60 protein-coding genes, 1 pseudogene and 1 other annotated feature (2 of these 62 running past the window's edge) are annotated in these 54,455 nt (G+C 58.3%); of the genes and pseudogenes, 29 read left to right on the top strand and 32 right to left on the bottom strand.

The features are described from left to right. Both ACOWVD_RS03370 and cobO read left to right on the top strand, forming a co-directional pair. Positions 1-52, top strand: partial view of a YciK family oxidoreductase gene (locus ACOWVD_RS03370; RefSeq protein WP_004930705.1) — the 3' portion only. Its footprint begins 710 nt before the window's first position; the window shows 52 of its 762 coding nt (coding positions 711-762); its start codon lies beyond the left edge, outside the window; the stop codon is at positions 50-52. A gap of 13 nt (positions 53-65) precedes the next feature. Continuing rightward, positions 66-656 (top strand): cob(I)yrinic acid a,c-diamide adenosyltransferase, encoded by a 591-nt coding sequence (cobO, locus tag ACOWVD_RS03365; RefSeq protein ID WP_049242952.1) that lies wholly within the window; start codon positions 66-68, stop codon positions 654-656. Between the two features lie 39 nt (positions 657-695). On the opposite strand, the gene rluB is transcribed toward cobO, so the two are convergent. The 5 genes from rluB to rnm all read right to left on the bottom strand — a co-directional run bounded on the left by rluB (position 696) and on the right by rnm (position 4,726). Beyond that, complete coding sequence (gene rluB / locus ACOWVD_RS03360; RefSeq protein ID WP_015378049.1) at positions 696-1,592, bottom strand: 23S rRNA pseudouridine(2605) synthase RluB; 897 nt, start codon at positions 1,590-1,592, stop codon at positions 696-698. Positions 1,593-1,754: 162 nt separating this feature from the next. Continuing rightward, entirely contained in the window at positions 1,755-2,552 is a 798-nt protein-coding gene (locus ACOWVD_RS03355; RefSeq protein ID WP_015378063.1) for an alpha/beta fold hydrolase, read from the bottom strand. 149 nt (positions 2,553-2,701) lie between these two features. Further along, positions 2,702-3,061 carry a Rap1a/Tai family immunity protein gene (locus ACOWVD_RS03350; RefSeq protein WP_004932057.1) on the bottom strand — a complete coding sequence of 120 codons (360 nt, stop codon included), beginning with the start codon at positions 3,059-3,061 and terminating at the stop codon, positions 2,702-2,704. A gap of 115 nt (positions 3,062-3,176) precedes the next feature. Next, positions 3,177-3,797 (bottom strand): L-threonylcarbamoyladenylate synthase, encoded by a 621-nt coding sequence (locus ACOWVD_RS03345; RefSeq protein ID WP_004932058.1) that lies wholly within the window; start codon positions 3,795-3,797, stop codon positions 3,177-3,179. A 47-nt stretch (positions 3,798-3,844) separates the two neighbouring features. Next, positions 3,845-4,726, bottom strand: coding sequence for an RNase RNM (gene rnm, locus ACOWVD_RS03340; protein WP_015378064.1), 882 nt, complete (start codon positions 4,724-4,726; stop codon positions 3,845-3,847). A 239-nt stretch (positions 4,727-4,965) separates the two neighbouring features. Continuing rightward, positions 4,966-5,069, top strand: a sequence feature (Trp leader region). Between the two features lie 24 nt (positions 5,070-5,093). Between rnm and ACOWVD_RS03335 the strand changes: the two genes are divergently transcribed. From ACOWVD_RS03335 to ACOWVD_RS03310, 6 genes and pseudogenes are all read left to right on the top strand, one after another. Then, complete coding sequence (locus ACOWVD_RS03335) at positions 5,094-6,656, top strand: anthranilate synthase component 1 (protein WP_049242955.1); 1,563 nt, start codon at positions 5,094-5,096, stop codon at positions 6,654-6,656. Next, positions 6,656-8,252 (top strand): annotated as a pseudogene (trpD, locus tag ACOWVD_RS03330) (bifunctional anthranilate synthase glutamate amidotransferase component TrpG/anthranilate phosphoribosyltransferase TrpD). The gene ACOWVD_RS03335 and the pseudogene trpD overlap by 1 nt, the downstream one beginning before the upstream one ends. Before the next feature lie 3 nt (positions 8,253-8,255). Next, a complete protein-coding gene (gene trpCF, locus ACOWVD_RS03325; RefSeq protein ID WP_164094986.1) occupies positions 8,256-9,617 on the top strand; it encodes a bifunctional indole-3-glycerol-phosphate synthase TrpC/phosphoribosylanthranilate isomerase TrpF in 1,362 nt (453 codons plus the stop codon). Between the two features lie 41 nt (positions 9,618-9,658). Continuing rightward, positions 9,659-10,849, top strand: coding sequence for a tryptophan synthase subunit beta (gene trpB, locus ACOWVD_RS03320; protein ID WP_049242960.1), 1,191 nt, complete (start codon positions 9,659-9,661; stop codon positions 10,847-10,849). Then, positions 10,849-11,655, top strand: coding sequence for a tryptophan synthase subunit alpha (trpA, locus tag ACOWVD_RS03315; RefSeq protein WP_421105448.1), 807 nt, complete (start codon positions 10,849-10,851; stop codon positions 11,653-11,655). Before trpB ends, trpA begins: the two co-directional genes overlap by 1 nt. 217 nt (positions 11,656-11,872) lie before the next feature. Further along, complete coding sequence (locus ACOWVD_RS03310) at positions 11,873-12,187, top strand: BON domain-containing protein (protein ID WP_016927515.1); 315 nt, start codon at positions 11,873-11,875, stop codon at positions 12,185-12,187. A gap of 42 nt (positions 12,188-12,229) precedes the next feature. On the opposite strand, the gene ompW is transcribed toward ACOWVD_RS03310, so the two are convergent. Next, positions 12,230-12,862: an outer membrane protein OmpW gene (gene ompW, locus ACOWVD_RS03305; protein WP_019452715.1), complete on the bottom strand. Its 633-nt coding sequence runs from the start codon at positions 12,860-12,862 to the stop codon at positions 12,230-12,232. 286 nt (positions 12,863-13,148) lie between these two features. On the opposite strand from ompW, the gene ACOWVD_RS03300 reads away from it, so the two are divergent. Continuing rightward, positions 13,149-13,589 carry a YkgJ family cysteine cluster protein gene (locus tag ACOWVD_RS03300; protein WP_273874471.1) on the top strand — a complete coding sequence of 147 codons (441 nt, stop codon included), beginning with the start codon at positions 13,149-13,151 and terminating at the stop codon, positions 13,587-13,589. 34 nt (positions 13,590-13,623) lie between these two features. Next, the gene (locus tag ACOWVD_RS03295; RefSeq protein WP_004932079.1) at positions 13,624-14,376 is read left to right on the top strand and encodes a YciC family protein; all 753 of its coding nucleotides are present in this window, start codon (positions 13,624-13,626) and stop codon (positions 14,374-14,376) included. Between the two features lie 52 nt (positions 14,377-14,428). On the opposite strand, the gene ACOWVD_RS03290 is transcribed toward ACOWVD_RS03295, so the two are convergent. Beyond that, entirely contained in the window at positions 14,429-16,132 is a 1,704-nt protein-coding gene (locus ACOWVD_RS03290; protein ID WP_421105447.1) for a SulP family inorganic anion transporter, read from the bottom strand. 221 nt (positions 16,133-16,353) lie between these two features. Between ACOWVD_RS03290 and ACOWVD_RS03285 the strand changes: the two genes are divergently transcribed. Both ACOWVD_RS03285 and yciA read left to right on the top strand, forming a co-directional pair. Further along, positions 16,354-16,893: a septation protein A gene (locus ACOWVD_RS03285; protein ID WP_004932082.1), complete on the top strand. Its 540-nt coding sequence runs from the start codon at positions 16,354-16,356 to the stop codon at positions 16,891-16,893. 76 nt (positions 16,894-16,969) lie between these two features. After that, positions 16,970-17,398 (top strand): acyl-CoA thioester hydrolase YciA, encoded by a 429-nt coding sequence (gene yciA / locus ACOWVD_RS03280; RefSeq protein ID WP_004932085.1) that lies wholly within the window; start codon positions 16,970-16,972, stop codon positions 17,396-17,398. Positions 17,399-17,465: 67 nt separating this feature from the next. On the opposite strand, the gene tonB is transcribed toward yciA, so the two are convergent. Together tonB and ACOWVD_RS03270 are read right to left on the bottom strand one after the other, a co-directional pair. Further along, on the bottom strand, positions 17,466-18,209 hold the full coding sequence (gene tonB / locus ACOWVD_RS03275) for a TonB system transport protein TonB (RefSeq protein WP_021503828.1): 744 nt from the start codon (positions 18,207-18,209) through the stop codon (positions 17,466-17,468). A gap of 236 nt (positions 18,210-18,445) precedes the next feature. Then, positions 18,446-19,099 (bottom strand): epoxyqueuosine reductase QueH, encoded by a 654-nt coding sequence (locus ACOWVD_RS03270; RefSeq protein ID WP_015378073.1) that lies wholly within the window; start codon positions 19,097-19,099, stop codon positions 18,446-18,448. Positions 19,100-19,274: 175 nt separating this feature from the next. Here ACOWVD_RS03270 and ACOWVD_RS03265 point away from each other — a divergent pair, with 175 nt between their 5' ends. Further along, positions 19,275-19,571, top strand: coding sequence for a YciI family protein (locus ACOWVD_RS03265; RefSeq protein WP_004932096.1), 297 nt, complete (start codon positions 19,275-19,277; stop codon positions 19,569-19,571). A 137-nt stretch (positions 19,572-19,708) separates the two neighbouring features. On the opposite strand, the gene ACOWVD_RS03260 is transcribed toward ACOWVD_RS03265, so the two are convergent. Beyond that, the gene (locus ACOWVD_RS03260) at positions 19,709-22,069 is read right to left on the bottom strand and encodes a phage tailspike protein (RefSeq protein ID WP_421105446.1); all 2,361 of its coding nucleotides are present in this window, start codon (positions 22,067-22,069) and stop codon (positions 19,709-19,711) included. 141 nt (positions 22,070-22,210) lie between these two features. Between ACOWVD_RS03260 and ACOWVD_RS03255 the strand changes: the two genes are divergently transcribed. Both ACOWVD_RS03255 and ACOWVD_RS03250 read left to right on the top strand, forming a co-directional pair. Beyond that, on the top strand, positions 22,211-22,462 hold the full coding sequence (locus tag ACOWVD_RS03255) for an Arc family DNA-binding protein (RefSeq protein WP_421105445.1): 252 nt from the start codon (positions 22,211-22,213) through the stop codon (positions 22,460-22,462). Between the two features lie 36 nt (positions 22,463-22,498). Then, a complete protein-coding gene (locus ACOWVD_RS03250) occupies positions 22,499-22,822 on the top strand; it encodes a hypothetical protein (protein WP_421105444.1) in 324 nt (107 codons plus the stop codon). 18 nt (positions 22,823-22,840) lie between these two features. Here the strand turns inward: ACOWVD_RS03250 and ACOWVD_RS03245 are convergent, their stop codons facing one another. The 22 genes from ACOWVD_RS03245 to ACOWVD_RS03140 all read right to left on the bottom strand — a co-directional run bounded on the left by ACOWVD_RS03245 (position 22,841) and on the right by ACOWVD_RS03140 (position 43,745). Further along, positions 22,841-25,525, bottom strand: coding sequence for a lytic transglycosylase domain-containing protein (locus ACOWVD_RS03245; RefSeq protein ID WP_421105443.1), 2,685 nt, complete (start codon positions 25,523-25,525; stop codon positions 22,841-22,843). Then, the gene (locus ACOWVD_RS03240) at positions 25,525-26,874 is read right to left on the bottom strand and encodes a phage DNA ejection protein (protein ID WP_421105442.1); all 1,350 of its coding nucleotides are present in this window, start codon (positions 26,872-26,874) and stop codon (positions 25,525-25,527) included. The genes ACOWVD_RS03245 and ACOWVD_RS03240 overlap by 1 nt, the downstream gene beginning before the upstream one ends. Positions 26,875-26,883: 9 nt before the next feature. After that, positions 26,884-27,513 (bottom strand): DNA transfer protein, encoded by a 630-nt coding sequence (locus ACOWVD_RS03235; RefSeq protein ID WP_421105481.1) that lies wholly within the window; start codon positions 27,511-27,513, stop codon positions 26,884-26,886. 62 nt (positions 27,514-27,575) lie between these two features. Beyond that, on the bottom strand, positions 27,576-28,034 hold the full coding sequence (locus tag ACOWVD_RS03230; protein ID WP_421105441.1) for a DUF2824 family protein: 459 nt from the start codon (positions 28,032-28,034) through the stop codon (positions 27,576-27,578). Next, entirely contained in the window at positions 28,034-28,924 is an 891-nt protein-coding gene (locus tag ACOWVD_RS03225) for a phage tail protein (RefSeq protein WP_421105440.1), read from the bottom strand. The genes ACOWVD_RS03230 and ACOWVD_RS03225 overlap by 1 nt, the downstream gene beginning before the upstream one ends. Next, positions 28,924-30,345, bottom strand: a complete 1,422-nt coding sequence (locus tag ACOWVD_RS03220) for a packaged DNA stabilization protein (protein WP_421105439.1) — start codon at positions 30,343-30,345, stop codon at positions 28,924-28,926. The genes ACOWVD_RS03225 and ACOWVD_RS03220 overlap by 1 nt, the downstream gene beginning before the upstream one ends. Continuing rightward, positions 30,323-30,829, bottom strand: a complete 507-nt coding sequence (locus ACOWVD_RS03215; protein ID WP_421105438.1) for a packaged DNA stabilization gp4 family protein — start codon at positions 30,827-30,829, stop codon at positions 30,323-30,325. The genes ACOWVD_RS03220 and ACOWVD_RS03215 overlap by 23 nt, the downstream gene beginning before the upstream one ends. Positions 30,830-30,848: 19 nt before the next feature. After that, positions 30,849-31,079: a hypothetical protein gene (locus tag ACOWVD_RS03210; RefSeq protein ID WP_421105437.1), complete on the bottom strand. Its 231-nt coding sequence runs from the start codon at positions 31,077-31,079 to the stop codon at positions 30,849-30,851. A 49-nt stretch (positions 31,080-31,128) separates the two neighbouring features. Then, positions 31,129-32,418, bottom strand: coding sequence for a P22 phage major capsid protein family protein (locus ACOWVD_RS03205; protein ID WP_421105436.1), 1,290 nt, complete (start codon positions 32,416-32,418; stop codon positions 31,129-31,131). Then, positions 32,418-33,329 (bottom strand): scaffolding protein, encoded by a 912-nt coding sequence (locus ACOWVD_RS03200; RefSeq protein WP_421105435.1) that lies wholly within the window; start codon positions 33,327-33,329, stop codon positions 32,418-32,420. Before ACOWVD_RS03200 ends, ACOWVD_RS03205 begins: the two co-directional genes overlap by 1 nt. Positions 33,330-33,343: 14 nt before the next feature. Next, the gene (locus tag ACOWVD_RS03195) at positions 33,344-35,521 is read right to left on the bottom strand and encodes a portal protein (protein WP_421105434.1); all 2,178 of its coding nucleotides are present in this window, start codon (positions 35,519-35,521) and stop codon (positions 33,344-33,346) included. Between the two features lie 3 nt (positions 35,522-35,524). After that, the gene (locus tag ACOWVD_RS03190; RefSeq protein WP_421105433.1) at positions 35,525-37,030 is read right to left on the bottom strand and encodes a terminase large subunit domain-containing protein; all 1,506 of its coding nucleotides are present in this window, start codon (positions 37,028-37,030) and stop codon (positions 35,525-35,527) included. Further along, positions 37,011-37,568 (bottom strand): terminase small subunit, encoded by a 558-nt coding sequence (locus tag ACOWVD_RS03185; RefSeq protein ID WP_374930231.1) that lies wholly within the window; start codon positions 37,566-37,568, stop codon positions 37,011-37,013. Before ACOWVD_RS03185 ends, ACOWVD_RS03190 begins: the two co-directional genes overlap by 20 nt. A gap of 10 nt (positions 37,569-37,578) precedes the next feature. Next, on the bottom strand, positions 37,579-37,803 hold the full coding sequence (locus ACOWVD_RS03180; RefSeq protein ID WP_020826280.1) for a DUF2560 family protein: 225 nt from the start codon (positions 37,801-37,803) through the stop codon (positions 37,579-37,581). Positions 37,804-37,872: 69 nt separating this feature from the next. Then, positions 37,873-38,238, bottom strand: a complete 366-nt coding sequence (locus tag ACOWVD_RS03175) for a Gp49 family protein (protein WP_421105432.1) — start codon at positions 38,236-38,238, stop codon at positions 37,873-37,875. Further along, a complete protein-coding gene (locus tag ACOWVD_RS03170; protein ID WP_421105431.1) occupies positions 38,235-38,696 on the bottom strand; it encodes a lysis protein in 462 nt (153 codons plus the stop codon). Before ACOWVD_RS03170 ends, ACOWVD_RS03175 begins: the two co-directional genes overlap by 4 nt. Next, on the bottom strand, positions 38,693-39,304 hold the full coding sequence (locus tag ACOWVD_RS03165; protein WP_421105430.1) for a glycoside hydrolase family 19 protein: 612 nt from the start codon (positions 39,302-39,304) through the stop codon (positions 38,693-38,695). The genes ACOWVD_RS03170 and ACOWVD_RS03165 overlap by 4 nt, the downstream gene beginning before the upstream one ends. A gap of 5 nt (positions 39,305-39,309) precedes the next feature. Further along, positions 39,310-39,654: a phage holin, lambda family gene (locus ACOWVD_RS03160; RefSeq protein WP_013813177.1), complete on the bottom strand. Its 345-nt coding sequence runs from the start codon at positions 39,652-39,654 to the stop codon at positions 39,310-39,312. A 553-nt stretch (positions 39,655-40,207) separates the two neighbouring features. Continuing rightward, positions 40,208-40,618 carry an antiterminator Q family protein gene (locus ACOWVD_RS03155; protein WP_421105429.1) on the bottom strand — a complete coding sequence of 137 codons (411 nt, stop codon included), beginning with the start codon at positions 40,616-40,618 and terminating at the stop codon, positions 40,208-40,210. A 65-nt stretch (positions 40,619-40,683) separates the two neighbouring features. After that, positions 40,684-40,977, bottom strand: coding sequence for a hypothetical protein (locus tag ACOWVD_RS03150; RefSeq protein WP_421105428.1), 294 nt, complete (start codon positions 40,975-40,977; stop codon positions 40,684-40,686). Positions 40,978-41,267: 290 nt separating this feature from the next. Beyond that, on the bottom strand, positions 41,268-43,517 hold the full coding sequence (locus ACOWVD_RS03145; RefSeq protein ID WP_421105427.1) for a VapE domain-containing protein: 2,250 nt from the start codon (positions 43,515-43,517) through the stop codon (positions 41,268-41,270). A 3-nt stretch (positions 43,518-43,520) separates the two neighbouring features. Beyond that, positions 43,521-43,745, bottom strand: coding sequence for a helix-turn-helix transcriptional regulator (locus ACOWVD_RS03140; protein WP_421105426.1), 225 nt, complete (start codon positions 43,743-43,745; stop codon positions 43,521-43,523). Positions 43,746-43,873: 128 nt separating this feature from the next. Here ACOWVD_RS03140 and ACOWVD_RS03135 point away from each other — a divergent pair, with 128 nt between their 5' ends. From ACOWVD_RS03135 to ACOWVD_RS03070, 14 genes are all read left to right on the top strand, one after another. Then, positions 43,874-44,503 carry a LexA family protein gene (locus ACOWVD_RS03135; RefSeq protein WP_049207389.1) on the top strand — a complete coding sequence of 210 codons (630 nt, stop codon included), beginning with the start codon at positions 43,874-43,876 and terminating at the stop codon, positions 44,501-44,503. 278 nt (positions 44,504-44,781) lie between these two features. Then, on the top strand, positions 44,782-44,991 hold the full coding sequence (locus tag ACOWVD_RS03130) for a hypothetical protein (protein WP_421105425.1): 210 nt from the start codon (positions 44,782-44,784) through the stop codon (positions 44,989-44,991). A 13-nt stretch (positions 44,992-45,004) separates the two neighbouring features. Continuing rightward, positions 45,005-45,187, top strand: coding sequence for a hypothetical protein (locus ACOWVD_RS03125; RefSeq protein ID WP_049233412.1), 183 nt, complete (start codon positions 45,005-45,007; stop codon positions 45,185-45,187). 11 nt (positions 45,188-45,198) lie between these two features. Continuing rightward, positions 45,199-45,633, top strand: coding sequence for a hypothetical protein (locus tag ACOWVD_RS03120; RefSeq protein WP_421105424.1), 435 nt, complete (start codon positions 45,199-45,201; stop codon positions 45,631-45,633). Between the two features lie 281 nt (positions 45,634-45,914). Then, a complete protein-coding gene (locus ACOWVD_RS03115; RefSeq protein WP_421105423.1) occupies positions 45,915-46,919 on the top strand; it encodes a DUF7666 domain-containing protein in 1,005 nt (334 codons plus the stop codon). A gap of 3 nt (positions 46,920-46,922) precedes the next feature. Beyond that, positions 46,923-47,864, top strand: coding sequence for a hypothetical protein (locus ACOWVD_RS03110; protein ID WP_421105422.1), 942 nt, complete (start codon positions 46,923-46,925; stop codon positions 47,862-47,864). A 3-nt stretch (positions 47,865-47,867) separates the two neighbouring features. Continuing rightward, positions 47,868-49,181 (top strand): DUF2800 domain-containing protein, encoded by a 1,314-nt coding sequence (locus ACOWVD_RS03105; protein ID WP_421105421.1) that lies wholly within the window; start codon positions 47,868-47,870, stop codon positions 49,179-49,181. Between the two features lie 12 nt (positions 49,182-49,193). Beyond that, positions 49,194-49,742 carry a DUF2815 family protein gene (locus ACOWVD_RS03100; protein WP_049273057.1) on the top strand — a complete coding sequence of 183 codons (549 nt, stop codon included), beginning with the start codon at positions 49,194-49,196 and terminating at the stop codon, positions 49,740-49,742. Between the two features lie 44 nt (positions 49,743-49,786). Next, entirely contained in the window at positions 49,787-49,987 is a 201-nt protein-coding gene (locus tag ACOWVD_RS03095; RefSeq protein WP_319861142.1) for a hypothetical protein, read from the top strand. Continuing rightward, positions 49,984-50,853 (top strand): SPFH domain-containing protein, encoded by an 870-nt coding sequence (locus tag ACOWVD_RS03090; RefSeq protein WP_046687203.1) that lies wholly within the window; start codon positions 49,984-49,986, stop codon positions 50,851-50,853. Before ACOWVD_RS03095 ends, ACOWVD_RS03090 begins: the two co-directional genes overlap by 4 nt. 80 nt (positions 50,854-50,933) lie before the next feature. Continuing rightward, the gene (locus tag ACOWVD_RS03085) at positions 50,934-51,419 is read left to right on the top strand and encodes an NUMOD4 domain-containing protein (RefSeq protein WP_421105420.1); all 486 of its coding nucleotides are present in this window, start codon (positions 50,934-50,936) and stop codon (positions 51,417-51,419) included. Further along, positions 51,404-53,509 carry a DNA polymerase I gene (locus tag ACOWVD_RS03080; RefSeq protein ID WP_421105419.1) on the top strand — a complete coding sequence of 702 codons (2,106 nt, stop codon included), beginning with the start codon at positions 51,404-51,406 and terminating at the stop codon, positions 53,507-53,509. The genes ACOWVD_RS03085 and ACOWVD_RS03080 overlap by 16 nt, the downstream gene beginning before the upstream one ends. A 4-nt stretch (positions 53,510-53,513) precedes the next feature. Then, positions 53,514-53,858, top strand: a complete 345-nt coding sequence (locus tag ACOWVD_RS03075; protein ID WP_421105418.1) for a hypothetical protein — start codon at positions 53,514-53,516, stop codon at positions 53,856-53,858. Further along, positions 53,855-54,455 carry the beginning of a DNA cytosine methyltransferase gene (locus ACOWVD_RS03070; RefSeq protein ID WP_421105417.1) on the top strand. The gene runs 1,394 nt beyond the window's last position, so only the first 601 of its 1,995 coding nucleotides appear in the window; the start codon lies at positions 53,855-53,857; the stop codon falls past the right edge of the window. The genes ACOWVD_RS03075 and ACOWVD_RS03070 overlap by 4 nt, the downstream gene beginning before the upstream one ends.

The raw sequence follows: 54,455 nt of genomic DNA, 5'->3' as shown, positions 1-54,455 counted from the left end.
CGGCATGAGCTTCGACGCGCAGCCGAACCGCAAACCCGGCGCAGCCGAATAATCAGGAGCGTTTCATGGCGGAAGATCGTCATCAACAGCGCCAGCAGCGCCTGAAAGAACAGGTCGATGCGCGCATCGCCGCGGCGCAGGACACCCGCGGCCTGCTGCTGGTGTTTACCGGCAACGGCAAAGGCAAAACCACCGCCGCCTTCGGCACCGTCACCCGCGCGGTCGGCCACGGCATGCGCGCCGGGGTGATCCAGTTCATCAAGGGCGAATGGCCCAATGGCGAAAAGAATCTGCTGCAGCAACACGGCGTTGAATTTCAGGTGATGGCCACCGGTTTTACCTGGGAAACGCAGAACAAGGCCGGCGACACCGCCGCCTGCCAGGCGGTGTGGCAGCACGGCAAACGCATGCTGGCCGACAACAGCCTGGATCTGGTGCTGCTGGACGAAGTGACCTACATGCTGACCTACGGCTATCTGGAACTGGAAGAGCTGAAGGAAGCGCTCCTGCAACGCCCTGCGCATCAAACGGTGATCCTGACCGGGCGCGGCTGCCATCGCGATCTGTTGGAACTGGCGGATACGGTCACGGAGATGCGGCCGGTGAAACACGCGTTCGACGCGGGCGTGAAGGCGCAACAAGGGATCGATTGGTAACAAAACGTTCTGGCCCCGAACGGGGCCAGAACGGCGGGATTAGCTGCGTTTGCTTGGCTTGCCTGGTTTGCTGCCTGGCGCACTGCGGCGGCCGCTGCCGGCCACCTGCGAGTGGCGCTTGACCGCCCGGCGGATCTGGTTGGCCTTCACGCGGCGGCGCTCACGCTCCACCGGCATTTTGCTGACCGTTTCCGGTTTCAACTCCACCAGCTCGCGCAGGTAGTTGATCGCCGGCAGATCCAGTTCGGCCCAGCCGCCGCGCGGCAGGCCTTTCGGCAGATCGATGTCGCCGTAACGCACGCGGATCAGGCGGCTCACCTGCACGCCCACCGCTTCCCACAGGCGACGCACTTCACGGTTGCGGCCTTCAGTCAGGGTCACGTTGTACCACTGATTGAGGCCTTCACCGCCCTGGAAGCTGATGGTGCGGAAGGCGGCCGGGCCGTCTTCCAATTGCACGCCTTTGCTCAGCTGCTTCACTTTCGCATCGTCGACCTGGCCGAACACGCGCACCGCGTATTCGCGCTCCACTTCACGGCTCGGGTGCATCAGACGGTTGGCCAGTTCACCATCGGTAGTGAACAGCAGCAGACCGGAGGTGTTGACGTCCAGGCGCCCTACCGCCACCCAGCGCGAACCGCGCAGCTTCGGCAGGCGATCGAACACCGTCGGGCGGCCTTCAGGATCGCTGCGGGTACACAGCTCGCCTTCCGGTTTGTAGTAAGCCAGCACCCGGCAAACCACCTCTTCGGACTCTTTGATCGACAGGACATGACCGTCCAGACGAATTTTCATCGCCGGGGTCACTTCAACGCGATCGCCCAGCTTGGCGACCTTGCCGTCGACGCTGACGCGCCCGGCTTCAATCATGGTTTCGATTTCACGACGCGAGCCATGCCCGGCGCGCGCTAAAACTTTCTGTAACTTTTCGCTCATTGAGCAACCTCTAATGTCGCCTTCACAGGCGTCGGGGGGGATACCGCCGCGGCCAACCGCCACCACGGTAATAATACGTTTATCAGGATCGAACCGCGTATTATACAGGCTTTCTAAGGTGTTGAAACCCACTTTATCGGCGGTGGCCCCCACAGGCGGCGTTCACGGCGCCAAAAAATCCTCCACTGCCCATAGCACCGCGTCAGGCCGTTCCAGAATACCGAGGTGAGTGCGGGCCTCCCCTAGACGCACCACGGAGAAGAACGGCTGCTCGGCGGCAAATGCCTGCTGTTGCCGCAGGTAGTCGTCGCGGCGATCCAACGAGTAGATATGCCGGCACGGCGGCGGCGCGCTCATGCCCGCCAGGCGTTGCAGCGGCGAGCCGAATTGCCGGTAGGCCTGTTCGATGGCCACCCCGGCGGCACGCCAAAGCCGGTAATCCTCCTGCGCCATCTCGACCTCCAGATGGCGTTTGACCCGATCGTGGCGGATGCCGCCCTGCCAAAAGTCGAACAAGGCGTCGCGTGCCGCCAGCCACTGCTGCGGCTGCTGCATGCGGCTCACCGCCGTAAAGAACGCCGGCTCCGGCTGCGTCATGATCCAGTCGAGAAACACCATGCCCCGTACCCGTTGCGGCAACGCTTCGGCCAACGCTACCGCCAGCCAGCTGGCGTGCGCCACCGACAGAGTGACCGCGTTATCCAAACGCAGCGCCGTCAGCAGTTGGCGCACATCCTCCAGCAAGTCGTCCGCCGTCAGCGACATCTCCGTGGCTTTTGAAGACAGGCCATGGCCTCGCCAGTCGATGCTGATCACCCGATAGCGTTCGGCCGCCAGAGCGATGAACGGCTCAAACACGGTTTTCGGTTCGCACCAGCCGGGCAGCAACACCAACGTGAGCGGCCCTGAGCCGACATCCTGATAGTCGAGTATCATGTTGGCACTGTGAAATGCGGTCATATTACCTCCTGCGCGTCTCTCCCCGACCCGTTCGGGGAATACCGACGGGGATAAGGTGACAGCGCAGCAGGTATTGATCTATTGAAGTTCGTGCGGAAAGCCCCCTGGGCGCACCTTATGAAAAAATGCGCACTAATTGGAATGGGAACTTAATGGCGCACGCAGGGATAGGCGGCACTTAACGCCAGCATGATCACCGACGGTGCGGAATAATGCAGTTGCTCAGGATGCTCGTTCAAATACTGCATCACCGCGTCGGCGGCTACGCCGATGCTCATCCCGGCTTCCGGGCAGATATTGCGGTTGCCCTGCATGGAATAAGTATCGAATACGCCGGCGACGTATCCCATGAACATGCCGCCATTCAGCGCTTCGGCCACGGTGGCTTCACCGCTTTTATTTTTTACGTAACCGCTGGATTCCGCCAGCAGACCACTGCCCGAATAAAACCCCGCATTTGCCATTGAGGAAAATAATAAGGCCGCTAAAAAAGAAACCTGTTTAATCATTGCTGCGCATCCTGCCCATTATCAATTCTGAAGTCTTCAAGAATAGCGGCTTTCACGCGAAATAGCGTCGCTTCAGCCGATTTTCAGACAATGGGCAAGGTGGCAACAATTGACATCAACGGAAAGGCGCCGCGTCGCCCGCCCCCTCACGCACCACTTCCGGCGAGGATTCAGTCAGATCGATCACCGTGGTCGGCTGTTGGCCGAGGAAGCCGCCGTGGATCACCAGATCGACCACCTTGCCCAAATGATCGTTGATCTCTTCCGGATCGGACTCGGCAAAATCATTGCCCGGCAGCATCAGGGTGGTTGACATCATCGGTTCGTTCAGCGCCTCCAGCAGCGCCAATGCGATCGGGTTCGACGGCACGCGCAGGCCGATGGTTTTGCGCTTTTCATTCATCAGGCGGCGCGGCACTTCTTTGGTCGCTTTCAGAATGAAGGTGTAGTTGCCCGGCGTATTGTTTTTAATCAGGCGGAACGCCGTATTATCGACGTGCGCATAAGTCGACAACTCGGACAGATCGCGGCACATCAGGGTGAAATTGTGGTTGCCGTCCAACTGACGGATGCGGCAAATGCGTTCCATCGCCGCCTTCTCCTCCAACATGCAACCCAGCGCGTAGCCGGAATCGGTGGGATAAACGATCACCCCGCCCTTGCGCAGCACCTCAACCGCCTGGTTAATCAAACGCGGTTGTGGGTTGTCCGGGTGAATATAAAAAAGCTGACTCATGACTTGCTCCTAAAATGATGCCCGCGCGCGTTGCCACGCGCGAAAAATCAGACCGCCTCGCCAGGCTGCGGCCAATCGCGCCACACCGGCTCGACCCCGCCCGGCAGCCACAGTTTGCGGCCCAGTTCGATCCACGAACAAGGCTGATGAAAATCAGATCCTTGCGAGGCCAACAGGCGGTAGTCCTGGGCGTATTTCGCCAACTGCGAGCGCTCATGCGGCGCCTGCTGACACTGCGCCACTTCCATGGCGTCGCCGCCGTGTTCGGCGAAATGCGCCAGCAAACGTTTCAACCACTTCGCGGTCAGATCGTAACGGCCGGGATGCGCTATCACCGCCTGGCCGCCCGATTGATGAATCGCATCAATGGCTTGTTCTATTGTACACCACTGCGGCGGCACGTAGCCGGTTTTGCCTTTGGCCAGATATTTCTTGAACACCTGCGCCATGTTGTCCGCCACGCCAATCTCCACCAGGTAACGGGCGAAATGGCCGCGGGTCACCGCACCGGCCCCCGCCAACCGCTGGGCGCCGGCATAGGCGTCGGGAATGCGCGCTTTACCCAGACGCGCGCCGATCTCCTGCGCCCGCCGGTTGCGACGTTCGGTTTGTTCCGCCAATAGCGCCACCAGCGCCGGGTGCGCGACGTCCATGCCCAACCCAACGATATGAATTTCATGGTTTTCCCACAGCGTCGAGATTTCCACCCCGTTGACCAGCCGCAGCGGCAACGCCTGCTCCGCAATGGCGGCGGCGGCCTCAGCCAAGCCTGCGGTGGTGTCGTGATCGGTGATCGCCAGCACGCCCACACGCATCTCTACCGCCCGCAGCACCAGCTGCGTCGGCGTCAGATAGCCGTCGGAGGCGGTCGTGTGGCTGTGGAGATCGTACAGAGTAAAAGCGGTGGATGGGGGGTTACTGTCTGTCAAAACGGCTATCCGGCAATGGCTTGGTTTTCTATCATACCCGCGATCGGCGGCCGGACGGAAATCTATTCTGCGCCAGGCAGACGATGAATAGAATTCACGCTGACCGCTAAAACATTGTGCAAAAAGAGGGTTGACTTTGCCTTCTCGAACCAGTTAACTAGTACACAAGTTCACGGCAACGGCCGTGTCGGATGAGAGTTAACAAAGAGAGTCTGCAAATGAACACATACATTTCTCTTCACGGTTGGTGGCGTACCTCCCTCTTGCGGGCGGTGTAATCGCGCATAGCTGTCATCTGACAATGCAGATTTCCTGAGCCCGCACCTGATGCGGGCTTTTTTATGGACAGAATTCACTGGAACCACCGATGATGAACACCAAACCACAACTGACACTGCTGAAGGCGCAAGCCAGCTACCGGGGCGACCCCACCACCCTTTTCCACCAGCTGTGCGGCGCGCGGCCGGCCACCCTGCTGCTGGAGTCGGCGGAAATCAACAGCAAACAGAATCTGCAGAGCCTGTTGGTCATCGACAGCGCGCTGCGCATTACCGCACTGGGCCACACCGTCAGCGTGCAGGCGCTGACCGCCAACGGCGCGGCGCTGCTGCCGCTGCTGGACGAAGCGCTGCCGCCCGAGGTGCGCAATCAGGCACGCCCTAACGGCCGCGAGCTGACCTTCCCGGCGATCGACGAGGTGCAGGACGAAGACGCGCGCCTGCGCTCCCTGTCGGTGTTCGACGCACTGCGCACACTGCTGACGCTGGTGGACTCCCCGGCGGACGAGCGCGAAGCCGTGATGCTGGGCGGCCTGTTCGCCTATGATTTGGTCGCCGGTTTTGAAAACCTGCCGGCGCTGCGCCAGGATCAACGCTGCCCGGACTTCTGCTTCTATCTGGCGGAAACCCTGCTGGTGCTGGATCATCAACGCGGCTCGGCCCGTCTGCAGGCCAGCGTCTTCAGTGAGCAGGCGAGTGAAGCGCAGCGTTTACAGCACCGCCTGGAACAGCTGCAGGCTGAGTTGCAACAACCCCCGCAGCCAATCCCGCACCAAACGCTGGAAAACATGCAGCTGAGCTGTAACCAGAGCGACGAAGAGTACGGCGCGGTGGTCAGCGAGCTGCAGGAAGCGATCCGCCAGGGCGAGATTTTCCAGGTGGTGCCGTCGCGCCGCTTTTCCCTGCCGTGCCCGGCGCCGCTGGCGGCCTACCAAACGTTGAAAGACAACAACCCCAGCCCGTACATGTTCTTCATGCAGGATGATGACTTCACCCTGTTCGGCGCTTCGCCGGAGAGCGCGCTGAAATACGACGCGGGCAATCGCCAAATCGAAATCTACCCGATCGCCGGCACCCGCCCGCGCGGCCGCCGCGCCGATGGGTCGCTGGATTTGGATCTCGACAGCCGCATCGAGCTGGAAATGCGCACCGACCACAAAGAGCTGGCCGAGCACTTGATGCTGGTCGATCTGGCGCGCAACGATCTGGCGCGCATCTGCCAGGCCGGCAGCCGCTACGTGGCCGACCTGACCAAAGTGGATCGCTATTCGTTCGTCATGCACCTGGTTTCCCGCGTGGTGGGCACCCTGCGCGCCGATCTCGACGTGCTGCACGCCTACCAGGCCTGCATGAACATGGGCACCCTCAGCGGCGCGCCGAAAGTGCGGGCGATGCAGCTGATCGCCTCCTCCGAAGGCACGCGCCGCGGCAGCTACGGCGGCGCGGTAGGCTACTTCACCGCCACCGGCGATCTGGATACCTGCATCGTCATTCGCTCCGCCTACGTTGAAGACGGCATCGCCACCGTGCAGGCCGGCGCCGGCGTCGTGCTGGATTCCATCCCGCAGGCGGAAGCCGACGAAACCCGTAATAAAGCCCGTGCCGTGCTGCGCGCCATCGCCACTGCGCACCATGCCAAGGAGGTGTTCTGATGGCCGATATCCTGCTGCTCGACAACGTCGACTCCTTTACCTACAACCTGGTCGATCAGCTGCGCGCCAGCGGCCACCAGGTGGTGATTTACCGTAACCAGATCGCCGCCGAGGTGATCATCGAGCGTCTGCAACAGATGGAACAGCCGGTGCTGATGCTGTCGCCCGGCCCTGGCGCCCCTTCCGAAGCGGGCTGCATGCCGGAACTGCTGCAGCGTCTGCGCGGCCAACTGCCGATCATCGGCATCTGCCTAGGCCACCAGGCGATCGTCGAAGCCTATGGCGGCCAGGTCGGCCAGGCGGGCGAGATCCTGCACGGCAAAGCCTCGGCGATCGCTCACGATGGCGAAGGCATGTTCGCCGGCATGGCCAATCCGCTGCCGGTGGCGCGCTACCACTCGCTGGTCGGCAGCAATATCCCGGCCGATCTCACCGTCAACGCCCGCTTCGGCGAAATGGTGATGGCGGTGCGCGACGACCGCCGCCGCGTGTGCGGCTTCCAGTTCCACCCGGAATCGATTCTGACCACCCACGGCGCGCGCCTGCTTGAGCAGACCCTGGCCTGGGCGCTGGCGAAGTAATATAAGGAACACGACGATGCAACCTATTCTTGAGAAACTGTACCGCGCCGAGTCGATGAGCCAGCAGGAAAGCCAACAGCTGTTCAGCGCCATCGTGCGCGGCGAGCTGGAACCGAGCCAACTGGCGGCGGCGTTGATCAGCATGAAAGTCCGCGGCGAGCGCCCGGAAGAGATCGCCGGCGCCGCCAAAGCGCTGCTGGACGACGCTCAGCCGTTCCCGCGCCCTGACTATCTGTTCGCCGATATCGTCGGCACCGGCGGCGACGGCACCAACAGCATCAATATTTCCACCGCCAGCGCCTTCGTGGCGGCGGCGTGCGGCGCGAAGATCGCCAAACACGGCAACCGCAGCGTTTCCAGCCGTTCCGGCTCTTCGGATCTGCTGGCGGCGTTCGGTATCCGTCTGGATCTGCCGGCGGAAGAAGCGCGCAAGGCGTTGGACGATCTTGGCGTGTGCTTCCTGTTCGCGCCGCAGTACCACACCGGTTTTCGTCACGCCATGCCGGTGCGCCAGCAGCTGAAAACCCGCACACTGTTCAACGTGCTGGGCCCGCTGATCAACCCGGCGCGCCCGCCGCTGGCGCTGATCGGCGTTTACAGCCCGGAACTGGTGCTGCCGATCGCCGAAACCCTGCGCGTGCTGGGTTATCAGCGTGCGGCGGTGGTTCACGGCGGCGGCATGGACGAGGTGGCGATCCACGCCCCGACGCACGTGGCGGAATTGAACAACGGCGAAATCAGCAGCTACCAGCTCACGCCGCAGTCCTTCGGATTGGAAACCTATCCGCTGGAAGCCTTGCTGGGCGGCACGCCGGAAGAAAACCGTGACATTTTGGCGCGGCTGTTACAAGGTAAAGGCGAGCCGGCGCACGCCGCGGCGGTCGCGGCCAACGTCGCGTTGCTTCTGAAGTTATTCGGACATGAAGACCTGCGCCAAAATGCGCGGCAGGCACTGGATATGATCAACAGCGGGCAGGCCTATGAGCGTGTCATCGCACTGGCGGCAAGAGGATAAATGATGCAGGAAACCGTGCTACACAAGATTGTCCGCGACAAAGCGCAATGGATCGCGGCGCGACAACAGCAACAGCCCCTGGCCGGCTTTCAGAACGACATCGTGCCGAGCGAACGCAGCTTTTATCACGCGCTGCAGGGCACCCGGACGGCTTTCATTCTCGAATGCAAGAAGGCCTCGCCTTCCAAAGGGCTGATTCGCGAAAACTTTGATCCGGTAGAGATCGCCACGGTGTATAAAGATTTCGCCTCAGCGATCTCGGTGCTGACCGACGAGAAATACTTCCAGGGCAGCTTCGATTTCCTGCCGCTGGTCAGTAAAACCGTCAGCCAACCGGTGTTGTGCAAAGACTTTATCATCGATCCGTATCAGATTTACCTGGCGCGCTACTATCAGGCCGATGCCATCCTGCTGATGCTGTCGGTGTTGACCGACGACCAGTATCGCCAGCTGGCGGCGGTGGCCCACAGCCTCAATATGGGCGTGCTGACCGAAGTGATCAGTGAAGAAGAGCTGCAGCGTGCGATCGCGCTGGAAGCGCGGGTGGTTGGCATCAATAACCGCGATCTGCGCGATCTGAGCATCGACCTGAACCGCACCCGTCAACTGGCGCCCCGCGTGCCGCATGGCGTGACGGTGATCAGCGAATCGGGCATCAACAACTACGGGCAGATCCGCGAGCTGAGCCACTACGCCAACGGCTTCCTGATCGGCAGCGCATTGATGTCGGAGCCCGATCTGCGCGCCGCCGTGCGCCGCGTGATCCTCGGCGACAACAAAGTGTGCGGACTGACTCGCCCGCAGGACGCCGCCGCCGCTTATCAGGCCGGCGCCATCTACGGCGGGCTAATCTTCGTCGGCCGTTCGCCGCGCTATGTGGACATCACCCGCGCCCGTGAAGTGATCTCCGGCGCGCCGCTGAAGTACGTCGGCGTATTCTGCGACGCCCAGGTCGATACCGTGGCGTTGACCGTTGAGCGTCTCGGCTTGCAGGCGGTTCAGCTGCACGGTGCGGAAGACCAGGCCTATATCAGCGCACTGCGCGCCCGTTTGCCGGCCGATTGCCGCATCTGGAAAGCGCTGAGCGTGAAAGATCGGGTGCCGGCGCGCGATCTGCAGCATGTCGATCGCTATCTGCTGGACAACGGCGCAGGCGGCACCGGCCAACGCTTCGACTGGTCGGTATTGCAAGGCGAAGACCTGACTAACGTCATGCTGGCGGGCGGCCTGCGCGCAGACAACTGCGTTGAAGCGGCCAAGCTCGGCTGCGCCGGTCTGGACTTCAACTCCGGCGTGGAAAGCGAACCGGGCATCAAAGATCCCGCGCGCCTGGCCTCGGTTTTCCAAACCCTGCGCGCCTACTGAATATGGCTCTACATTAATAACGGATAATAACGGGAACTCTCATGACGCTGCTTAACCCCTACTTCGGCGAATTTGGTGGCCAATACGTGCCGCAAATTCTGATGCCGGCCTTGAAACAACTGGAAGAAGCCTTTGTCAGCGCTCAGCGCGATCCGGCGTTTCAGGCAGAATTTATCGATCTGTTGAAGAACTATGCGGGCCGCCCAACGGCGTTGACGCTGTGCAAAAACCTCACCGCCGGCAGCAACACCAAGCTCTATCTGAAGCGTGAAGATCTGCTGCACGGCGGCGCGCACAAAACCAACCAGGTGCTGGGCCAGGCCCTGCTGGCCAAACGCATGGGCAAAACCGAGATCATCGCGGAAACCGGCGCCGGTCAACACGGGGTCGCCTCCGCGCTGGCCTGCGCGCTGCTCGGCCTGAAATGCCGCATCTATATGGGTGCCAAGGACGTCGAACGCCAGTCGCCGAACGTCTTCCGCATGCGGCTGATGGGTGCGGAAGTGATCCCGGTGCACAGCGGTTCCGCCACGCTGAAAGACGCCTGCAACGAAGCGTTGCGCGACTGGTCCGGTAGCTATGAAACCGCGCACTATATGCTCGGCACCGCCGCCGGCCCGCACCCGTATCCCACCATCGTGCGTGAATTCCAGCGCATGATCGGCGAAGAGACCAAAGCGCAGGTGCTGGAGCGCGAAGGCCGTCTGCCGGATGCGGTCATCGCCTGTGTCGGCGGCGGCTCCAACGCCATCGGCATGTTCGCCGATTTTATCGATGACGCCGAAGTGGGCCTGATCGGCGTGGAACCCGCCGGTCTGGGCATCGAAACCGGTCAGCACGGCGCGCCGCTCAAGCATGGCCACGTCGGCATCTACTTCGGCATGAAAGCGCCGATGATGCAAACCGACGAAGGCCAGATTGAAGAGTCCTATTCGATCTCCGCCGGGCTGGACTTCCCGTCCGTCGGGCCACAGCACGCCTACCTGAACAGCATCGGCCGCGCAGAATACGTGTCAATCACCGACGACGAAGCGCTGGAAGCGTTCAAGGCGCTGTCGCGCCATGAAGGCATCATCCCGGCGCTGGAATCTTCGCACGCCCTGGCGCACGCGCTGAAAATGATCCGTGAAACGCCGCAGAAAGAGCAGATCCTGGTGGTCAACCTGTCCGGCCGCGGCGACAAAGACATATTTACCGTTCACGACATTTTGAAAGCACGGGGAGAAATCTGATGGAACGTTATCAGCAACTGTTCACGCGTCTGGAAAGCAGCAAGGAAGGCGCCTTCGTCCCGTTCGTCACGCTGGGCGATCCTAATCCGACGCTGTCACTGCAGATTATCGACACCCTGATTGAAGCCGGCGCAGACGCGCTGGAGCTGGGCATCCCCTTCTCCGATCCCCTGGCGGACGGGCCGACGATCCAGAACGCGACGCTGCGCGCCTTCGCCGCCGGCGTCACCCCGACCCAGTGCTTCGAGATGCTGGCGGCCATCCGCCAAAAGCACCCGACCATTCCTATCGGCCTGCTGATGTATGCCAATCTGGTGTTCCATAAAGGCATCGATGGGTTTTACCAACGCTGCGCCGAAGTGGGCGTGGATTCGGTGCTGGTCGCCGACGTGCCGTTTGAAGAGTCTGCGCCGTTCCGCGCCGCCGCCGCGCGCCACGGTATCGCGCCGATCTTCATCTGCCCACCGAACGCCGATGACGAGCTGCTGCGTGAAATCGCTTCGCACGGCCGCGGCTATACCTACCTGCTGTCGCGCGCCGGCGTAACCGGCACCGAAAGCCGGGCGCAGCTGCCGCTGCATCATCTGGTGAACAAGCTGCGCGAGTACCACGCCGCGCCGCCGCTGCAGGGCTTTGGCATCTCCGAACCGGAGCAGGTGAAGGCCGCGCTGCAGGCCGGCGCCGCCGGCGCGATCTCCGGCTCGGCCATCGTCAAAATCATCGAACAGCACCATGCCAACCCGGCGGAGATGCTGGCTAAACTGGCGACCTTCGTCAGCGCGATGAAGCACGCCACCCGGGCATGAGCCTCTTTGGCGAGCGCCTTGCCGGCGCTCGCTTTAACAGCTTGTTTCCCTTCAAAGTTTGTTCCATTTATTTACCGCAAAAATTTGAACAAACCGCCGTCTTGTCTCACAATGAACTTTGTTCGCTATGCATTTCTTCGTTTGATTTGGGGAATGCGCTCGCTGCGGCGAAAAACCGTAGCGAATTTCAACCATAACATTGCATGGAGAGTAATTTATGAAGCTGTTTAAAACCCTTTCAGCCTTGTGCATGGCAGCCGTTGTGGCGGTCGCGGTGAGCGCTTGCGCGCCGACGGCAAAATCAGAGGGAACGGGCGGTTATATCGATGACACCGTAGTCACCACCAAAGTGAAATCGGCGTTGCTGGCGGATAAAAACATCAAGTCGCGCGAGATCAGCGTGGAAACCTTTAAAGGGCGTGTACAGCTTAGCGGCTTCGTGACATCCAGCGATGACGCCAACCGTGCGGTGCAGGTCACACGCGGCGTGGCCGGCGTGAAATCGGTTGAAAACGTGATGCAGGTTAAATAATACCGACAGGGAGGCCTTGCGCCTCCCTGCTTGCGGCTTTGATCAGAAGCGGTAACCCGCCCCGAACATGAACACCCACGGATCCAGACGCGTATCGAAGCTGTGGTGACCGCCATTCGCATCGTTGAAGCGAGTTTTGGTTTCGATATTCATCCACCACACCGACATGTTCAGCATCCAGTGTTCGTCCAGGTTGTAATCCAGACCGGCCTGCGCCGCAACACCCCAGGAGTCTTTCAGATCGAGGTTGCTCAACCCGGCGCTTTTGCCGTAGTCGTTGAACTTCTCGTCAAAGAAAGTGGTGTAGTTAACGCCGACGCCCAGGTAAGGACGCAGTTTGTCCTGCTTGTCGCCGAAGTAGTATTGCGCCATCAGCGTTGGCGGCAGTTGGTGAACGGTCGCCAGATCGGTGCCGCCTAGCGTCACCTTGTGGCGGAATGGGGTTGCGGCCAACAGCTCAACGCCAATGTTGTCCGTCACCATATACCCGAAGGTCAGGCCGAGCTGGGTGTTGTTTTTCGCATCCAGCGAACCTAAGCCCAGCACGTTGTCCGACCCCGCATTCGGGCGTACCGTCGCGGTACCCGCGCGGAACAGGAAATCACCAGCCTGATGCGCACTTGCCAACATAGGCGCCATCATCGTCGCCAATACCACCAGAGTTGTCTTTTTCATTATCCATTCCATTTGTGTGGTTAATCTCTCGGGGAGGAATATACCTACTTTCGGGTATTTGTGATCCCATCGAGATCACATCTTATGTGTAAAAATTTAAAATCCCACTAAAAACAAGGTTACCTAACCGCTTAATAAATCAAGGATTGATCTGCATCAAAAAATCGATTTTGTTGCAAATTATCTACATGTTCAAATTTCAGTTGCGGAGAAAAATGCGGCTGAGGTAATTTCGTTTTCCGTGTTGGTTTTGGTTGGTGCCGTAAGGAGTCGGCGGGCAATCAAGATGAGCGAAATCCTTAATCCCTGTGTCAGCTGCGGCGCATGCTGCGGTTATTTTCGAGTGTCATTCTATTGGGCCGAAGCCGAAGACGGCGGCGGCACCGTCCCTCTTTCCCTAACGGAGCCTTTGACCCCGTTCCTGCGCTGCATGCAGGGGACCAACAGCAAGTCCCCGCGCTGCACCGCGCTGGACGGCGAGATCGGCACCGCCGTGTCCTGCTCGATCTACCTCAATCGGCCCAGCCCGTGCAGAGAGTTCGATCAGTCCGGTGAAAACGGCCTGCGCAACGAAGCCTGCGATCGCGCCCGGGAACGCTACGGCCTGCCGCCGTTGCCGGTGCCCTTGTCGCTTTCGCTGCCTGAGACGACGATCGTTGAAGAAATAGGCGTAGTGCAATTCGCGGGGTGCCACAGCGGCGTGGAACAGGGTACAATCACCCACTGATTTATCTCTGTTTTCCCGACGCCAAGGAGTCTGCATGCCTATCACGGCCAACGCTTTGTACCGTGACAGTTTTAACTTTTTACGCAACCAACTGGCCAGCATCCTGATGCTGGCGCTGTTGACGGCGTTTATCTCCGTGCTGCTGAATCAGGCCTTCAGCCCTGATGCCGAACAGTTGGCGACGCTCGCTGCCACCACCAGCGATTTCGCCTCGTCTACCGGCATGGGCATTCAGGAAGTGATCCAGCAGATGACGCCGGAACAGCAGATGGTGTTGCTGAAAGTGTCGGCGGCCGCCACCTTCTCTGCGCTGGTCGGCAACGTGCTGCTGGTCGGCGGGATGCTGACGCTGATCCGTCTGGTGTCGCAAGGGCAACGCACCAGCGCCCTGCGCGCGCTCGGCGCCTCGGCGCCCGACTTGCCGCGCCTGCTGCTGCTGCTGTTTATCTGCACCCTGCTGATCCAGCTCGGCCTGACGCTGTTTGTGGTGCCGGGCGTGCTAATGGCTATCGCCTTCGCGCTGGCGCCGGTGATCGCCTCCGTCGATAAAAAAGGCGTGTTCGCTTCGCTCAAGCTGAGCAGCAAATTGGCTTTCGCCAATGCGCGCGTGATTGTGCCGGCGATGATGCTGTGGCTGGCGGCCAAGCTGCTGGTGCTGTTCCTGGTGAGCCATCTGTCGGTGCTGACGCCGAACGTCGCCAGCGTGGTGCTGACCGCGTTGAGCAACCTGGTCTCCGCCCTGCTGCTGATCTACCTGTTCCGGCTGTATATGCTGCTGCGCGGCTAACGCCGGCGTAAGCAAAGACCAAGGGGCACGCTTCGGCGCGCCCCTTTTTTGTTTACCCCACCACGGCGGCTTCCGCCTGCTCCTTACTCTGAATCAGCTTCAGCGCCAGGTACAGATCCGGCACCAAAATCAACTCTTTATCGCGTCCTAAGCGGTTGATGCGGAACCAACGCGTCAGTTCGGTGCGACGCCCCGCCAGCACCAGCCTTACGTTACGCTGTAACAGATCGCGTTTCAATTCATCGATAGCCGCCAGCACGCTGATATCGGCATGGGTAAAACTGGCCACCGCATCCACCACCACCCAACGCGGCTGGAACGGCGTGCCGTCGACCAAATTGAGGATACGGCGTTTGAAATACGCCACGTTGAAATAGGTCAGCGGCGAATTGAAGCGATACATCATGACGCCAGGTACCGCCTTCACCCCATTGTTATTGCCCATGGAATGGATCATGCCTTCATCGTTGACGCCCAGCAGTTGTTCCGTCGGCCGGAAGACGGTGCGCAGAAACTGCATCAGCCCCAGCAACACCGCCAGCCCGATGCCGCTGATCACGCCCACCAGCAGCACGCTGAGGAAGGTAAACAGCGCCAGGCGGAACGCCTGCGCGTTGCGACGGCGCAAGATCCAGATGCCGCGAATGTCCAGCAGCGACCAGGCCGCATACATCAGCACCACACCCAATCCCGCCACAGGAATAAACTGCAGCGGCGCCATCAGGAACAGCAAGACAAAGGCGATGACAGCGGCGGCGATGATCGACACCAACTGGCTCTTGCCGCCGTTGGAGTCATTCACCGCGGTGCGAGAATCTGCGCCGCTGATGGCGAAACCTTGCGACAGTGCAGAGACGATATTCACCAGTCCCAGCGCGCGAAACTCAGCGTCGGCGTTCACCTCATAACCGTTTTTGGCGGCGAAGCTGCGGGCGGTGAGCATCATGCTGACAAAGCTCACGACCGCCAGGTTAAGCGCCGGGATCACCATATCGCGCAGCAAACCAGGCTGGAAGTCCGGCCACTGGACGATCGGCAGCACGCCGCTAAAACCGCCCACCGTCACCACGCCATGCTGCTGCAGGCCGCCCGCCCAGGTCACGAACGCCGCCAGCACGATAGCGAACAGCGGCGCCGGCCAATTAGGCCGCCATTTTTTAAATCCAAGCAGCGTCACCAGCGTCAGCAACGACACCGCCATCGTCAGCCAGTCGCTGTGCAGCAGGTTACCGGGCAGCGCGTAGATGCGCTCGATCAACTGTGCCGGGCGCATCGTAAACCCCAACACCTTGCCAATCTGATCGACGATAATGGTGATCGCCACCCCGTTCAGCAGCCCCCTGAGGATCGGCCGCGACAGCAGATCCGCCAGCGCCCCCAGCTTGAACCGGCTGGCCAGCAGGCACCAACCGCCCATCATGGCGGTCATCATGATGGTCAATTGCCAATGGCGTTCCATATTGCCCGCCGCCAGCGGCGTCACCACCGCGGCGATCACCGCACAGGTGGCGGCATCAGGCCCGACGATCAGCTGGCGTGACGAGCCGAACAGCGCATAGGCCACCATCGGCAAGACGCAGGAATAGAGCCCCACTACCGGGCTGACCCCGGCCAACTCTGCGTAGGCGATAGCCACCGGCAACGCCACGGCGGCGACGGAAAGACCGGCGCGAATATCCGGCTTGAGCCAGCTGCGTTGATAGCCCAATAAATGCGTCAAACCAGGCGTCAGGGCCTGGAGAGATTTCCACTGCATGCTGTTTTCCGCGGTAAATTATCTGGTTATTATGACGCTTACTATGCGGCCTGCGGCCCGCGCTGGCAATGCGCCCGCGCTTTCTTGCGTAAGTTTATGCAAATTCCTGCTTTCGCGGCAGAAATCCGCCGGCCAAACGCCGATAATCGGCAACGCCCGGCGGTACACAGAGCTCGCCGAATCCGGTATAGTCGGCCGATGAACAGATGATGGATTGATTTATGAAGCAGTTTCTTGATTTCCTCCCGCTAATTGTCTTTTTCGCTTTTTACAAGCTGTACGACATTTACGTCGCTTCCGGCGCGTTGATTGTCGCCACCGCGCTGGCGCTGGTGTTCACCTGGGTGAAATACCGCAAGGTCGAGAAGATGACGCTGATCACCTTCCTGATGGTGCTGGTGTTCGGCACCCTGACGCTGGTGTTCCACAACGATTTGTTCATCAAATGGAAGGTCACGGTGATTTACGCGCTGTTCGCGCTGGCGCTGCTGATCAGCCAATGGGTGCTCAAAAAACCGCTGGTTCAGCGCATGCTGGGTAAAGAGCTGACGCTGCCGGACAAAGTGTGGAGCAACCTTAACCTGGCCTGGGCGGTCTTCTTCCTGGCCTGCGGCCTGGCGAATATCTATGTCGCCTTCTGGCTGCCGCAAAGCGTCTGGGTCAATTTCAAAGTCTTTGGCCTGACGGTGCTGACGCTGGTCTTCACCCTCCTCAGCGGTATCTATATTTACCGGCACATGCCGGAAGAACAGAAAAAATAGTTACAAAATTGTTAATGCCTGCGGCGCTTGCCGCGGGCAGTATGATGTTATTCCCTCCTTTTAAAAGCAGACTGCTATGACACAACAACGACCTTTACCCAGCGGCGAGCTGGTGCTGCGCACGCTGGCGATGCCGGCCGATACCAATGCCAACGGTGATATCTTCGGCGGCTGGCTGATGTCGCAAATGGACATCGGCGGCGCTATCCAGGCAAAAGAGATCGCCGAGGGGCGCGTAGTGACGGTACGCGTAGACGGCATGACCTTCCTGAAACCGGTGGCGGTAGGCGACGTGGTTTGCTGCTATGCGCACTGCATTCGCACCGGACGCAGCTCGATCACCATCAATATCGAAGTGTGGGTCAAAAAAGTCTCTTCCGCCCCGATCGGCCAGCGCTACCGGGCGACCGAAGCGGTGTTCACCTATGTGGCGGTCGATGCGGAAGGCAACTCGCGCGCGCTGCCTGAGGGCAAAATGAATTTCCGCGTCGGCTTCGAAGAATAAACTGACGCTACACTGCAAATGCAAAAAGGGTCGCCGAGGCGACCCTTTCTTTTTGGTATGACCAAACTCAGTTCAATTCGGTGGTGCCGTTCAACTTGAAGCGGATAGTGACGGTGCGATCTTTCGCTTCTTTGGCTTCATAGCGCCATTTACGCATCGCCTGCTTCACTTCACGTTCAAACATGTTGCGCGGTTCGGCCGACAAGATACGCACGTTGCTGACGCGCCCGTCGCTGTCGATATCAAACTGCACCCGCACGCTGCCTTCGATCTGTAAAGCCTGGGCCCGCGGCGGATAGAGCGGATTGGCGCGGCTGATCGGCCTTGGGCCGAGCTCGCGCGAGTTGCCCTGCACCGGCGCGGCAGGCGCCTGTTTCACCGGCGCTTTGTCGATCGGCTTGGCCGGCGAGTCGTTGTTGAACGGCGACGGTTCGCGCGGCTCGACTTTTTTCGGCTCCGGTTTCACCGGTTTTTCGACCTTCGGTTTCGGCTTGGGTTTCGGTTTCGGCTTGACCGGCTCCGGCTTCACAATCGCCTTCGGCGGCGGCTCCACAATAGGTTCCGGTTCTGGCTCCGGCTCAGGTTCGACCTGCGGCGGCTCCGGCTCGGCCGGTGCCGGCGGCGGCGGTTCGGCCATCGCGGCGGTATTGACCATCATGACGCTGATCGGCGCGTCCTCTGGCTTCGGCAGCTCCACCACTTCTTTTACCGAAGCGTAAAGCAATCCCGCCACCAGGGCGCTGTGCAGGCCTACGGACAAGACGAAAGGCACGGATATACGGCGATTAAGGAACATCTTTTTTAGCGGCATAATGATTCTGTTTCCTCTGGTTCGCCAAGTTTAAATGCAAATAGCAATCATATTCAATAACGAAAGGCAAACTATCGCTTTAATCGTCAGTATGCGCGGCGAAAACCAGCAAACTCATAAGGATATTAACCTGGCCGTTGCTTTTTTACCGCCGGGGCGACACGCTTTATTAACGTCTGGCCAGGCGTCAAAAAGTAAAAAACCCGCCGGAGCGGGTTAATTTCGGTGAGTCAGCGTTATTCTTCATCGCCATAGTAAAGCACGCCCAGCTTGATCAGCGGCCGCCCTTGCGCCTTACGGTGCAGGTTGGTGTCGCGCAGCGAATAGACGCAGCCGCAGTATTCCTGCTGATAGAAGCGTTCGCGCTTGCTGATCTCTATCATGCGCGACGAACCGCCCTTCTTGCGCCAGTTGTAATCCCAGTACACCAGATCGGGGTACTTTTCCGCCGCACGGATGCCGCAGTCGGTGATCTGCTGCATGTTCTTCCAGCGCGAGATGCCCAGCGAGCTGGAGATAGTGTCGTAACCATGCTCATGCGCATACAGCGCCGTGCGCTCGAAACGCATATCAAAACACATGGTGCAACGAATGCCGCGCTCCGGCTCATTCTCCATCCCCTTGGCGCGGGCGAACCAGTTGTCGGTGTCGTAATCGGCATCGATAATCGGCACCCCGTGCTGCTCAGCGAAACGGATGTTCTCTTCTTTACGCAGCAGATACTCTTTTTGCGGGTGAATGTTGGGGTTATAGAAGAAAATGGCATACTCGATCCCGGAGGCCTGAATCGCTTCCATCACCTCGCCGGAACAGGGCGCGCAGCACGAATGCAGCAGCAGTTTGTTTTTGCCCGCCGGCAAATCGAGTTTTTCCCTTACCAGTTCCGTCATGTCCTCACCTCAATGGCATATCAGTTTAAGCGCGCCGCACTATACGAATAAAAAGTAGCGGCTTCAAGGCATAAGCGCCAATCCGCCGGGAAATTCGCCCTATGCCGTTCCCCTGCCGCGCCTTTTGCGCTACCTTGGTAGCACCGTTTTATAGCCATGATTTTAAAGGTGAAACATGCTTTATCTGATCTACGCGCAAGACGTCCCCAATTCGCTGGAAAACCGTCTGGCGGTGCGCCCGGCACACCTGGCGCGCCTGCAGGCGCTGCGCGACGCCGGCCGTCTGGTGGTCGCCGGCCCTAACCCGGCCATCGACAGCAACGATCCCGGCGCCGCCGGCTTTACCGGTTCGACGGTGATCGCCGAATTCGCCTCGCTGGCGGAAGCCCAGGCCTGGGCGCAGCAGGATCCCTATATCGCCGCCGGCGTCTACGCCGACGTGACGGTGAAGCCGTTCAAACAGGTGTTCTAAAATTTAATTAATACCAATAAAAACAATCAAATAGATAGTTAATATCACCCAAAATTAAAAATAAACACGCTTTTATGTACACTTTATAAAAGCGTGTTTTTCGTTATATAACAGATAGATCGCCCACGAACGGAGGATTACTCTTGTTTGCCATTCAGCCCTTCATCGGTGTTGTATAACCCCCACGGCGTGTTATACACAACAACAGCACTAAATATATAACCAGCCACCAAATCCCCATAGCGCAGGGGGTTATCCCTTCCCTGGTCAAGGTACATGCACAACTGCCCCAACTCAGTACGACAAGAGCCGATCGGGATAGCAACATCAACTGTTCCGCCACCGCCACCATTGACAGGTATCGGTCTCTTCTTAATGCGAGCATTAATGATGTTGATGTAAGGCATGTCGCTACCAAAATCGTGAGTTCCAGCCGAGTTATTAGGAAAGCCGGATATCCACAACTCGGTCTGCCCCATAGCCACCATCTCAGCCGTCACTTGGAAACTGAAATAGCATTCCACGATACCCCCGCGATACACAAGATTCCGTGTTACCGCGTCAGGGAACACTACCGCTCCGTTATAACCACTGCGAAGGCGGAACAGGCCGGTTTCATTGCTAGAGGTTCTGGTCCGCCAATGATGCAATTCATTCTTATCGTCGAATTTGAAACAAAGTGGCTGAATTTCATAACGACCAATCCACAGTCGTTCGTAAATAGTGCCAGTGTTAGCCTCTGGGGAATATACAAATCCATACCGCATCATATTGTCTGCGGTCTTTGGTGCATTGCGGAATGTATCGCTGTTCCGCGTGTAGTACACGTTAGTGCTGCGGTAATTCTTCCGAAGCGCCGAAGTAGAAACCGGTGCTGACGGGGTCGCAGCCAGTGCATGGGTTTTACACTGGATGGAGCCTTCCACAATGCTCGCTGGAAGGGTAGTCTGGTCCCTGTTTATAGGGTCAGAACCCGACTCATAGAACCAGTTGCTGGCATTATTAGGGCCATTCATATCACGCAGTCCAACTCGCTCAGCAAAGCCGTACTCTATGTAACCGTACCAGTCAATACCGGAGTATCCGCTATTGGGTGATGGCGTAAGAAATGGCGTGCGAGGGCTGTAGAATATCTTTGCACGACTAGTAAGCATGCCGATTGAGTTACCGCGCTTATAGCGAGCAAATAAGCAGAAGGCCCGCCCTGCGATCCCGCGGTACGGATCTTTTGAGTAGTCAGACGGTCGCAAGTCCCCGGCGTGCTGGTTGGTCAGACGACCACCATTTGCCTCCGTCACATCATGACGAGATTTGTAAAACTCACGGTCGAAGAAGTTATCGACTAGGCTATGCCGTGTACTCCATTGCTTGCCAGAGGCCGTGATGTTGCTCATTGTCAGATAGTCACACCAACCCAGCGAATAGATGTCCGTACCATCGACGTAGGGCGGAACCCATTTACCGCCGCTCTGGGTATTGTTGCGATGCAGCCACATGCCACCGATGACCAGACCAGCATAGTTGCCAATCAGCTCCTGGTAACCCCAGATGGATGAATCGACACCCTGCGCGATCAGCGGGATGCCGCACCATGCATAGGTTACGTCTCCCATTCTGGATTGATCGAACATGATGCCGTCGGCCACAAAACCGATGAAAACATTGCGAATTGTCAGCTTATCTAACTCTATTTGACGTATATAGGTCGTCATGCGGGTGTTTTGCGGGTAGCCCTGCACGCGCGCGACAATTCCGATCGTTCCGTTCAGACTTATCGGGCCGTTATCGTGATCCCAGCCGAAGTTAAGCACTGAGGTTTTTGCCGCCTCGCCGTGCAGGCGAACCCCAGACGGTAGCTCCAGGTGCGCTTTCATAGTGCTTGGAGTTTCGGGCGGCAAGGTACGCTCCCCGGAGGTAAATAGGGGGCTGTAGCTACCGTCGTCGTACGGCAACACATAAGTAAACGGGGCATTGGAAATCCGATAGGTCCCTTTGAAGTTGACAACGCCACCGCCATTGGCGTTTACATAATCGATAGCGGCCTGAAAAGCCGGCTGCGAATCGAAGTTAGGATCTTCCTCCACGGTCTTGGCGCCGAACTGGCGCACGTTGACCTCAAAAACGGCGCCCCCGGGGCCTTCCAGTTGCTGCCGGTACTGGTCAGGGTCGTATTTTAATACGTTAGGGAAATAAAACTGCTGCACGTTGAAGGCGTCGTAAATAGCCATCGAGTGGCCCTGAACAGTCACAAACTTTGCGATCTGCCCGTTATACACCGGATACCCACCAGCATTAACGATGATGGGCTGTGCGATTTGCACATGGCTTCCGTCTTCGTTTTCCAGATAAACAGGGATCTGGTTTTCAGGAATGGTCGGGTCGGTGTCGATTTTGCCGATGTAGATTTTACCGTTCGACGCGGCTTTAAAGGAGCGAGCCATCGTAAACTGCTGGCTGGGCATTGATACAACGACATTAGGGACGATATTGTCAGCCATTTATTTTTCTCCGGGCGTGCAGAATCCCCGCGAGGCGCAGCTCACGGTAGTGTTGAGTTTTTTAAGTACCATGTTGGTACTATTGTTGATTTATACAGTTCGCCATATCATGCCGATCCACCCCACCGGTGAGGCACGACTATGGAAGAGTTAGAGACGCAGTTTCATTTACGGTTGCCGAAGGATACCCACGGCAAAATTAAGCAGCGCGCCAAAATGAACGGCCGCTCGCTCAACGCAGAGATCACGCTGATAATCGAAGAAGCGTTGGCACAGCCGCCAAAAATAACCGGCTTTCGCGACGACGCCGAACGCCTGGCGCACGAACACGCCGAGCAGTTCAAAAAGGTTGTGGTCGAAACGTTAACCACGATATATCGAAAAGACGAATAACCCCATGCTATGCTTAGCGAAAACATAGGAGGTTTTATGGAAATTGTAGCTATCGCGCTGCTTATAGCTTTCTTGGTGCTCGTTGCCCAGTTGGGGCAGATAATTTCCCTGCAGAAGAAAAGCATCAGTGAGACAAAAACAGTGGCCGCATGTCTAGACGAAGTAAACCGCAATTTAGGGCGGCATACTGAATATGTATTCGACGCCGCAGATCAGTTGAAAAACAGCGTAGAGTCCATAGAGTTAAAAATTAGCGACATAAAATACGTTATGGACGTAATTGAGAAATACAGCCTGCCAGATAGAGAGCAGAGAAAAATATTAGACCAAGTAAAGATCGACAACGAAATTTATCGGTAGGCCATCCCTGGCCGGTGGTTAGTATTCCTTGCCGTCGGCCTCTCCTGAAAGCCAGCCGATAATACCCACTCTCCCGACCGCCTGTTTCTCCTCGCGTGTCAGCGTCCGGTAGAACGATTTCCACGCTGGAGATTTTGCGATACGCGCTTCCATTTTCCGGTCGATTACCTGCTGCCCTTTTTCCGGTAGCTTGCCCCCTTTCGCCTGCTTAACGACCGATCTGAATTCAGGTGATGCCAACAGACGATCTGCAGCAATGCTACGCGCCGGCCGGGCGGCCTCCTTAGCTGCCAGGCCCGCTACGGCGCCGTAGCTCAACGTCGGACCGACAACAGGAATGTGGCCCAGAACAGTAGTAGCTAACGCACCTTTGCCATGGCGGTAAATTTTGTCCAGCGTGCCGCCTTCGGCATCGAATTGCTTGATGAAAGCGTTAAGCCTACCGGTTTGGATACTGCTCTCTCGCGCCTGGCGTACTGCCTGTGATACGGTGAAAAGATTCCGTAGTTGATTGGCGGTTCGCGCTCCAAGTTCGCGCTCCACCATCGGCAGAGTGCCGGAAGACTTCATCCCCTGATACCAGTCCACAAACCCTGGTAGATGGAATTCGTTCTCCTTGCGACTGCCCTGGCTGAAAGCATCACGCAACGATGTGGCCACAACTTCCCGCCGGATGCGTGGTGAAGGGATATCCTGCTGCAGCGCCCGAAAGCCTTTCGCGTCACCCTTTGACAGATTGCGGATGGCCAACGCTGCTTTTGTGCCGATATCGCCGCGCAGGTCTTTGCCGAGCAGCCCCGTTAGCGCGTCCTCCATCGAGGTGCGAACCCCGATCAGCTTCTTGGCAGCCTGCCATTTGTCACCCATGCCCGCAGCGACGACAGCCTGTTCCTGATCCGCCGTCAGGTTCGCATAAAGCTGTTTCAGCGCCCCTGTCTCTTCGTCGCGGAACGGTCCCGAGTTCTTACCGATCGCTTGTCCGATCTGCTTGCGGATGTTGTCCAACCGCGCATAAGTCGGCGCAGTAGCTTCAGTGCCAACAGGGGCAACGGAGTTATAGACCCGCTTTTCCATCGTTGATAGATGTTCAGCACCACCCAATTCGTCCGCTTTGCCGTCCAGATAACGAATAATGTTATTGGCTTCGACGGTCTGCCCCTTGGGGATAGCCGCGGAGATCTGGTTATAGAGCTGGTCAGATTTGTTCTGAACAGTAGCAATGCCGCGCTGGAACGAAGACAAAAACTTATCATTCATCGCAGCCTTATCCGGCAGCGCGCCGGCGGCGTCCGTAAGATCCGTGGCCTGTTTAGCGATCTTGGTTAGCGCCTGATTTTCCTGCGCCGCCAGCTGCGAACCAGGAACGGACTTCAGCGCCTGTTCGAAATCGCGATAGGCCTGATTGCCGGATACGTGCGACAGCAGCAAATCGTCCTCGCTCAATCCTAACTGCTTGGCGGCGTCGATAACATCTTGCCGCGGAGCGACATCGCGCGCAGCGTCTGCCATCCGCGGCGCAGTCTCTCTATCAGCGGCAGCGCCAACACGCGCGGCCACATCCTGCACACCTTGCTCGAGTGGCATTACGGATGCCTGTGCTCCTGGAGGAGCAGATACGGCCTGCTCTGGCGTTGCCTTGGCGGTTGCCCCCGCAGCCCCTTCACGCTGCGCAGCGTTGCGAATAGCCCCCGCAGCACGCCCACCGGCGGCCAGCAATCCGCGCCCGATCACGCTGCCAGCCAGACCGGTAGCAAGGTTGCCCGACAGGTCGTTATTCTGCGTGGACTGTGCAACCGCGCCAGGGAGGTTTTCCGCCAGCATGTTCGCCGCTTGCGTTGCTACCCTTTCTGCACGTCCAGCACCGGCTGTAGAGGCCAGCGCCGCTGCGGTCCGTTCAGCACCAAGGCCAGGGATCAGATACGGGCCTATTTCTGCCCCCAACTGCGCGTAAGGATCAGTCGGCCGCATGCTTTCCGGCAGTCGCAACCGCATAACCTGGTCTTCTGCCGGTACGCCTGCGGCGCCGAGTGCAGTGTTAACCACCTGCCCCGGGATATTGGCGACGTTCACAGCGCTTTGCGCCAAACCCCGCCCGGCCTGCTCAAGGTTCTCTGCGAAGCTCGGCTCTGGCGCCGCCTGCGCCCACGGTTGCGCCGCCTGCTGTGATAGCTGGGCCAGCTCACCTTCACCCCCCGGCTGTGCAGCTGGCTGCGTCCACTGCGCGAAACGGGGATCGGTGACATAGTTAACCGTCTCCGCTGGAATTTGCGTTTTCTCACCACGCATAAATTTCTGTACATTGCCGGGGCCCCAGTTATAGGCGGCCAGAGCGTCGGTAACGTTGCCGTGCGCGTCGAGCATTTGTTTCAGATACCGGCCGGCGGCCTCAACCTGCAGCGCCGGGGTGCGTTTTAGCTCTTCAGGGTCATAGCCCATACCGCGTGCCGTATCGGGCATCACTTGCCCCAAGCCGATGGCACCTTTCGGACTGATAGCCTTCGAGTTGCCACTGCTCTCCTTGCTGATCACCGCACTGAGCAGTCCAGCGGGGATTCCGAAGCGCTGCTCAGCATCAGAAACAACATCGCCACCAGTTTGCGGTGGCGACTGTTCGGCCTGCGGCTGCTGGTATTTGGCCCATGGCCCCTCAGAAGGTGAAGTGGCCGCCGGCGTGCTTTGATATTTCTCCCAAGGGCCTGCCATTAGTTCTTTCTCCAGCTGTTAGGATTGCTCGGGTCACCACCGATGAACGTATAACCGCCCTCGGTCTGCCCCGCGCGTGGTGCCGCAGTGCTGCCGCCAGTCTGCCCTGCGTTGAACGTGTCGATTTTCTGCTGGTACGTATCGACCATTGGCTGCTGCTTCTGCAGATATGCTGTCTGCCGCTGAAGCACCTTTTGCCAGTTGTCGATCGCTGCCCGGGCAGCATTAGGCGACATGTTCTGATTGATAGCCAGAAATGCCCGCGCGGCCGCCTGGCCTTCGGAATCCGAAACCGGGCCGGTGCCTTTCATCCCGATAACCCCCATCAAACGCGCCTGCCCCTGCATCTGCTCGATTTTGGACCACGCGTCGGCCGATTCAGTGCCGGGGATCCGCGAGTTGACTGTGCCGCCGAAGCCGAACACACGGTCGAACACCTCAGGCTTTATGCCTTTCACCTGGTTGACCGTGTCGTACATGCTGGCAACGCTGTTGGCATTACTTTGGTGAGCGCCGACATAATCCTGCATTTTCTGCACGGCCGCCTGCTGCGTAGCCTGAGATTTCGCACTGTTCTCGCCCGCTTTCAGGCTCAGTTCCAGCTGCTTGTTGGCATTATCCGCCTGGTTCTTCTGGGCGGTCAGGTTCAACTGCTGTTGCCCCTGGTTTAGTTGCCCTTGCTGATAGGCGGCCTGCTGTTGCAGACGCTGCTGCCCCAGATTCAGGTTTGCCTGTGCGATCTGTCCAGTTTGCTGCAGCTTGGCGTTGTTTGCCTGAAGGTCAAAATATTTGTCCGGACCGAGCGAGGCGATCCCCAAATGGTCCACGAACTGACCGAAACCGGCCGGATTCTGCTGGTACATCTGCGCCACATCGGAAGGGTTAACGCCGACGCGCGCCAGATCGCTGGCGTTCTTCTGTAGCCACTGTCCCATTGCTTCAGGGCTTTGTGACGCCAGCCGCGCTGACGCCGCCAGACTGCCGACGGTATTACGCTGATCTTCATCGACGAAGCCCATGCCGTTGCGCACGGCCTCAAACTGTTCGGGGTATTTGGCGACCAGCCCACGCATTGCGCCACGATCGCCCGACGCATAAGCGTTGGCGTAATCCTGCTGGAACGCCTTCTGGCGCTGTTGCAGGTCTGCCTGCTTCCAGGTGTTAGCCAAGGAGCCCGCGGCGCCCGCCAATTGCACGCCGAGGTTGTTCTCTCCGGCTCGCGCGCGGTCGTTGTTATCGCGGATCAGACTCAGCGCGGTGTTTGCATCGCTGGCCTGCGGTGCGTTGGCATTATTGGTGCCGATACCTGCCAGCAAACCGCCGGCGTTACCTTGTTGCCACGTTGCCATGATCGCCCCTTAAAACAGTGAACCCAATGCACCCAGACCCCCGCCAATTGCAGCGCCAAGCCCAGTACCCAACACTGGCACCACACTCCCTAACGCTGCCCCTGACATAGCACCAGAGGCCAGGCCGCCAATGCCCTGCTGTAGCCCTGACGGCCGGTTAGCGTTCGCTGCCGCAAGCGCCGCTTGCTGCTGGAGCAGCTGGCCAGTGTTGTTCGCGTAAGACTGACCGGCGTTGGCCTGTCCCTGCAACGCACCAAGGCCGATATTGGCGAGGTTCTGATAGTTGTTCATCTGCCCTGTGAGCCAGTTCTGTCCCAGCATAGGGGCGATCGTCGCCAACCCATTGCTGGTAGCAGTGGAGCCCAACCCGCCAGTTGCTTCGGCGGACGCCAATTGCTGATAGCGGGCCTGGTTCGACAGGTCTTTGAACTGGCCGGAGTTGTAATATTCGTTCAGCGCTTGTTGCTGGCCCCCCAGCGATGAGAGGTTTTGCAGTTGGCCGACATACTGCTGCGCCAGAGGCGTGAACGGTGCCAGGTTCTGCATGTTCGTCTGCCACTGCTCACGCTGCAGTGCAGTCGCTTCACGCATAGCATCAGCCTGCGCGCCGGCGCCGTTATCACCACCGCCTTTGCGCATGCGACTTTCTTTCATTCGTTTAGCGTTACCGCAGCGGTCATTTACCATCACGTCAAACAGTTTCATTTTTGCATGTCCTCATACTGCGCACGGGTGAGCTGATACAGCGTTACGCCAACCGGCTGCCCGCCGCTGAGATAAGCATCCTGCAGGCGCCCCACGCGCGTGGCACCCAGTAGGCGGATGATCGCTCGACCGTATTTTGTTGAATCCGGCACCATAGTGATGCTGTTCGTGAATGGAGAATTTGCCAGGAGCCAGCGGCAGAAAAGCCGGTGTCCGTCCAGCGCATACTTACCGCGGAAACCAGGGTCGTAGATGGCATGGCACTCGACAACGCTTTGCCAGAACGTGCGCACCTCGTGCACCCCGACCAGCATCACCCCCTCATAAATGCCGAGGTAGACCGCATCGGGCTTAATGAAGTAGTGATCGCCATCGTCGACGATGTTACCGGTGTTCGCCTGGTCGTTCAGAAACGCCTGCAGCCGCACCGGGTTGTCGATTAATTTAATTTCCATCAGTTAATCATCCCGTGAGTGCGCGCCATGTCCTCCAGCGCTTTAATGCGCTGGCACGCCGCTTTGAACGCGTCGGCCAAGGCCTTAACTTCTGCTTGCGAATAGGTGGCGCCGACGGCAAACGACTGGTCAGCGTCGAACCCCCCTTTGTTTGCCGTACCGGTTGCGGCAGTCCAGCCGGTTTGGCGCGCACCAAGCACTGACAGTCCTGCCACTTTGTACGACCCGTTGATGTTAACGTTGCCGCCAACCTGCAATTTATCCGTGGTAGGCGTTGCGACGTTGCCCACAAGGAACGACCCGCCGGTAGCCTGCACCGACTGGCTCGTTGAAACAGCCTTCGATACTGAGTTGGTTTCCAGGGTATCTATGTCGCCTTCGGCGGTAGCCAGGCGGGTGCCTTGGCTCGCGACTTCGTCGAGCAGATAATCGGCATCACCCTCGAGGGTTGTGATCCGCCCCTCGTGATTCACCAGCGCCGCTTCGGCAGCGGTGATACGGGTCCCGTGGTTTTCTAGCGTGGACTCAGCCGTGTTCAGCCGGATCTCGTGGTCAACCAGCTTTACTTCCGCAGCTGTGATTCGCCCCTCGTGGTTGACCAGCGTCACTTCCGCGGCGGTAATGCGCTGCTCATGGTTGACGAGCGTTTCCTCCGCTGCTTCCAGCCTCACTTCATGGTCTGCCAGTATCACGTCTTGCTCGTCGTTTTTTACCTGCGCTTCCCACGCCCCCTGCCCGGCTTCGTTGGCCTTGCCTGCGACGTTGCCCAGATCGTTGCCCTGTTGAACAACATAAAGCCGATAGGGCTGTGAGAAGATGGGTGGTAGCAGCGTTGCATCGATTCGCGTCATCTGTACCGTGACGGGTTTTGTGAGATTGTCATCAGCCATCACAAAATCCTTACGGAGCAATCGCTCAGAGTCACCGGCGAGCGAGTGATCACGCGCACTTTGAAACCGATGTTTTTACGCACCCGACCAATTCGGCGCCAAAGCACGCGTTTGTCGTAGGCAAACGGGGCATTAGCGCTGATCATTTGCTCTCGCCCATAATTTGAGCCGTCGGCGGTAGCCGAGATAAACAGCCGTTCCGCGTACTGCGAAACTCCTGTCGCCGCTTCGAGTTCGAAGTCGAATACGCGGGCGTTGTTGGCTTTGAACATGGGGGTGAACAGCAGGTGTTCAGTCTGTTTGTCGTACTGCGCCGAAGAATCGAACTGCAGGGCGCCGACAACCGGCTCCAGCTTATCGCCGGTGGTGATCTGGTTGCCCTCGAACACGTAGTCGATCGCGCGATGCACATCGTCAAACAGCCCTGTTTTGAGAATGCACCACTGCGCACCGTTCTGGCTGGCGGCCGCGTCGTAGCACAACACGTGCCGAGGCAAGTGGACGATAAGCAGCTCGTGGCCGTCAAAGCGAACAGTCTCAAGCACGCTGGTTGCCAGTTCTTCAGCCGTATAGCCGCGCAGCACTTTCTCCACAGTGGCTGTCGCGATCGTCGTAGGCTGCCCGCTGTTGATAAGGTAAATCGACGGCGCCCCCGTTGACTGGTGGCTGATAAACGCGAAAGAATCCGCAAATTCGGTCTTGCAGTGCGTGCCGGCGATCCCCTTCTGCACCATCAGTGATGGCTGCGCAACGTAGATTGCAGACGCAGTGTCAGTGGCGCCCGTAAGCGAGAAATATTCAATGGTGCTGCTACCGAACATTACGACGAAATCTCGCCAGATACCGCAGCCGAGAATGCCGTCGGGTTGGCTCTCGGCGCTGTAGAACGGACGGAACCGGTCGGGGTGCGATTCGTCCTCGAGATCGGTAACTCCGAACGTCTGCGTACCGTCTTTCACCCAGATATAGCGCCCGCGTGCACGGCAAATATCGCGAACATTACCGATGTCATACTGCGCAAACGTCACGTCGCCGATCTGTTCAGGCCAATTTTGCAGGGTCTTGTTCGTTCCGTCGTAACGATACAGCGTCATCGTTCCGTTAGCGGCCACCGCCTGGCTGGTCGCGCTGTGGGCCATGCTGACGCGAGCATTGCCGGAAACGTCGCCGCGCTCACTCGCGCCGTTGTACAGCTTGCCGCCCGCAACGCGATACACGACGTTTTTAGCCTTATTGAACTGCACCCCGCGAGATGTGCCCGCCACATCTACTTTTTTCACCACGCCGGGGAATGAGCGAAGATAGCCGGCGGCGTTCAGCACTTCTTTCGGCGTCGCAAGCATATTAACAGGCAGCAGGTCGACATAATCGGCGTTGCGGTAGTCCTTACCGAGACCTTTAGCCAGTGGAAGAGTCGGCATCGTCGTCGTCTCCTTTGCGGTGGAAATAATGGTGGCCGTTGTAGGTCGGGATCCGGTTACCTGAGCCGATCGGCATCCGGTTCGGGTAGCCAGCTTCGCGATAGACTTTTTTCGCGCGCGTCAGCGCAGAGGACTTGACCAGTAGCTCTTTGCCATAGCGCGCGGTGGTCACTACTTTTGCCAGTGGCTCGACCTCGTAATCGGGCGCGATGCGCAGCGCCAGGTTGTGATACACCGCGCTGAGATGCGCCGTTTTCAATCCGTGGTCGTCGCCATCCATCGCCGGTTCGCCGTCGGCAGCAAACTGATAGCCGATATCAATACCCACCGCCGGATCCTCGCGCCACTCGGCCATCATCATTTCGAGGTCGTTCACGCCATCTTCAACAGATTGCGGTTCGACGTCGGTAATCGTGGCGTTGGAGGCGATGCCGATTTTTCGCAGCGCGGCGAGCACCAGATCGCCTTTTGTGGTCAGGTTCATGGTCACCGCCTACCAGTGGTTAAACGAATTCGTCTGCGTCTGCGTTTTCAGACGGGGTTTTGCTTTTGCGCTGCTTCTTAACCGGCTCTGGCTCTGGCTCTGGCTCTGGCTCAAACAGTTTTGACGGGTGATCCAGCCAGCCTTCAGCCAGGTGGGCTTCCAGTTCGTCGGCCTCGATCACTTTTACGTGGGCTCGCAACCCCCACACCAGCGTGTCGCCGCCGCCGCGTTTGTAGATCATCTGGGACATGGTCAATCCTCAACAAAGAAAAAAGGGGCCGAAGCCCCTTTTCAGTTGGTTAAGCGGTCTGGTTAGCCAGGCCGACGCCGATCGCTTCCGGGCGTACCGCACATGCGGAGTACCACAGTGCGATACGGCACTTGCCAGTCAGGGTCGAGATATCGCCCTGCGTCGCGAAGATGCCGTTAATGCCAACGCCTGGGATGGCGAACGACTGAGTTTTCATGCCCGCGAACAGTTCGTGGTTCGCCGGGATCGGTTGCGATACCAGACGGATGGAGTCATCTGCCCAGAACACGTTCGTTTCCGCGGTTTTCACGTTCAGGACATTCACCGCCATAGCGTCCGCCAAAGAGGTATTGACGTTCGCGTAGGCGCGCTCAGCAGCCGTCAACGACGTGTCGTCCAATGCCACTGGCTTCGGTGCGATCGTCACGTTGGCACCATTCACCGCAACAACGGTGAAGGTTGCGTCGTGAGTCAGCACGTTTTTAGCCATCTGCGACAGGTATTTCACCCCTGCGAATGAAATCTTGTCGCCACGCTTCAGACCAGTACCAGCGGACAGCTTCACAACAGCAATACGGTTATCGACGTTCTCCTTGTTGCCATCGGCATCAAGGTGCCACGCTTCCGGCTTGAACTTCTGCGCACCAGAAACTGTCAGGCCGGTAGCGGAAGACGCTGCCAAGGTCGGCATTTTCGGGGAGCGTAGCACGTCATCGAAGCCCGCCACCTGGCGCTGAATGGTGCCGTTTTTGTAGGCGTCTTCAGGGATGCGGCCGAACATATCGCGATTAGTAAGATCGTGGCCTGCGTTTTTATAGTCCTTGCTATTGAAGAAGTAGGACAAGCCCGCGGCGCGATTCAGCTCTCGAGCGAACATGAACTCTTCAGCGTCGGCCACGAAATCCCAACCACTGCCGGCGGTAGTGCCGATCGGCTGCGGGCTGGTAACCACCAGGGAGCCCATATCGACTGCCTGCTGCGCAATCGCCTTTTCGACGTTATTCGCCAGTTTTTTAGCCGATGCGTTGATGCGGTGACGATAGGAGCGCTCATCGCGCAAATCGTCAGCACGCAGCTGGAAGAAGTCGTTGTCCGGGGCACCCATGTTGCACTTCACGGACAGTTCCAGGACATCGGTTTCTTTACCAGTTAAATCCCAGCCTTCCTGGGTGGGGGTTTCTTGCTCTACCGGCAGCCAGAACGTGTTCCCGGAGCGCTGCATAGGCGGCGCCGGCGGGGTGTATTCCTTAGTTTTCTGCGCCATTGGCGTCAGGTTTTGCACGGTTTTGATTACTTCGTCCACCGCGTAGGTGACCATTTGACCTTCGTTCAAAGACATTATTGGATTCCTTCAAGTTGCTGTTTCAGCTTGCGATAAGTGTCCACGTCGCCTTTGTTGGCAGCGGCGTCGATCTGTTTTTGCAACGCAGCGCGATTCGCGGCGGCGGCCTGGCCATGCACAGGCTCGTCAACCGCAGGGGCACCGGAGATTTGCTTACCGCGTGGTTTGAGAGTTAAACGATCTGACAGGCGAGTCAGCTCGATGATGGCCTGCGTTTGCGGCAGGCTCAGGATGTCGCGTGCCTTCTCTGGGTTTGCGCCCAGGTGGTAGAAAATCGCTGCGGATTTTTCAGGAAACAACGCCATGATCTCCGCATCGATGCCCGGAGCGAGCATCGAGCGGAAAGCGTCCTCTTTCGCCTGATAATCCGGCAGGTTGAGTTTTTCGGCCGCGTCGTAGTGTTTACGGGCTGCATCCACATAAACGGCTGACTGCTGCGTGAACGCCTGAGTTTTCTTGCCCTGTTCGGCTACGGCATTGCTGCGAGCGTCCTGCGCTTTCATCAGCCACTCAGTATTAGCGGCGTTAAAAGCGGCAAGTGCCCGGCTCTGGTCGTAGTCGTATTTGGCAAGGCCGTCGTCGGACAGATATTGGTTAATATCCGGCTGCGCTGGCAGCTCAGGCGCCACGCGCAGGTTATCCGGCAGTTCGCCACGGCTCACCGCTTCCATCTGCTGCTCAAGCTCGCGTTGACGCTTGCGCTCGATGCGTTTGGCGGCGAAATGGGCGTTTGTCGCCGGATCCTGCTTAGGTTTGGTCTCATCGTCGTTCAGGACAATATCGAAGCCGCTCTCCTGGCCTCCGCTGCCGTTGGCATTATCGATCAGCTGGCCTTCAGCAGGTGCCGCCTGCTGAGTGCTGGACAGGGTTTGGCCTTCAGTTGCCTGAATTTCGGTGGTGTCGGTCATGATTTAATCTCTCGCTATTGAGGAATCTCGGCTGCTCCGCCGGAGGGTTGATTTGCTTGCCGCAGCAGATTGGTTAAATCCATGCGGCGGGAATGGAGTTGGCCTTGCCCTTTGAGGACAAGCTCAGCATCAGCGCGGGCACTGTCGCCCTGCTTCGTCTGGAAGTCGCCGAGCAGTTTCAGCGCGGCGATCACATCGTTTTTCTTGGTGCTGTCGGCGGAAGCCAAAATCTCAACCACACGAGCGGCCGAAACCTGCGCCTCGGTCTGCGCTTTGAACGCATCAACCTGGATTTTCGCCTGGTCGTTCTGCGCTCTCTGCAGGTCTGCCTGCCCCTGCAGCAGCACACCATGAGCCTGCACCATTGCAGCGTCCGGCTGGCCTTGTTGCTGTTGAGCCTGCATCACTGCCTGCTGCTCTTCTTCAGTCTCTGGCTGTTTCAGCCCCATCAGCACCAGCTGCTTATTGGCATACTCGCACATGATCTCGACGCCCTTGCCATCCAGCAGCGTGAAGTACTGCAGGAGCAGCATCTGAAACTCAGGCGTGCCCTGTGGGACTTTGCCGAGCAATTCCTGGATCTCCGCGCGATTCTGGTTTTTCATGCTCTGGAACGACGGCCCCACATCGGTATAGGTTTCATACCGGCCGCGGATGTCGTTCAGCGTGACGATCTCGCCGGTCTGATAGTCCACAACCTGCGTCAGCAGCTGCACGTCCTTTTCGCTGCCGTCCGGGAGCGTCATCAGCACAGTGCGCGGCACGTCGTAGAGGTCATTGACCATCGCGGCGTAAACCTCACCATCGCGGCGCATCGCCGTCGCGAGGTTGTCCTGGAACACGTAGGTTTCCAGATCGGCGCGCATGTTCAACTGGTTGACCGTGTCAAAGGCCACGTTACCGCCGGCGGCTTCAGTGTCGACGCCGAGCGTCGCGACCTCTTTCACTGCGTTGGTCGCCGCCTCAAGCATGTAGGCGTTGGCCTGCGGCACCTCCGGGTTGTCCATGTAGCCGATAGGCTGCGGCGGGATATCGCTGCCATTCTCGTCGGTACGGTTCAGCAGGTAGTAAGGGAAATCATCCCGCCCGCTGTACATGTACTCGTACCCGGCGATCTGCTCCGGCCAGAAAAATGGCTTTTTCTTCGGTGTCCGCGCGACAATGTCCGCGTTGAACGACATGATCATGTTGCGCAGGCGCTGACCGTCTTTTGTCAGCCGGACGACACCCTCGTAGACCTCTTTGTCGCCCGCAAATCCCCACTCCCCGTAAACAGGGATGATCGGCAGATGCTCACCGGCGATCAGCTCGCGGTCCTTCAAAATGCATGAGGAGGTGATCACGGTTTTGTATACGCGGCGACGCTTCACCTTGCGTTCTGCAATTTTCCGCAGGCCGCGCTCGGCGAGGTCATCGATCACGTTTGCGATGTCGCGCTTGAAGTAACTCACTGGTTCGCCTGTCAGCGGATCCTGATAGATGAACGCAGTTTCCTTCTTTTCCTCGACCTCGTAATACTCGCCGACGTAAACCACATCCTTGGTCAGCCACGGGAAAAGCCATGTCTGATCAGGATTCTGGAAGTCGGGAACGTCGTCGGGGTCGAAACCGTTCTCCTCGGCGTAGCTCTTCCAGCCGTCCATGCTCATGGCGTTGATAACCGTCACGTGCTTGGCGTCGCTCTTATCCATCTGCTTGGCGTTGCTGTCCCAGATGACGTGCGAGGACGCCTCGTGGATCGGCAGCCGGCGGATAATCTGGTTATTGCTGGTCGGGTCCTGGTCTTCGTAATCGGTGACCAGGCGCCAGGCACCGACGCCCGCCTCGATCTGTTCGCGCACGGCCACGTTAACGGCAATTTTTGCCGTGTTGTGGCGCATGTCAGTGCGATACATGCCCATCAGCACGTCGGCCGCGTTCGGGTCGGCGTTGTCTTTCGGGCGGTAAAGCACATCGATCGGGTTCTGGCGCATTTCTGCAACCAGCTTGCGCACTACCGGGCGGACAACGTCGAATTGCCCGCGGTATTGCAGCGTTGTGTATTGGCTCAGCCAGTCATCCCACTGCGACACTCGCGAAAAATACAGGTCATTGGTCGCTTCGGTTCTGGCTTCGTCGCTTGACATCCAATCCCGATCGAAGATCGTCAGGATGGTTTGCAGCCTGCCCTGCTGCTTGTCGTTGTCAGCCATCATCTACCTCGTGGGACGTTGGATCGGCCGAATTGGCGCTGGGATTTTTTTCTCTTTGGGTGTTCTGATATCGCGCATCATCCGCGCGAATCGACGCATCATGTAGGCGTAGCGCACGGCATCAATGACGTCGTCGTTTGTCTTCGATATTTTGCCGTTCTCGTCGCGGTGGTAGAGCCGGAACTCCTCGAAGAAAGGCTCGCAGGTGTTAAACACCCGGAAGCGGCCTTCCAGCATGAGGTCTCGAAGTTCAGTCAGGCCAGATTCAACAGAGTTACCGCCCTCGGCGAAGGTTGCGTGCTCCTTCAGCATCAGGAAACCTGCGTCGGCATACTGTGTTTTAAGCTGTGCCCCGCCGCCTTTTTCGTGCTGATGCCCGTCGTGCGGCCACGCTACAGGAATGCGAGAGGACCACGCTTTAACGGCGCTCCAGGCTTCCGTCGCCGTCTTCTCGCTTTTCTTCCACACGCGCGCCAGATAGAACACGTCTTCGTCTTTGTCCCACCAGAGCTGCACATGCGCCTGCGGGTGATCCCAGCCAAAGTCCTGCCCGTTGATGACGTAGAAGTGCCCCGGGCATTCAAACGGCTGGCACTTGATGGTTTCTTCGGGGATCTGGAAGATTCGCCCGCTGCCCATCGTCGGAATGCCCTTGGCACGCGCTTCACGCTCGTGTTCCGGGTACGATTCGATGATCCGCTCGCGCTCGGCGTCGGTGTAGTGCTCGGCGTCGTGAATGGTCATTGTGACCACTTTCTGCGCCTTGCTCGGGTTCTTGATGAATTTCTCAACAACCTGCGACATACCCATCAGCGGGGTGAACGTCAGCAGCGAGAACTGCCCGTATTTGTTGGTACGCGTCAGGCCTTCGGAGTAAATCGCATACGGCGGCTCTTCATCGAACCAGACGCCGTGCACCGTGTCACCCTGCCAGCGCTGGCGCCCCTGCGAGTACGGTTTGAAGTAACAGATAGACATGCCATCTTCGACGCCATTCGGCGAATGGTGGCGCACCAGCAGGTGATCGACCAGGTTCGGATAGAATGGCGATTTTTTCCAGCTGATGATGTCTTCTTTCGGGAGCAGGCCATAGCCTGGCTCGTCGTTCTCTTCGATACGCCCGCAGAGAATACGCTGGGTGGTTTTGGTAACGGTTTCGTTGGTCTCGCCACCTACCCAGAACACTACCGGCTCGTTGAACCGGCGGCCTTGCCAGCTGCCGGCATAAGCGCCGTCTTCGGGGTAGCCCGTAGTACCCGGATAGCGTCCGGTGAGATGGAACGACACCTCGGCGCCACCGGTGAAGGATTTGCCCAACTGGTTACCGGCCATGAAACAGCGCTCGGTGTACTCGCCGCCAGCGTCCAAAAACTCACGCTGCTTAGCATATGGGCTGTACTCGTAAAGCAGATGTGTGCGGCGATACTCGTCTTCCTCTTCCAACAATGCGAGCAGTTCGGCCTGCTCCTCGTCGGTCAGGTCGTCGATGTCAATCGCTGCGTCTACCACGGCTTAGCAACTCCTTAATGCGCGACTGGCGCACCTCGCGATTAGCCGGCGGGGTGACGTCTTCAGTCTCGATCTTGTCTTTGAAGGCCTGCACGCTGATGTGTTTGCCAATCAGCTCAAGGTTTTTAACCTTGTCAGGCCATTTGATTTTCTTAAGGAAACCGACCATTTCACGGTCTTCACCGCGGCCCTCGAACATTTCGGCCAGATCAAAGCCGCTGAGGTAGCGGCGCCAGGCCGCCGGCCAGTCCACGATCGGCTTGATGCTGCCGTCGTTGTTGAAGATGTCCGCCGCGTCCATCTGGTCGATCTCCACCAGGCGCAGCAGCACGTAATTGGCATCGATGCCCAGCTGCGAAATGCGTTCGCGCTTCAGCTCGTCGATGCGTGCGAGGACTTCTGGCTCTTTCAGCAGGCGCGGGCCAATGTTGCAGGCTGAGCGGGCGCTATACCCTGCCCGCTCGGCCGCCGGCGCTGCTTTCAGATCGATGATGTATTCGCGGCAAAAAAGCTCTTTTTTGTCCTTGAGTTTTGCCACTGGGGTCACCTCACTGGAAAAGCGGCAAAGCGTCTTTCACGCCCTGGATCGCCTTAATCGTACGGGTCAACGGAGTTTGTTCAGCCTGTGCCAGCGCATACTGGCGGTTGAACAGCTCCAGCTTTAGGGAGTCATCGGCGATATAGTCGATTGCCTCCTGCGCCGCGGCGGTGTCGTTCTGCACCAGCGACAGGATGCTGAGGCGCAGCTTTTGCTGGTCGGTAAGTTCTGCCATTGGTGAGTCCTCGTGATTGGCGGGTTGTCATTATCGAAGCCCCTCGGCGAAGGGCTTCTGTAATGCGCGTTAGGCGACATGCAACTGCTGTTTGAGCAGATAACCTTCCAGTTGCCAGATTTTATTGCGCGCGTTCTCTCGGGCGATCTTGCGGCCGATCTCTGGGTCGAAGTTCTCCGGGGAGGCGCAGGCAGATTCACCGGTTACGGTGAAGCCGTTGGCCAGTTCCAGCACGCAGAACGTCAACAAGCAGAGGGACTCAGGCACCGGAATTGGGCTGTAACGCTCTGCCTTCTTGGCGTAACCGCCCTGAACACCGTCTGCGGCGGTGAAGTAGTGTTCACCGACGATGATGCTCTCGATTCGTGCGGGGGTGACGCGCGGCGCGGTTTTACCCGCGGCCTGAATTGCTTGTTCAATGGCCTGTTCGGTCATGGGTTAGTCCTCGTAGGGGTTAGGCACACATTGCGGATGTAGTCCTGCAGGCCTGCTATCTGGCTGCGGGCGGTTTCGATTCGCTCTCGGAGACGGAAATAATCCCGCTCAGCGGCGTCAGTAAGTCGGGGGCCGGTTGCATTAGCCACGCCGGCGGCGCCGGTGGTTGGGCACGTGGCGGCGAGCTGCAGCTTGCGAGCGCCAGCGTCAACAGCACGCTGCAGAACATCGATTTGATTCTTGGCATCGTTCAGTTCCTGGGTGCGGTGTTCGTCGATGGCAGCCACCGCGCGCTGTGTGCCGTTCTGCCAGTCGAGCTGGCCAGAAAGCTGGCTGTTGGCCGTTTGCAATTTGTCGCGCTCGTGGCGCAGCGCCTGATTGCTGATAGCGAAATACGCCAGCAGGCAGAGCACCACGGCCACGATAGCGACCAGCCAATGTGGTAGCGGCCATGTCATACGAGCACCGCAATAGCGCGGTTGTAGCGCGCTGTGCGCTGGTCGAGAGCATGCAGCGCCGGGTTGATGCGCCGGGTGGCTTCGCGGACATCGGCCGCCACCTGGTTGATGTTGCGCGTTTGCCAGTACCAGCCTGCCGAGCGAGCGGCGTTCACATCGACCGTCAGCAGATCGGGATTGGCGACCAGGTCGAGACCCAGCGCTTTGCCGCATGCTTTGTGGTTGTCGAGGAAGGTGATCTGGATCAGGCCGTGGCCGCGAAACTTCCAGCCGTCGCCCGGCAGCTTGTTGCCGTAGCGTCCCTGGTAAACCAGATTGGCGATCGCCTCCTGCCGCGCCGGGTGTTCTGCTGTGCGGCCGAGCATCGCGGCCTGGTCACGGCTGATGCGGTTGCCGAACGTTGTCAGCAGCGCCGCCGGCGTGTAGTTGAACGACTCGGCCAGCCGGGTGAAGCCCTGCGACTCGTGCCCGGTCTGGGCAATGAACATAGCCTGCTGCACTGGGGTTGTGATACCGAACTCAGCCATAGCGGCGGTGATCGGCTTAAACCAGCGCGCGGCCAGTTCGGCGCTGATGCCAGCCGCCTGTTGAAATTTGTCTTGTGTCATGGTGATTACGCCTGCGGTTTGCTGTTGTCGTCGCTGACGCCGAAACGCTGGTTCAGCACGCGGATCAGAACGCCGCGCACCTTCTCAACGCCGATGAAGCCAATGGCGCCGCCCAGGGCGATAGTCGCCGCCGGCGGTAAGCCGATAAGCCCCATGCATGACGCCGCTGTCAAAGTCAGCGCGCCGCAGAGCGCGCCTTCAAGCAGCATCTGGCGCCAACCGCCGCCGGTGTAGGCAACGCGCAGAATGGTTATCGTGATCGACATAAGCACACCCCCGATAGGCGTTTCTCCGCGCCACCAGGACTGCAGCAGCTCGATCCAGTCGGGCCAGCTGTGAGGGTTGTTCATTTTCATGCCCCTCCCCCTGCCGGCGCGCGGCCAGCTCGGCGGGTTCCAGAAACGAAAAAGCCCCGGCGGGTAGCCAGGGCTGTGAATGGGTTGGTGGCAAGCAACGGAATCGAACCGTCAAGCGTGAGCCCCAATTTGCACACGCCACGCCTTGTGAACCTGCCAATATTTTCAATGCGGAGCGCCATCCACCAAGGAACCGACACCAACCCCTACGTTGCTTCGGGACACGAAGTTATTCGGATGGCGCTCGGCATTGAAAATTATCGATTTCGGGGTCTATTTAACATAATGAACCTTACGCGCACCGCCGTAACAGCACTCACCGCGCGTTCGTGGCGAGCTGCGTGTTTTGTGCAATCTTCTGGGCAATACGGCGGAAAACGGACTGCATAAACCGTGCATAAAACAGGGTGCATTTTGCATAGCCGATTTTATGGCTGAAGCGGCTGTTTTGAGAGGTTTTCTGGTTTTTGGGCGCCAGAAACGACAAGGCCCCGCCGAAGCGAGGCCGTGTTTTACGAGGTCGGTGTGCATTTACAACTCTTGCACGTTATCTGTATAGCATAGGATTCTGGGCGCCCGCAAGTATTTTTGTTTCGACCACTTCCGGATCCATGTCCAGCGGCAGGTCGAGCATCGCCAGGCACCCTTCCACAAAGTCCTCGGCGGCCTGCAGGCGCTGCCGCACGAACAACCGAGATGCGCCGGTAGCATCGGCAATGTCGCGCTGCGGCATGCGGGCTATGTAGCGCAGGCCGAGCATCAAAATCTCGTCCTCCTGGCGCACGGTCTTCAACTTGGCGATGCAGCCGTCGATCATCAGCCCGTCGTCATCGCTGCACGATTTGCCACCGCCGAGCACAGCCTGCCCTGGAGTTACAGACATTGCGGGCCAGTCCACCGACGTGCATTTTTCTTCACTGACCGCCCAGCGACCCCATCGCTCTAAAACTTCTTGCATATTTCTGCGCATTTAATCCAACCTCATCAAATCTAATCAAACCTGCAAATTTTTACTCGTTGGTTTTACTCAACTTTCAAACTTGCTAATTTTTGCAATTTGGCGCTGTACGTCTGCCAATGTTCGTCTTTGTCGGTAGGCACGCTGCCGTCGGCATAGAACCAAATAGTTTGCAGCCCTCCTCCTTCCCCAGGTGCGCTGCCACCCACCGACAATGCCTTAACCGTTGCTGCCGAGAGTTTTCTTGCGAACTTGAACGGCTCCCCGAGGGCGTTATAGTCCCGGTTGAAGAGCTCCCAAAGACCGTCTTTCACTTCTCGAATGCCGTAGGGCATGTGAACCCTTTGAAATTTCTCCATAATCTTCTCCTAACTTAACCTTGCGACTTAACTGATGAGGTTGAATTCGCACTTTTCACATTAACATCAACCAGTTACTCAACCACTCAACCTTTTTGAAAATTTTTTATACTCCTGCATGGGTGCGTGCGTATGTGCGCGCATATGTAAGTATTAATTTTTACTTGAGTAGGTTGAGTAGGTTGAGTATCCAAATGATTTATATTGCCTTTTTAACTACTCAACCTAGTGTTCATGGTTGAGTAAGGTTGAGTAGCTGTTTGCAAATTTCTGCAAGTTAAAGTTAATAGCTAACCGCGCTTTTCCCAATGCCGTGGCTTGCCTGGCAGGGTTTGTAACTGCCGTGTCTTGTACCCGAGATCCTTCATGATTTTGGCTACCTTCATTTCGTCCCCGCGTTTTACCTGCGGCGCCTTAAAGCCAATTGCTTCGACCAGCAGGTCCTTGGAGGTCAGCGGTACGCGGTCGCAGTTCTTAACGAGTGTGCTGTCGTTCAGCTCGGTAGATTCGGCCTCCAACCACTCAGCAATGCACGACACCCATACGTCGTCTTTCACCTCGTAGTCGCCCAGCACGGTCTTGGCCAGCGTCTCTGCACGCTCCCACGCAATCCCCTCAGCCTTGAACACCTGAACGGCTTCTGCCCATAGCTGCTCGCGCTCAGTGGCTATCTGCGCGGCGATGTGCTTACCGTCTATGTCGTCGGGGATTGTCATCGGCAGCCAGCGGCGGTTGCCCTCAGTGTCGGTCAGCGGCGTGTCAGTGTTCACCGTGGCAATGAACCCACACCGGCGCGGCAGCGTGTCGTAGTGCTCCCGGTACAGTCCGCGGTTGCGGTCAGCCCGCGTTGATATGGTGACGCGCACGGCGCCGATGCCGGCCTTGTTCATGCCGCGCATCTCGCCCAGCTCGATAACATTGTGCCCGCGCATCTCACGCACGCGCTCGGCAGCAGGCTTTTCGAAGTCCAGTTCCATGTAGTGCTCTGGCGTTGGTGCCATCGCGCGGATCCCTTCTGACTTGTTCTTGCCCTGCTGACTGACAAGCACCACCGCCATGTCACCCTTGATGCCAGGTTCCAGTGCGCGTCCAGCGAGCAGCGTCCACCAGTAGCGCCCCACCGCCTTGCTGTAGGCCGACGAGTCGATGCCCCAATGACGGCAGAAGAAAGAGTCAATGCGCGGCGCACCGTCCCATGCAGGCAGTTGGCTAAGCCAATCTTTGAGGGAATCAAACCGGTTTTCGTAGGCGATGAGGCGCACGGACCGTTTGATTTCTGTCTCCTGGAATTTCTTAAACTGGAGTTTGCATTCGAGCGTTTCGTGGATCTTGGTGTAATACTCATCGCGCAGCAGCAGGTGCTCACCGCGTGGTGTGGTCAGAATGACCTCGTTGCGGAATTCGTCGAGGCGGATCTGCACGCCACAGAGATCGGGTCTACGCAGCGCCAGCAGCACATTGGTGATAGTTCCCTCAATCTGCCCGTTTTTGTCACGGGAGAAGGCCGGTAGCGGCAAGTACTCTTCGCCGGTATCCGTGGGCACCACGTCGAAGTCGTTGTCGCGAACACCGTAGCCGTCAAGCCAGTCAGCGTCGGTTAAGCCGGTGTCGGTAGCGTGCAGACTGACGAAATGCCCTTGCTGAAAACCGCCGGTGCCGGCTGGGAAATATTTGATCGACGTTTCGCTGCAGCCATTGCTGTACTCTGACTCGTCACGGAAAGGTAGAAGGTTCCGAGATCCGTCAGCGCTAACAGAAATAGTCCAGCCGTTGGCATCCAGATAGTCGGCCACATCGTCGGTGGCGCTGGGGTCAATATCGGACAGGTCACGTTGGCGCCCTGCGCGGGCGACAGTGCTGTCGATCACGGGCAGCTCTTTGGCGATGGCCACCCACAGCTCAGCGAACTGCTCGCCGGTCAGCGTTGGGATATCGGAGAGCCGCAACTCGTGTGACATACCGATCATCGGGTTATCGATCCACTGATAACGCCCCTTAGAAGGGTGCTGCCCGTGGATAACAACTTGCTGCCCTTTCGCCAGGAACTCGACAGCCGCTTTTTTGCCGTCCTCCTCAGGGAGGATATGGGCGCGGCGCGCCATTACATCTGCGGGAGCCCGTAAGATATAAGCGCGACGCTCGCTGTTATCACGACCACGGTAAGGCAAGATCATGCCGGTGACGCCGGCAAGCAGGTCATAGACCTTATCCTGATAGTCGGCAACAGCAGTATCAACGTCGACGGCGCATAAAGCCGTTCCATCACCACCATCGCGCCCCAGGATAAGGCCGATGTTGTACCCGCGCCGCTTCCATCTATCTATCTCGGCAGGCGTAGCTTCGTGGGAAGTCCAGTCTTTGAACCCCGCGATCTTGCCGGCAGTGTTGTACACACTGGGCACTTTACCCACATCTTTGGGGTCCAGGCGTGACGCAGGAGAGAGTTCACCTTCCGGCGCTATTGGTATCAGGTTACTGGCACCGAACAAGGCCGCTGCACGTGCCCACTCGTCGGGCGTCGCCCCGTAGTTTTTCTGCATGGGCTACGCCTTTTCTTCAGTCGACTTTTTAGGGGGGAATACTGAATCCAGCGAGCACTCAACCCCCAACGCGTTCAGAGCCTCCACGATCCTGCGGCAAGAGTACAGATCAGGCGTACGAATGCCGGATTCATAGTTACCAATCCGAGACTGTTTCCATCCCAGACTGTCAGCTAAACGCTGCTGCGTAGCACCAACGCTTTTTCGTAAAGTAGAAATGTTGTTCATAGGTGTACCTCCTAACGCGGAGTAAACCACATTACGTGTTTTGAAAGCAACACGAAACGCGGATTTTAAAATACACATCACGTGTTAAAATACGCAAAACACACGCCAATACTGCAATAGGGAAATATATGGAAACGGTAGGACAGCGCATTAAGCGACTCAGGGAGAACCTGAAACTAAGCCAAGCGGAGTTAGCTGAGAAATGCGGATGGGAATATCAATCCCGGGTGGGTAACTACGAAACCGGCGCTCGTAAGGTGAACGTAGAGGATGCAGTGGTGATCGCCAGCGCATTAAAAGTTAGCCCAGGGGAGTTACTTTTCGGCACCCCGGATAACGCAGTTTTTATGCACCAGAAAGGACGAAATATCCCGCTAGTCAGCTATGTCCAGGCTGGCGCCTTTACAGAGGCCGATAGCCTGTTCTTCCCCGATGAAATCGAAACAACCATCGTATTTGACGAGAACATTTCTGAGCTTGGCTTTGCGCTGAGAGTAAAAGGTGATTCGATGGAGCCGGAATTTAGAGAAGGTGATACCATCATAATCGACCCCGCAATAGCACCCATGCCAGGAGAGTTCGTAGTAGCTAAGAACGGTGATCATGAGGCAACTTTTAAGAAGTATCGCCCTAAAGCTAATGGAGCTTTCGAACTTGTACCCTTGAATCCCGACTACCCGACGATTGATTCTGAGCAGCAACACGTGCAAATCATTGGCACTATGGTCGAGCACCGAATCCACCGTCGTAAACGCTAGCAAGATAGCCCGCCCCCTGCCAACTGAATACCCGCACTCCGCGGGTATTTTTTCGTCCTTACAAAAATAATACACATTTCGTGTTGACAACCCAAAACACAGGTCGCAATATAAATAACACAAAACGCAATACAGAAAACAAAAGGCACCACGCCCCGGAGTGAGCGACGTAATCACTTCCCGGCCCCGAGAGGGACCGACCGGTACCAAGTTCTTTGAAGTGAACTTATCAAGCGTCCTGTGGGGCGCTTCATTAAGACCACTGAGGAGAAAAAGCCATGGCAATTAAAAAGGCGCCGTATAGCGCCAAGGTAAAAATGTGGCTCCCTACCATGACCGCTGATCTCGAGGGCGGTTTGAGGGGCTGCGCTGTTGAAATGTTCCGTTATCTCCCTGCCGCCCAACGCGTAAAAGCTCTACACGACATGCAAAAAGCGCACGAAGAGATGTCCGAGCGCGAAGCGCAGAAACAAGCCTCCGCCGAATAAGGATCACCGCACCATGAAATCCCTACATTTCATCCATTCAGGCGTCAGCGGCTGCGCTGAAGTGTCTGGCGCCACCGTGTTCGTGCGCTATGCCGGCGCCGGTTTCCACCTGTCGGCCGCCAAAGACGGCCTGCGCAAGAAGATCATGGCCGAGCTGGCAAAAGCCGGGCTGCTGCCGAAAACCATCCGATCGTGAGGGCATGCACAATGGATATAAAAGCCACTGTAGCAGCGATGGCTCGATTAGGACTGACAGTAAATGTCCAGCCAACCGGCCACCCTGACTACATTCGCGGGTTTGTGAAAGACGGAACTGTCTCCCTGGGCCGGATCACCTTCTTTGAAGGCAAATACTCCCACGTTAAATGGTATCTCGGCGACTACGGGAAAATTTGCGACTTCGATAAAATTGCCTATGGGTGGGCCTATCTGCTTTCAACAGGGAAAACCCTGACGGACGACCGATGGAAACAGCTTCTTGCGGAGGCCGAGAAGCTATCCGACGAAGATTATCAGCGGAAAGTTGATTGGCGGCGCCAGAACCCAACTCCTATCAATCGCGAAGGGAAACAGCGCAGCCGCGGAAAGCTGCAACGAGACACAACGCGTAAATTCCTGCGCCAATTGCTGTTAACTGCTTGAGCCCTGAATCGTCCATTGCTGTGTGTGTAGTCTTTGCCCCGCTCGCCGGGGCTTTTTTCTATCTGAAAGCGCATCCGGTTAACCGCTATGCCTCGCCCGCTGGCGGCGGGTGCGCTCCCCGATAGCAAAAGGAGCCTTCCCCATGAATTCCTTGAAACAGATGCAACACCGTCACCGCGTGACTGGTGCGGATTTTCACACCCCGAAAACGCGCGGCCTGCTGTACCCGCTGGTTTTGCTGTGCGTTGCCTTTTTCATCCTCCACTTAGCGAGATAGCAGAATGCAAATCACTACCTATAAGGGTTTCAAGCAAGACCTCACCTGCCGCGGCTTTCAGTTCGAGATGGGCAAAACGTTCGAGCACAAAGGCAAGGTGGAAGCATGCTCAGGCGGCTTCCACTCCTGCGAATACCCGCTCGACTGCTTCAGCTACTACCCGCCAGCGGAAAGCCGTTACGCCGAGACCATCGCCACCGGTGAGGTCAGTCGTGAAGATGGCGGCGACAGCAAGATCGCCAGCGCCACTATCACAATTAAGGCGGAAATATCCATGCACCAAATGGTGACCCGCGCGATTGAGTGGATCTGGAGCAAGGTTGACAAGTCGTTAGAACAGACCAACACCGGCTACCGCTCGGCGGCCAGCAACACCGGCGACTACTCGGCGGCCAGCAACACCGGCTACCAGTCGGCGGCCAGCAACACCGGCGACTACTCGGCGGCCAGCAACACCGGCTACCGCTCGGCGGCCAGCAACACCGGCTACCAGTCGGCGGCCAGCAACACCGGCAACCGCTCGGCGGCCAGCAACACCGGCGACTACTCGGCGGCCAGCAACACCGGCGACTACTCGGCGGCCAGCAACACCGGCTACCGCTCGGCGGCCAGCAACACCGGCTACCGCTCGGCGGCCAGCAACACCGGCKACCASTCGGCGGCCAGCAACACCGGCTACCAGTCGGCGGCCAGCAACACCGGCGACTACTCGGCGGCCAGCAACACCGGCTACCGCTCGGCGGCCAGCAACACCGGCGACTACTCGGCGGCCAGCAACACCGGCAACCGCTCGGCGGCCGAGGTAAGCGGATCTCACTCCGTCGCCGCCGCCTTCGGCATCGAAGGAAAAGCCCGCGCATCCGAAAACAGCGCGCTTGTTCTCTGCTATCGCAACGATGAAGGCGAACTTATCCACATCCGTGCCAGCAAGGTGGGCGAAAACGGCATCAAGCCAAACACCTGGTACACCCTGAACGAAAACGGCCAGTTTGAAGAAATTGAGGAGTAATCAATGAGCCTGGAATCAAATCTCGAATTAAACAACAAGCTGCTCACTCGGCAGAACGAACTGGCCGAACGGCAAAACACGCTGCTGGCGCAGCTGGTTAGCGCCTTCTCCAGCGGCAAAACCTTCACCGCGGACACCCCGCACCAGCCAAAAGCCGAAACGCCTGTCGATAAGAAAGACAGCGCAGGGCCGTTCTACCTGCGACGCACCACCGACGGCGCGTTAAATCAGGTGGGCACCGAGTCGGCACGCGACAGCATGCTTTCCGATGGTTATGTCGAAATCGGCAAAGCGCAGTTCCAGCAGTTGAAGGCAGAAGCCGAAAAAACACAGGTCAAGCCGGTTACCCTGGAAGACCAGCCGCTGCCGGTCGCTGTGGCGCTGGCCGTTATCTATGGCGCTAAACCGGCGGCGGAGCTCACATCTGAAATGGTGGAATACGCCACCCACTTTGTGGAAACGACGGACGGCAAAGAGCGTGACGCGCAGATCGACGCGCAGATCGACGCGCTGACGATGGCGCTGAAAGGCGTTGACCGCGCGACCAAACTGCACGGTGCTGGCGTGTTCGACCTCGCCCTGCAGATGGTTGAGCATTGGGACGCGCTGCCGGGCATCACCGAGCGCCGCGCCTACGCCGACCTGCTGCTGGACACCACGAAAGAGAAGCGCGCCGACGTGAAGCCTGCCAAGCCGAAGGCATCGGCCAAAGGCAAAAACACCGAGACGGTAACCACTACCGCCGGGGCCGAAGCGCCGGACGCTGCCGCGCTGCTGGATAAGGGCAAACAGCTGATCATCCAGAAAATCGCACCGAAGGCGCCGGCGGACCTGCGCAAAACGCTGGATCTGTTCGGCCTGAAAAAACTCACCGACTGCCCGGAAGAAAAACTGCCAGACGTTGTGGCGGCGCTGGAGCAGTTGGCCGAATCCCTGGAGGCGTGATTCATGCCTGAGCAACATGTACGACTCAGCCCCTCAGGGGCTGAAAAATGGATGAACTGCGCCGGCAGCCTGGCGATGGAAGCCGGACTGGTTGACGAAGGTTCCGAGTTCGCGCTGGAGGGGACTGCAGCGCACGCGCTGGCGGAGATCGTCCTGCGCAACCGGCTGGACCCGACGCTGGCAGGCATTGAGCTCCAGGGCGGCCAGAACGCCACCGACTACATCGGCACCTATCCGCTGGCAAAAGGTGAAGGCAGCGCCGGGCCGCAGGTCACTGACGACATGGCCGAGTTCGTGCAGCGCTATGTCGATACGGTATGGGCGCTGGCCGACGGCAACAGCCTGCTGGTTGAACAGCGCGTCGATTTCTCTGATGTGGTCGGCGTACCTGAGCAGTTCGGCACCGCCGACGCCGTCATCATCACCCCTACCGAGCTGCAGGTGCACGATCTGAAGTTCGGACGCGGCGTGAAGGTGGACGCGGTGAACAACAAGCAGCTGCAGCTATACGCCCTCGGCGCGCTGGAGCAGTTCGGAATGCTGCAGGACTTCGAAACCGTCCGCATGTTCATTCACCAGCCGCGGATCGGCAACGAATCAGAATGGGCGATCAGCGTCGAGGAACTGCGTGCGTTTGGCGAACAGGCGCGCGAGGCCGCCGCCGCTGCCATCGTCACGGCGAACATTGCCGAGTGCGAAGGCCTCGACACGCTGCCGGCCGACGTATTCAACCCGGGCGAAAAACAATGTCGCTGGTGCAAAGCGGCCGGCGGCCTGTGCAAAGCCGAAGCGCAGCATCACCTCGACACGATGGCTGGCGACTTCGTCGACCTCACCCAGCCGCTGGCGCCGCAGCTGGCCACCGCCGGGCAGCGCGTCGCGGTGCTGACACCAGAAGAACTGGCCGCGCTCTACCAAAACGTGGACGCGATCGAAAGCTTCTGCAAAGGCCTGCGTGGGCGCGTCAACAGCGAACTGGCCGCCGGACACGCTGTGCCGGGGTTCAAACTGGTGGAAGGCAAGCAAGGTAACCGTGCCTGGAGTGATGAAGAGGCCGCGCGCGCATTGCTGAAAGACACCTTCCGCTACAAGAACGAGGAAGTGTTCGACTTCAAGCTGATCAGCCCAACCAAGGCCGAGAAGCTGATCAAGAAGGAGAAGCCGCGCCGCTGGACGAAAGTTGAAGCACTGATCACCCGCGCCGATGGCAAGCCCGCCGTCGCCCCCGAATCCGATCCGCGCCCTGCGCTGGTCATTAATCACGAAAACGACTTTGAAAACGTGGACGCCGTCGAGGCAGCCGCGGAATTTATCTGAGGAGAACACCCTATGAAAGTGAAATTGAACAACGTCCGCCTGGCCTTCCCTGCTCTGTTCGAACCAAAAGCCGTTAACGGCGAAGGCGATCCGCGCTTCTCCGCCGCATTCATCTTCGACCCTAAACACCCTGCGGTCGCCGAGATCGAGAAGGCAATCGAAGCTGTGGCGAAGGAAAAATGGGGCGCTAAGGCCGACGGCGTGCTGAAAACGTTGCGCTCTACCCTGAAAGTCTGCCTGCACGACGGCGACGAGAAAGCCGAATACGAAGGCTATCCGGGCAACAAGTTCGTCTCAGCCTCTAACAAAGCGCGGCCGCGCGTGGTAGATCGTGACAACTCCATCCTGGTGCAGGCCGACGGCCGCCCTTACGCCGGCTGCTATGTCAACGCAGTGATCGACATCTGGGCACAGGACAACAACTTCGGCAAACGCATCAACGCCTCCCTGGGCGGTGTGCAGTTCCTGCGTGATGGCGACGCCTTTGCGGGCGGCGGTGTCGCCGGCGAAGACGACTTCGACAATATCGAAGAAGGCACCGACGCGGGCGAGTTCGTTTAACCCTTCACTCCCCCGGCCGCGCGCCGGGGGCGGAGTTCTCCCGAATGCGAATTTATTTATCGGTATTGCTGATCGTGGCAATGGCCGCGGCCGTCTACGGCTTCGTCGTGCCGTCGCTGATTTCAGCGCGCTTCTCTTTTGCGGTGCTGCTCGGTTTCGCGATCGGCGCCCTGTTCCCCGCTGTGGTCGCCTTTGTGGCCTACCGGCTTTTGTACCTCCCTATCACAAGGAAATTTAAGCGATGAAGAAAATCATTATGGCTGCTGTGCTGGCGCTGTCCGCCCTGGCCCTCACCGGCTGCGAGCGCGCCACTGTGCCGGCGGGCTATGTCGGCGTGAAGGTTGACCTGTATGGCGACACCAAAGGCGTACAGCAGCAGGAAGTTGGCGTCGGCAAATACTGGCTGACCTGGAACGAGGAAATTTACCAGTTCCCGACCTTCAACCAGCTGCACGTCTACGATCAGCCGTTCAACTTCCAGACCAAAGACTCGATGAGCGTGTCGGCCAAAGTCGGCGTCGAGTATTACGTTGACCAGAGCAAGGTCTCGAAGGTGTTCCAGACCTACCGCAAGGGGGTTGAGGAGATCACCAGCGTCAACATCCGGCAGAACATCGCCGACGCGCTGATCAAAGACTCCGGCACGATGGACATCGGCACCCTGGCAGGCGAAGGCCGCACGCAGCTGCTGGATAATGTGACCAAAGCTGTTAAGGCCAAGCTCGACCCGATCGGCATCATCATCGTGAAGCTGAGCTGGACCGACGATCTGAAGTATCCGCAGCAGGTTACCGACTCCATCAACGCCAAGATCGAGGCCACACAGAAAACGCTGCTGCGCGAGAACGAGATCGCCCAGACCAAAGCCGAAGCCCAGAAAACCATTGAGGCAGCGCGCGGTGAAGCGGAATCCAACGTGTTGCGCGCCAAGGCAGAATCCGAAGCGATCACCGTGAAAGCCAAGGCAGAAGCCGACGCTATCGCGCTGCGCGCCGAAGCGCTTCGCAAAAACCCTGAAGTGCTGCAGCTGGAAGCGATCGGCAAGTGGAACGGCGAATTGCCGCAGTACATGACCAGCGGCGCCAGCGCGCCATTTATCCAGGTCAAATAATCCCTCCGCCCGGCCCCGCGCCGGGTGTTTTGGAGAGCGGGCGATCGCCTGCTGCCCAAAGCATCGCATAGGAGAAAATTATGAGCGAGATTTGGAAGCCCGTTAAGGGTTACGAAGAGCGCTACGAGGTTAGCGATCTTGGCCGAGTACGCAGCATAGCTTTCATGCAACGCTATTTACTCCGCACTGGCGTTGAAGCTTTTCGCCAAACAAAGCCGAAAATCATAGCGCAGCAGACCACCAACAGCGGCTATGCACTGGTCCATCTGCATATGAACGGGCACCGCGAAGCCAAAACGGTGCACAGTCTTGTGGCGAAAGTCTTTTTGGAAGGTGCCAGCGAAACAGTTAACCACATTAACGGGAATAAGCTGGATAACCGATTGATAAACCTAGAATGGGCTACCTATCGGGAAAACCATCGGCATGCTGTCGCTACAGGATTAAACCGACAGGCGATACAGGTACTGCACCCAGTCACAGGTGAGATTTACCCATCAATTAGCCAAGCGGCGAAAGCCAGTGGCGTAAACCATAGGACGGCGGCAACATGGAAACGACTTTAGAACCGCTGTTCGCGGACTTAGAAACCTTCAGCCCGACGCCGATCAACTGTGGCACGCATCGCTACGCCGAAAACGCCGAGGTCATGCTATTCGCCTGGGCGATCGGCGATGGCCCGATCAACGTGTGGGACCTAACCACCGGCGCCCCTATGCCGGTTGCCCTCCGCAAAGCGTTGAACGACCCTCGAGTCATGACGGTATGGCACAACGGCGGCATGTTCGACACCGTTGTGCTGCAACATGCTATGGGTGTCGACATCCCGCTGGAGCGTCAGCACGATACGTTGGTGCAGGCGCTGGCGCACGGGCTCCCCGGTTCGCTCGGCCAACTGTGCGAAATATTCAACGTGCCGACCGACCAGTCCAAAGACAAAGCCGGTAAACAGTTGATTCAGCTCTTCTGCAAGGAGCGCCCGAAGAACAGCAAGATCAGGCGCGCAACGCGAGATACTCACCCGATAGAATGGCAGCGCTTCGTCGAGTACGCCGGTTCAGATATTGCCGCAATGCGCTTACTTTACAAACAAATGCCGCGCTGGAATCTCAACGCCTTTGAAACTGCGCTATGGCGCCTGGATCAGCGCATCAACCGCCGCGGTATGTGCATGGATATGGTGCTGGCTGAAAGCGCACTGGCGGCAGTGGACGCTGAGCAGATGCGTTTGGCCGAGCTGACGCAGGAAAAGACCGACGGCGAAGTGCAGGCGGCCACGCAGCGCGACGCCATGCTGCGCCATATTGCAGAGTCGTTCGGCATCTTTCTACCTGATATGCAGAAAAGCACGCTCGAACGCCGTATTAACGACCCCGACCTGCCTGTGGCGCTGCGCGAGTTGCTGGCGGTTCGTCTGGCATCGTGCACGACCAGCACCAGTAAATATAAAGCCCTGCTCAAATCCGTCAGCAGCGACGGTCGTCTACGTGGAACCAAACAGTTCTGTGGCGCCAGCCGGACCGGGCGCTGGGCCGGCCGGCTTTTTCAGCCGGACAACCTCCCACGCCCAACGCTGGATCAGGAACAAATCGATCAGGGCATCGAGGCACTGAAACTCGGCGTCGCCGATCTGGTGTTCGACAACATAATGGAATTGACAAGCTCTGCGCTACGCGGCTGCATCATGGCGCCGCCAGGTAAAAAGCTGGTCGTCAGCGACCTGTCGAACATCGAGGGCCGGTTCCTCGCTTGGCTGGCCGGTGAGGAGTGGAAACTGCAGGCGTTCCGAGATTACGACAACGTTATCGGCACCGACGAGAACGGCGAACCAATACGCGCCGGCCATGACCTCTACAAACTGGCCTATGCCCGCGCGTTCAACATGACGCCCGAGGACGTCGATAAGGCGATGCGCCAGATCGGCAAGGTGATGGAACTGGGGCTGGGGTTTGGTGGCGGCGTGGCGGCATTCGTGACGTTCGCCTTGGTATACGGCCTCGACCTCGAAGATCTGGCCGATGCCGCGCTGCCGAACATCCCGATCGCCATCCAGCGAGAGGCGCAAAATTGGTGGCAGGCGTCGGTTAAGCAGAAAAAAACCTATGGCCTGTCCGAACGCGTGTTCATCACATGCGACTCACTGAAGCGCCTGTGGCGCAACGCACACCCCGAAACGGTCAGCCTGTGGTCAGAACTCGAGAACGCCGTGCGCCGCGCCATCGCGCAACCGGGTAAGCAGTTCAACTGCCGGCGGTTGAAGGTACGCAAAGACGGCTCCTGGCTGCGCATCGCTCTCCCATCTGGCCGCGTCGTCTGCTACCCCGGCGCCGCCATCGTCAAAGGCGATATCACTTACATGGGCGTTAACCCCTACTCGCGCAAATGGCAGCGCCTCAAAACCTACGGCGGGAAACTGGTGGAAAACGTCACCCAGGCCGGCGCACGCGATGTCCTGGCCGGCAACATGCCGGCTATCGAGGCTAGGGGATACGAGATCGTGCTGACCGTGCACGATGAAGTGATCACCGAGGCGCCGGACAGGGATTTCTACTTCCACGACCAGCTAAGCCGGCTGCTCGCCACTAACCCCGCATGGGCGCCAGATCTGCCGCTAAACGCGGGTGGGTTTGAGGCCTATCACTATCGGAAGGACTAATTCGATGACTGAAAGTTTCGCCATAATCCTGCGCGTTACCGATGGAGCTATTGAAGAATCTGCGCTGGTTTTCCGCTTGGGAGAGTTAGCGTCCAAAGTACAGCTCCCCTGTGATGTTACAGCGATTATTTCTCAACTTCTCCCCGACAGTGCCATCCCGACAGCAAGCACAGTGTGGCCCACTGAAGTCGAGTTTTTGTTCTCCCAGTGTGGCGCTGAACTACTGCCAAATCATCTGCAGCACAAACTGCGCCACCATATAAACCGCTTGAAGCTGGAAGGTTCGCCGGAACAGGCAATCATCCAGACAGCAAAAACGTTAACTGCAGCGATGAGGGCAGCTTCATGACCCGAGAACTAATAATCGATAATTTCGCCGGCGGTGGTGGTGCGAGCACAGGTATTGAGCTTGCGACAGGCCGCAGCGTAGACATCGCGATTAACCATGACGTTAACGCGATCGCGATGCACACCACCAATCACCCAGAAACGCTGCATTACTGCGAATCAGTGTTTGATATTGACCCGGTGGCCGCGACCGCCGGCCGCTCGGTAGGTTTGGCGTGGTTCAGCCCCGATTGCCGGCATTTCAGTAAAGCCAAGGGCAGCGCGCCGGTTAAAAAAGAGATCCGCGGACTGGCTTGGATAGTCATTCGCTGGGCACTGCGCACCCGGTTCCGCTGCGGTTATCTCGAAAATGTTGAAGAGTTCAAGACCTGGGGGCCACTGGTTGCCGATGCTGACGGCAATGAACGGCCGTGCTCAGCGCGGTCAGGGGAGACGTTTCAGGCATTCGTCGCGATGCTTTCGAATGGCATCAGGGCAAATCACCCGGCGCTGTCTGAATGCTGCGAAACCCTGGGTATTGAGACAGGTAGCGATGACCATCAGCGCCTGATTCATGGGCTGGGCTATGCCGTGGATTTTCGAGAGCTGCGGGCATGCG

It is taken from the genome of Serratia sp. SA088 (assembly GCF_049065515.1).
Classification (GTDB): domain Bacteria; phylum Pseudomonadota; class Gammaproteobacteria; order Enterobacterales; family Enterobacteriaceae; genus Serratia; species Serratia nematodiphila.
This window is presented reverse-complemented; position numbering and strand designations above follow the sequence as displayed.

What these genes read in the sequence shown, in the direction of transcription:
- ACOWVD_RS03085 (WP_421105420.1), top strand. Translation starts at nt 50,934, where the DNA reads ATGAGCGAGATTTGGAAGCCCGTTAAGGGTTACGAAGAGCGCTACGAG.
- trpA (WP_421105448.1), top strand. Translation starts at nt 10,849, where the DNA reads ATGGAACGTTATCAGCAACTGTTCACGCGTCTGGAAAGCAGCAAGGAA.
- ACOWVD_RS03110 (WP_421105422.1), top strand. Translation starts at nt 46,923, where the DNA reads ATGAGCCTGGAATCAAATCTCGAATTAAACAACAAGCTGCTCACTCGG.
- ACOWVD_RS03345 (WP_004932058.1), bottom strand. Translation starts at nt 3,797, where the DNA reads ATGAGTCAGCTTTTTTATATTCACCCGGACAACCCACAACCGCGTTTG.
- ACOWVD_RS03255 (WP_421105445.1), top strand. Translation starts at nt 22,211, where the DNA reads ATGGAAGAGTTAGAGACGCAGTTTCATTTACGGTTGCCGAAGGATACC.
- ACOWVD_RS03150 (WP_421105428.1), bottom strand. Translation starts at nt 40,977, where the DNA reads ATGGAGAAATTTCAAAGGGTTCACATGCCCTACGGCATTCGAGAAGTG.
- ACOWVD_RS03105 (WP_421105421.1), top strand. Translation starts at nt 47,868, where the DNA reads ATGCCTGAGCAACATGTACGACTCAGCCCCTCAGGGGCTGAAAAATGG.
- ACOWVD_RS03125 (WP_049233412.1), top strand. Translation starts at nt 45,005, where the DNA reads ATGAAATCCCTACATTTCATCCATTCAGGCGTCAGCGGCTGCGCTGAA.
- ACOWVD_RS03135 (WP_049207389.1), top strand. Translation starts at nt 43,874, where the DNA reads ATGGAAACGGTAGGACAGCGCATTAAGCGACTCAGGGAGAACCTGAAA.
- ACOWVD_RS03140 (WP_421105426.1), bottom strand. Translation starts at nt 43,745, where the DNA reads ATGAACAACATTTCTACTTTACGAAAAAGCGTTGGTGCTACGCAGCAG.
- ACOWVD_RS03155 (WP_421105429.1), bottom strand. Translation starts at nt 40,618, where the DNA reads ATGCAAGAAGTTTTAGAGCGATGGGGTCGCTGGGCGGTCAGTGAAGAA.
- ACOWVD_RS03260 (WP_421105446.1), bottom strand. Translation starts at nt 22,069, where the DNA reads ATGGCTGACAATATCGTCCCTAATGTCGTTGTATCAATGCCCAGCCAG.
- trpB (WP_049242960.1), top strand. Translation starts at nt 9,659, where the DNA reads ATGACGCTGCTTAACCCCTACTTCGGCGAATTTGGTGGCCAATACGTG.
- ACOWVD_RS03215 (WP_421105438.1), bottom strand. Translation starts at nt 30,829, where the DNA reads ATGAACCTGACCACAAAAGGCGATCTGGTGCTCGCCGCGCTGCGAAAA.
- ACOWVD_RS03240 (WP_421105442.1), bottom strand. Translation starts at nt 26,874, where the DNA reads ATGGCAACGTGGCAACAAGGTAACGCCGGCGGTTTGCTGGCAGGTATC.
- ACOWVD_RS03160 (WP_013813177.1), bottom strand. Translation starts at nt 39,654, where the DNA reads ATGAACAACCCTCACAGCTGGCCCGACTGGATCGAGCTGCTGCAGTCC.
- ACOWVD_RS03300 (WP_273874471.1), top strand. Translation starts at nt 13,149, where the DNA reads ATGAGCGAAATCCTTAATCCCTGTGTCAGCTGCGGCGCATGCTGCGGT.
- ACOWVD_RS03120 (WP_421105424.1), top strand. Translation starts at nt 45,199, where the DNA reads ATGGATATAAAAGCCACTGTAGCAGCGATGGCTCGATTAGGACTGACA.
- trpCF (WP_164094986.1), top strand. Translation starts at nt 8,256, where the DNA reads ATGCAGGAAACCGTGCTACACAAGATTGTCCGCGACAAAGCGCAATGG.
- ACOWVD_RS03290 (WP_421105447.1), bottom strand. Translation starts at nt 16,132, where the DNA reads ATGCAGTGGAAATCTCTCCAGGCCCTGACGCCTGGTTTGACGCATTTA.
- ompW (WP_019452715.1), bottom strand. Translation starts at nt 12,862, where the DNA reads ATGAAAAAGACAACTCTGGTGGTATTGGCGACGATGATGGCGCCTATG.
- yciA (WP_004932085.1), top strand. Translation starts at nt 16,970, where the DNA reads ATGACACAACAACGACCTTTACCCAGCGGCGAGCTGGTGCTGCGCACG.
- ACOWVD_RS03195 (WP_421105434.1), bottom strand. Translation starts at nt 35,521, where the DNA reads ATGGCTGACAACGACAAGCAGCAGGGCAGGCTGCAAACCATCCTGACG.
- ACOWVD_RS03350 (WP_004932057.1), bottom strand. Translation starts at nt 3,061, where the DNA reads ATGATTAAACAGGTTTCTTTTTTAGCGGCCTTATTATTTTCCTCAATG.
- ACOWVD_RS03230 (WP_421105441.1), bottom strand. Translation starts at nt 28,034, where the DNA reads ATGGAAATTAAATTAATCGACAACCCGGTGCGGCTGCAGGCGTTTCTG.
- ACOWVD_RS03245 (WP_421105443.1), bottom strand. Translation starts at nt 25,525, where the DNA reads ATGGCAGGCCCTTGGGAGAAATATCAAAGCACGCCGGCGGCCACTTCA.
- ACOWVD_RS03205 (WP_421105436.1), bottom strand. Translation starts at nt 32,418, where the DNA reads ATGTCTTTGAACGAAGGTCAAATGGTCACCTACGCGGTGGACGAAGTA.
- ACOWVD_RS03265 (WP_004932096.1), top strand. Translation starts at nt 19,275, where the DNA reads ATGCTTTATCTGATCTACGCGCAAGACGTCCCCAATTCGCTGGAAAAC.
- ACOWVD_RS03090 (WP_046687203.1), top strand. Translation starts at nt 49,984, where the DNA reads ATGAAGAAAATCATTATGGCTGCTGTGCTGGCGCTGTCCGCCCTGGCC.
- ACOWVD_RS03310 (WP_016927515.1), top strand. Translation starts at nt 11,873, where the DNA reads ATGAAGCTGTTTAAAACCCTTTCAGCCTTGTGCATGGCAGCCGTTGTG.
- ACOWVD_RS03200 (WP_421105435.1), bottom strand. Translation starts at nt 33,329, where the DNA reads ATGACCGACACCACCGAAATTCAGGCAACTGAAGGCCAAACCCTGTCC.
- cobO (WP_049242952.1), top strand. Translation starts at nt 66, where the DNA reads ATGGCGGAAGATCGTCATCAACAGCGCCAGCAGCGCCTGAAAGAACAG.
- ACOWVD_RS03225 (WP_421105440.1), bottom strand. Translation starts at nt 28,924, where the DNA reads ATGGCTGATGACAATCTCACAAAACCCGTCACGGTACAGATGACGCGA.
- ACOWVD_RS03220 (WP_421105439.1), bottom strand. Translation starts at nt 30,345, where the DNA reads ATGCCGACTCTTCCACTGGCTAAAGGTCTCGGTAAGGACTACCGCAAC.
- ACOWVD_RS03145 (WP_421105427.1), bottom strand. Translation starts at nt 43,517, where the DNA reads ATGCAGAAAAACTACGGGGCGACGCCCGACGAGTGGGCACGTGCAGCG.
- ACOWVD_RS03295 (WP_004932079.1), top strand. Translation starts at nt 13,624, where the DNA reads ATGCCTATCACGGCCAACGCTTTGTACCGTGACAGTTTTAACTTTTTA.
- ACOWVD_RS03270 (WP_015378073.1), bottom strand. Translation starts at nt 19,099, where the DNA reads ATGACGGAACTGGTAAGGGAAAAACTCGATTTGCCGGCGGGCAAAAAC.
- ACOWVD_RS03100 (WP_049273057.1), top strand. Translation starts at nt 49,194, where the DNA reads ATGAAAGTGAAATTGAACAACGTCCGCCTGGCCTTCCCTGCTCTGTTC.
- ACOWVD_RS03175 (WP_421105432.1), bottom strand. Translation starts at nt 38,238, where the DNA reads ATGACCGAACAGGCCATTGAACAAGCAATTCAGGCCGCGGGTAAAACC.
- ACOWVD_RS03285 (WP_004932082.1), top strand. Translation starts at nt 16,354, where the DNA reads ATGAAGCAGTTTCTTGATTTCCTCCCGCTAATTGTCTTTTTCGCTTTT.
- ACOWVD_RS03170 (WP_421105431.1), bottom strand. Translation starts at nt 38,696, where the DNA reads ATGACATGGCCGCTACCACATTGGCTGGTCGCTATCGTGGCCGTGGTG.
- tonB (WP_021503828.1), bottom strand. Translation starts at nt 18,209, where the DNA reads ATGCCGCTAAAAAAGATGTTCCTTAATCGCCGTATATCCGTGCCTTTC.
- ACOWVD_RS03335 (WP_049242955.1), top strand. Translation starts at nt 5,094, where the DNA reads ATGATGAACACCAAACCACAACTGACACTGCTGAAGGCGCAAGCCAGC.
- ACOWVD_RS03250 (WP_421105444.1), top strand. Translation starts at nt 22,499, where the DNA reads ATGGAAATTGTAGCTATCGCGCTGCTTATAGCTTTCTTGGTGCTCGTT.
- ACOWVD_RS03165 (WP_421105430.1), bottom strand. Translation starts at nt 39,304, where the DNA reads ATGACACAAGACAAATTTCAACAGGCGGCTGGCATCAGCGCCGAACTG.
- ACOWVD_RS03095 (WP_319861142.1), top strand. Translation starts at nt 49,787, where the DNA reads ATGCGAATTTATTTATCGGTATTGCTGATCGTGGCAATGGCCGCGGCC.
- ACOWVD_RS03075 (WP_421105418.1), top strand. Translation starts at nt 53,514, where the DNA reads ATGACTGAAAGTTTCGCCATAATCCTGCGCGTTACCGATGGAGCTATT.
- ACOWVD_RS03080 (WP_421105419.1), top strand. Translation starts at nt 51,404, where the DNA reads ATGGAAACGACTTTAGAACCGCTGTTCGCGGACTTAGAAACCTTCAGC.
- ACOWVD_RS03180 (WP_020826280.1), bottom strand. Translation starts at nt 37,803, where the DNA reads ATGGCAGAACTTACCGACCAGCAAAAGCTGCGCCTCAGCATCCTGTCG.
- ACOWVD_RS03130 (WP_421105425.1), top strand. Translation starts at nt 44,782, where the DNA reads ATGGCAATTAAAAAGGCGCCGTATAGCGCCAAGGTAAAAATGTGGCTC.
- ACOWVD_RS03210 (WP_421105437.1), bottom strand. Translation starts at nt 31,079, where the DNA reads ATGTCCCAGATGATCTACAAACGCGGCGGCGGCGACACGCTGGTGTGG.
- ACOWVD_RS03355 (WP_015378063.1), bottom strand. Translation starts at nt 2,552, where the DNA reads ATGACCGCATTTCACAGTGCCAACATGATACTCGACTATCAGGATGTC.
- ACOWVD_RS03235 (WP_421105481.1), bottom strand. Translation starts at nt 27,513, where the DNA reads ATGCGCAAAGGCGGTGGTGATAACGGCGCCGGCGCGCAGGCTGATGCT.
- rluB (WP_015378049.1), bottom strand. Translation starts at nt 1,592, where the DNA reads ATGAGCGAAAAGTTACAGAAAGTTTTAGCGCGCGCCGGGCATGGCTCG.